The organism is Enterobacter sp. R-1.6.2, from assembly GCF_035064085.1.
Classification (GTDB): domain Bacteria; phylum Pseudomonadota; class Gammaproteobacteria; order Enterobacterales; family Enterobacteriaceae; genus Enterobacter; species Enterobacter asburiae_B.
The window spans coordinates 1-57339 of record NZ_JASEYI010000026.1; the positions used below are offsets into that span (position 1 = coordinate 1).

Below are 57339 nucleotides of genomic sequence, written 5' to 3' on the forward strand. Positions count from 1 at the left end.
AATGTTCGTCTCATTCAAAAAACCTCCGCAACCCCATGTTTTCACATAACTGTTGCGTTGACCAATTGAATCTACAGATGGTTTTCGCCGTAAACTCTACGGCCTGATGTCGATTGCCGCGGTTCTGGGGGCGTTCAGCGCGCTGTCTCAGGCGGTAAAAGGGATCGATCTTTCGGTGGCCTATGCGCTGTGGGGCGGTTTTGGTATCGCCGCTACCCTGGCCGCTGGCTGGGTACTCTTCGGCCAGCGCTTAAACAACAAGGGCTGGATGGGACTCATCTTGCTGCTTGCCGGCATGATCATGATAAAACTCGCCTGACAGACCTCTCGCCATGATTTACAGGCAGCGAAATTCGCTGCCTGTATTACGCTTAGAAAAGCAAAACATGAAGAGGATGGCTGATGTATCGCACATTAAGCTGGCGCAATATTCCCAATGCGAGAACGTTGTTTGCCCTGGTCTTCATGGCGGGCATCGGCTTAATCATCTCCATCGTCGCACTGCTCTATCTATCCCTGCATCTTATCAGCACCAAAACCAACGAAATTGATGAACACCGCACGGCGCTTTCCGTGCAGGGGTCTATTCAGACATCGGTTAACCGCGTCTCCTCTCTGGTGCTTGATAACGCCGTCTGGGACGATGCGGTGCGGGAGGCCTACCGTCCCACGCTTGATACCGACTGGCTGTACAACACCTGGGGTACGGGCTTTAAAATCAATAACCTCTATGACGGCACCTTCATGCTGGATGAGCATTTCAACGTCCTCTGGGGATCGTTTCAAAGCCGGCCCTTTAACGAAAAAAACCTCGACTTCTTTGGTAAAGGCCTCAAAGCGCTTATCGACCAGCACGGGCGCGAGCTTGCGGGCGAAAAAAATATCTATGCGGGGATCAGCCAGACGCGCAACGGCGTGGCCTTTGTCGGCATTGGGCTGATTCGCCCGATGGTCGGCAGCTTACAGGTCCACGACGGAACGCGCCGCTATCTGGTGATTACCCGCCATCTGAACGCCAGAATATTATCCGACCTGGGCGGCACCTTTCAGATCGATAACCTCCATTTTACCCCAGGCAAAATCAACGATCGCAGTATGCCGCTGCACAGTGCGGCAGGGGAGTTAGTCGGATATCTGAACTGGCAGGCGCGGCTCCCGGGCGCACAGGCCGCCCGGGCGGCATCGTCTGATATCAGGCAGATTGTGGTGCTGGTGTCGGGGCTGATTCTGCTCTTCATTCTGGTGAGCAGCGTGGGGCTGTACAAACTCGCGCGCGGCGAAAGCCAGGCGCGTCTGGTTGCAAGAACGGACTGGCTAAGCCATCTGCCGAACCGGCGCGCGCTTATCGAAACGCTTGATCGGGTGCGTTTACGCGGCGATACCGACGTCAAAAGCGTGGTGTTTATCGATCTGGACGGTTTTAAAGATGTGAATGACATCTACGGCCACAGCGTGGGGGACGACCTCATCGTGGCGATAGCGAAAACGCTGAATGAACGCGTGCCGCCGGGCGGGATGCTGGCGCGCATGGGCGGGGATGAGTTTGCAATGACCATCGGCGGTGATGATGCAGAGGCGCAGGCTACCGCCTTTGCCGTTTCCGTGCTGGATTTTCTCACCACCCCGGTTCAGCTGGGGGAACGCACCATCCATATCGGTGCCAGCATCGGTATCGCCAGCGGAACTCTGACGGAATGCAACAGTTCCGAACTGTTTCGCCGTGCCGATATTGCCATGTATCACGCCAAAATGAGCGGGAAAGGGCGTATTACCCACTACGACGCGGAGCTGAACAGCGTCCGGGAACGCAAGCTGGCGATTGAAAATCAGATCCGCAGCGGTCTGGAGCGCGATGAGTTTGAGGTCTGGTATCAGCCGATCGTTGACGCCCGCAGTCAGACAATGAGCAGCGTCGAAGCGCTGGTCCGCTGGCCACGTCGCCCGGAGGGGCCGCTGGGTCCGGATACCTTTATCGCCATTGCGGAGACCAGCGGTCTGATATATAAGCTGGGTCAGTTTGTGTTGCAGCGGGCCTGTGAGGATCTACAGCCGTACGGTGAATTAAAGCTCTCCGTGAATATCTCCCCCGCGCAATTTCGCGATCCTGCCTTCGAAGAAAAAGTGGCCAGCGTGCTGGAGAGCACCCGTTTCCCGGCCAACCGGCTGCAGCTTGAGGTTACGGAGTCGTATGTACTGGAAAATCCGGAGCGAGCCCGCATGGCGATAGCGAATCTTAAAGCGCTGGGTACGGCGGTGGCGCTGGATGACTTTGGCACCGGCTATTCCAGCATTGGCTATTTGCGGCGTTTTAACTTCGACACCATCAAAATCGATAAATCCCTGGCCGGGCTGGTGGATAACGATGAACAGGCGGCCGCGCTGGTGAGCGGTACGGTGCGGATCGCCAATGCGCTGGGCATGGCGGTGGTGGCAGAAGGGGTGGAAACCGAGAAGCAAATGAAACTGCTGCGGCTGGCTGGCTGCGATCAACTGCAGGGTTTTTGGTTCAGCCAGCCGATGCCAATTGAGTCAATCAAAGCGTTACGTAAGGTCAGACGCTGCTGATTTACTGCTGCGCCAGCGCTTCCAGCTGGTCGCGGAAACCGGTAACGGACAAGGCGCGGTTATCGGCGCGCCACCGGTCTTTTGCCGCCGGCGCAGAGCTCTGGACACCAATCAACTGCCAGCCATTGTCGGTTTTCAGCATCAGCGGCGAACCACTGTCACCCGGCAACGTATCGCACTGATGCGAGAGTACGCTGGTTTGCGCCCAGCCCGTCACAATACAGTCGCTGTGCGTATAAAGCGTATCCAGATGATCGACAGGATAGCCTGACTGCGTCACCTTTCGGTCGGCGGCTTTCAGCGCGGCGGTGAGGGCGGCCTTGTCGCCGTCAAATAACGGCAGCGGCGTAATGCCCGAAGGCGGGTAGCGTAAAACGATCAGGCCAAAGTCCCATGAGGCGGCCGCCGGTGGCACTATCCAGCCGTCGCCATCCGGCTTCAGGCGTTTGCCGAGAGACGGATCGACCCGTCCTTCAATGCCGTGGATTTCATAGCGCCAGGTCCCTTTTTGCGACACAAACCGCAAGGCAACCGCTTTATCCGGCTTGCCGTTTGGCGGCGTTAACAGGCAGTGGCCTGCCGTCAGGGCAAGCTGCGGGGTGATCAGCGTCGCGGTGCATAAGTTACCGCTGGCGGTTTCCAGTTGACCTATAGCATCCCAGGGGGCCTGGGTGGGATCGGCGACGCGCGTACGATCGTCATGACCGAAAAAAAGCGTCTTTAGCTCTTTCGCGCTAATGGTGTCATCACCGCCATCATCCGCATGTGAGAATCCAGAAAAAAGACCAAACGTTCCCAGTAACAACACAACAGATTTACGCATATCACACTCTGGTGGGGGTAATTATGATTATTAAAAGTGAACCCTATGAAAATACTATAGACGGGACAGCGCTAAAGTGGGAGTAAAATCAGCGTGCTACAATCAGGAAAGATAAAAATGGCTGGCGATGAGCGCGCATAAAATAAGCAGGATCAGAATCAGCTCAAACCGATAGCGTCGCAGCATACGCCCTCCGGAAATAAAAAAACGGCGCGGAACCTGTTCCGGTTCAGCGCCGGTTTACCAACGTGCCCCGAAGGGCACGGTTAAGCTTGTACTCTTACGCAGCTGGCTGTGCAGCTGATTTAGCAGCTTCGTTTTTTACTGCTTTTTTGTGATGCTTTTTAGCAGCCTGAGCTTTCTGTTCTACAGCCGGTTTGGTCGCTTTTTTGTGGTGCTTTTTAGCAGCCTGCGCTTTCTGCTCTACAGCTGGTTTAGCGGCTTTTTTGTGGTGCTTTTTAGCAGCCTGCGCTTTCTGCTCTACAGCCGGTTTGGTCGCTTTTTTGTGGTGCTTTTTAGCAGCCTGAGCTTTCTGTTCTACAGCCGGTTTGGTCGCTTTTTTGTGGTGCTTTTTAGCAGCCTGAGCTTTCTGCTCGGTTGGTGCTGCGGTTGCTGGTGCAGCGGCTTCTTTTTTCGCTGCAGCTTTGTGATGTTTCTTATGGTGAACCGCTTTTGCTGGCGCAGCGGTGGTGGTTGCAGCAGGCGCGGCAGCCGGTGCGGCAGTTGCGGTAGTGTCAGCAGCAAATGCAGCAGAAGACAGACCCATAGCAGCGGCAACAACCAGAGCTAATACTTTATTCATTCTCATACCCTCGAATTTGGTTTTTCATTTAACCCCACTGCGGGGCCGTTGAAATAACTATATCCCTGTAAATTCGAGGTTTCCGTGAGTGATTGGTATCGGCGTGTAACGGAATGTACAGAGGGGAGGAAAGTGTACGAACAGGCCAAACGCCGCTGCTCGTACGGGCCTCTGTTATTTGTTCAGTGTGGCCAGAATAGCCGCCGGAGACTGGCTGCCTATAATCGACCGTGATTCAGGCTCGATCACCACCATTACCGGGGTGATGCTAATGCCCAGTCGTTCTGCCAGTGCAGATTGCCGCGCGATCAGATCGGAGCAGGCTGTGGTGGTGTCGTTATCCGGTAAAAATCCTGCCATCGCTTGTTGCAGGCTTTTGACCTTATCGGTTGAACACCAGACGCGCCCCATATCTTCAATTACCGAGTCGCGAATGGCGTTGGGCGCAACGGTCAGAAACGACATCGTCAAACCGGCATCCGTATATTGCTTAACGTTTTTCACTACGTTGCTGCAGTAAATGCACTGATTATCAATAAACACCAGCAGCTTATATTTTTCAGCAGGAGCCTGAAACGTGATGGGCTGGAGGTCTGCAAGAGAGCGGGTAATATCGTTGAACGCGTCTTGCGGGGTAGTATCCGTGGCTGCGAAAGTACTTAAACTGGTCGCACACAGAATGGCTAACATCGTTTTCATTATGCCTTTCATCATTCATCCCTTTATTTTTTTAATCCTGACCTGATGGCAGTCTAATTGTGTCGGAAGGACACGCATTCATACACCCGACACAATCATGACAACATGTGCTAAATCATATTCTTATTGAAAAGGGTGAGAAGAGTGCCGGAGCAGGCTCCGGCAGAGGGATTAAAGATAACGGGAGGTCAGATGTTCGCGGAAGTAACGGATATTCAGATCTTCACCCGTCGCCTGGGTGATTAATTGCGACGTGCTGAAGCGGCTGCCGTGCTGCCAGATGTTCTGACGCAGCCACTCAAAGAGTGCGGAAAAATCGCCTTCAGCGATGGAGGCCTGCAGACCCGGCAGTGCGGTTCGGGCGGTATGGAACAGCTGCGCGGCGTACATAGCGCCAAGGGTGTATGACGGGAAGTAACCAAAACCGCCGTCGGTCCAGTGGATGTCCTGCATACAGCCGTTGCGGTAGTTGTCTTTGGTGGATAATCCGAGCCAGGCCTGCATTTTCTCGTCCCACAGGGCGGGAATATCGTCCACCTCGATCTCGCCGTTGATCAGCGCACGCTCAATCTCATAGCGCAGCACCACGTGTGCCGGGTAGCTCACTTCGTCCGCATCGACGCGGATGTAGCCAGGCTTCACGCGCTGGTTCCAGGCAATAAAGTTCTCTTCGCTGAACGCCGCCTGGCTGCCAAAGCGGGCGTGTACCGCAGGGAGAAGATGCCTGAGGAAGGCTTCACTGCGCCCCAACTGCATTTCAAAGAACAGGCTCTGTGACTCATGGATCGCGGTTGAGCGCGCCAGGGCAACCGGCTGTCCTGCCCACGCGCGCGGCAGGTTTTGTTCGTAGCGGGCGTGTCCAGTTTCGTGGATCACGCCAAACAGCGCGCTGAGCAGCTCATCTTCGTCATAGCGCGTGGTGATGCGCACGTCTTCCGGGACGCCGCCGCAGAACGGGTGCGCGCTCACGTCCAGGCGACCGCCGTTAAAATCGAAGCCAAGCATCTTCATGGCTTCAAGGCCCAGCTCACGCTGTGTTGCCGTCGGGAAGGGGCCTTGCGGCGGAATAAACGACCGTTGAGCCTGCTTTTCCACCACGTTTGCCAGCAGGTCCGGGAGCCAGGACTTCATATCGCCGAACAGAACGTCCAGACGCGCGCTGGTCATGTCGGGTTCAAAAATGTCCAGCAGCGCGTCGTACGGCGTACAGCCTTTGGCTTCGGCCCGCAGGCGAGCCTCTTCGCGGCTGAGTTTGACCACCTCTTTCAGGTTGGCGGAAAAACCCTGCCAGTCGTTAGCGGGGCGCTGAGTACGCCAGGCGTGTTCACACTTGCTGCCCGCCAGGGATTTGGCTTCCACCAGCGATTCCGGCAGCAGAGTGGCCTGCTGGTAGTGGCGCGTCATTTCGCGCAGGTTGGCCTGTTCGACATCATTCAGATCTTCACCTGCCGCCGCCGCTAACAGGTCGCCGACTTTTTTATCGGTCAGGATCTGATGTTGCAGGACGCTCATCTCCGCCAGCGCCTCGCCGCGCGCGGCGCTGCCGCCCGGCGGCATCATCGTGAACATATCCCAGCTGGCGATGGAGGAGAGATGGGAGAAGCGGGAGAGACGCTGGAAGGTGCGGGTGAGTTGTTGGTAGTTATTGTTTTTCATGAAGTCCTCGTGTCTGAATCAGCCGATGACAAAAATTAGCATCGGCTTGATTTAAACACGAAGGCGCTGGAATGTTAATGCAGACGTTTATGCAAACTGGTGCCCACCAGCAGCGCCGCGCACAGCACCAGTGCGATAAACCCGCCCACGCCGTTCCAGCCGTAGTTATGCCAGAACACGCCGCCGAGGGTCCCGGCGATGCTGGAGCCCAGGTAATAGCTGAACAGATACAGCGATGATGCCTGGCCTTTGGCGCGACGCGCGCGCGGGCCAATCCAGCTGCTGGCGACCGAGTGGGCGGCGAAGAACCCGGCGGAGAAGAGCAGCATCCCGGTAAAGATGAACCACAGCGAGGATAATAGCGTCAGCAGCAGGCCGAGTAACATCACGCCCGTGAATACCAGCAGTACCGGCCCGCGTCCATAGCGTGCGGTCATCGCCCCGGCTTTCGGCGAGCTCCACGTGCCGGTGAGATAGGCCACAGAAAGCAAACCGACAACGGCCTGATTCAGATGCCACGGCGAGAGCATCAGGCGGTAGCCAATATAGTTAAACAGCGTGACGAAGGCGCCCATCAGCAGGAATCCCATCAGAAACAGGCGCGGCAAACCTTTGTCGCGCCAGTGCAGGCGGAAGTTGATAAACAGCGTTTTCGGGCGCAGCGATGTCGGGCGGAAATGACGCGATTCCGGTAGAATTTTCCAGAACATCAGCGCTGATGCCAGCGCAAAACACCCGATTACCGCCAGCGCAATACGCCAGTTAAAGAAGTCCGTAAACACCCCGCTCAGCAGGCGTCCGCTCATTCCGCCAATCGAGTTCCCGCTGATGTAAAGCCCCATAGAGAAAGCAACAAAGCTCGGGTGGATCTCCTCGCTGAGGTAGGTCATCCCGACCGCCGCCACGCCGCTGAGCGAGAGCCCAATCAGCGCGCGCATCACCAGAATACCGTGCCAGCTGGTCATCATGGTCGAGAGTAACGTACAGACCGACGCCAGCATCAGCGCGGTTACAATCACCGGTTTACGGCCAATGGCGTCGGACAGCGGCCCGGTAAAGAGCAGGCCAATCGCCAGCATGCCGGTAGAAACAGAGAGCGAAACGCTGCTGCTGGCAGGCGATACGCCAAACTCATGAGAGAGAACGGGCAGGATCGGCTGAACGCAATAGAGCAGGGCGAAGGTCGCCAGACCGGCGGAAAAGAGCGCCAGCGTGACGCGCATAAATTGGGGGGTACCACGTTTAATGAACTGGACCGGCTGCGGTGCTGCGGGTAAGTCATTGATATCGCTGGCCGGATCGATATCAATAGTCGTTGTACGGCTCACACAATTTCCTTGCTTAAACATCCCCGTGATTTCTGGTGACGGGTATGACCACCTGTTTAGGGTAGGAAAATGTAAATATTCTGTCTAATATATTAATAATCTCAAATGATACTTTAAAAATATGAATATCGAGCTGCGTCATCTTCGCTACTTTGTCGCCGTCGCCGAGGAGCTGCATTTTGGCCGCGCGGCGGCACGGCTGAATATCTCTCAGCCACCGTTAAGCCAGCAGATTCAGATCCTGGAGCAGCAGGTCGGGGCGCGCCTTCTGGCCCGCACCAACCGCAGCGTGAGCCTGACGGCGGCGGGTAAACAGTTCCTGATCGACAGCCGACAAATTCTGAGCATGGTCGATGACGCCGCCGCCCGTGCAGAACGGCTCTATCTCGGGGAAGCCGGAGAGCTTCGGATCGGGTTTACCTCGTCCGCGCCGTTTATCAGCGCCGTCTCGGAGACCCTTTCGTCATTTCGTCGCCACTTTCCGGATGTTCACATTCAGACGCGCGAAATCAACACCCGCGAGCAGATTGCGCCGCTGAATGAGGGAGCGCTGGATCTGGGGCTGATGCGTAACACTCAGCTGCCGGACACGCTGGCGTGGGAGGTTATCCTGCGCGAACCGCTGATGGCTATGATCCCGCACGATCACCCGCTGGCGTCGCGTCCGGCGGTCTCGCTGGCAGAGCTGGCAAAAGAGCCCTTTGTCTTTTTTGACCCGCAGGTCGGGACGGGTCTGTATGACGATATCCTGGGGCTGATGCGCCGCTACGATCTTGCCCCGGTCATCACTCAGGAGGTAGGGGAAGCGATGACCATTATCGGCCTGGTCGCGGCCGGTCTGGGCGTATCTATTCTTCCGGCCTCCTTTAAGCGGGTGCAGCTGCGCGAAATGCACTGGGTGACCATCGCCGAAGAGGATGCCGTTTCCGAAATGTGGCTGGTGTGGTCAAAACACCGTGAACAGAGCCATGCCGCACAGCGCTTCAAACAGCAGCTAATGAGCGCCTCTGCCGGGCGGCATTTTCACGCAAAAGAGGGTAAAAATGTGCGGTAAATCACATGGCTAAGTAAATATTTGACGACGGCCATGCAAGTGCTTCACCATAGCAAACAGTTTATTTCGAAGCTCGAAAATAAGGGAGTACGAGGTGGTTGCTGATAGTCAGCCAGGGCATATCGATCAGATTAAGCAGACCAACGCTGGCGCGGTGTATCGCCTGATTGATCAGCTTGGTCCGGTTTCGCGTATCGATCTTTCGCGCCTGGCACAACTGGCACCTGCCAGTATCACCAAGATTGTCCGCGAGATGCTGGAAGCGCACCTGGTTCAGGAGACGGAAATTCAGGAGCCAGGCAGCCGCGGTCGTCCGGCTGTCGGGCTGGTGGTTGAAACGGAAGCGTGGCACTACCTGTCACTGCGCATCAGCCGGGGGGAGATCTTCCTTGCGCTGCGCGACCTGAGCAGCAAGCTGGTGGTGGAAGACCGGCTTGAACTGCCGCTCAACGCGGAGGAACCGCTCCTCGACGCGATTGTCTCGCATATCGATCACTTCTTTATCCGCCATCAGCAGCGGCTGGAACGCTTAACGGCGATTGCCATCACCATGCCGGGCATTATTGATACCGAAAACGGTATTGTTCACCGCATGCCGTTTTACGACGATGTCAAAGAGATGCCGCTGGGCGAGGTGCTGAAAAACCATACCGGCGTGCCGGTCTATATTCAGCATGACATTAGCGCCTGGACGATGGCGGAGGCGCTGTTTGGCGCGTCGCGCGGCGCGCGGGATGTGATTCAGGTGGTCATCGACCATAACGTCGGGGCGGGCGTGATTACCGACGGACGTCTTCTCCACGCCGGGAGCAGTAGCCTGGTGGAAATCGGTCATACCCAGGTCGACCCGTACGGCAAGCGCTGCTACTGCGGAAACCACGGCTGTCTGGAGACCATTGCCAGCGTGGAAAGCGTGCTGGAGCTTGCGCAGGTCCGGCTCAGCCAGTCCATGAGCTCCTCGCTGCACGGACAACCCCTGACGGTGGATTCCCTCTGCGCCGCCGCGCGCCAGGGCGATTTGCTGGCGAAGGACATTATTACCGGCGTGGGGAATAACGTTGGCCGTATACTGGCCATTATGGTGAACCTCTTCAATCCGCAAAAAATCCTTATTGGCTCACCGCTGAGCCAGGCGGCGGAGATCCTCTTCCCGGCGATTTCGGCCTGCATCCATCAGCAGTCGCTTCCCGCCTACAGCAAAAATATTGCGGTAGAAAGCACCCAGTTTTCCAACCAGGGAACCATGGCCGGCGCGGCGCTGGTCAAAGATGCCATGTATAACGGCTCGCTGTTGATCCGCCTGCTGCAGGGTTAACTCTTTTCCGCAGATGTAAGAAAAATTGCGCTATCTCAAGCCGGGTAGCGCACGCATCCCGTAGACTTCCTCCACTGAATTATTTACCTGGTTTATATTTTCGAAGCATACCCAAGAGGTGGAGTGAGTCATGCTTAAGCGTTTCTTTGTTACTGGTACTGATACCTCTGTCGGCAAGACCGTCGTATCCCGCGCATTGCTGCAGGCGCTGGCAGCAAGCGGTAAACGCGTGGCAGGGTACAAACCGGTCGCAAAAGGCAGTAAAGAGACGCCAGAGGGATTGCGTAATAAAGACGCCCTGGTGCTGCAAAGCGTCTCGTCGCTGGAACTGCCTTATCACGCGGTCAATCCCATTGCGTTAAGCGAAGAGGAGAGCAGCGTAGCGCACAGCGGCCTGATTAATTATCCCCTGTTGTCCGACGGCCTGGCGAACCTGAGCGAAAAGGTGGACCACGTGGTGGTGGAAGGGACGGGCGGCTGGCGCAGCCTGATGAATGATTTGCGCCCGCTGTCCGAATGGGTCGTGCAGGAACAGCTTCCGGTGGTAATGGTGGTGGGTATCCAGGAAGGGTGCATCAACCACGCGCTGCTGACGGCCCAGGCGATTGCCAATGACGGCCTGCCGCTGATTGGCTGGGTAGCAAACCGCATCAACCCGGGCCTGGCGCACTACGCCGAGATCATCGACGTGCTGAGCAAAAAGCTGCCCGGGCCGCTGGTGGGTGAACTGCCTTATCTGCCCCGCGCCGAGCAGCGCGAGCTAGCGCAGTACATCGATCTCTCTGCCCTCGGTGGCGTGTTGACCGTAGACCGAGTCGTGGCGTAACGTCCGCGACAGCACGGACGCCACCACGCAGGCGACCAGCAGGCCGGGCAGTAAAAAATACTGCCCGGTCATTTCACAGACCATCAGCGCCGACATAATGGGCGCATGCGTGGTCGCGGCAAGTAGCGTTGCCATCCCCGCCAGCCCCAGCAAAATCGCCGTCTCAGAGCCCGGCAGCCACAGCGCGAAAAGCTGCGCGAACAGCATTCCTGTTGCCATACCGACAAACAGCGTGGGCGTAAACACCCCACCGGGCGCGCCCGATCCGCTGCTCGCCAGTACCGCCAGCAGTTTACAGATGAACACCCCGGCAATCACCGACAGCAGCGGCGGGGCGAGCAGAAAAGCCTGAACCGCGCTGTAGCCATTCCCCCACACCTTCGGTGTGAGAAGAGACAGCAGCCCGACGATCGCACCGCCCAGCGCCAGCTGCCACGGCGGCGAAAGGTTGAGGCGCAGGAAAAGCCCGTGGCTGACGTCCATCAGCCACATCAGCAGCGGTCCGCAGAGGCCCGCCACCAGCCCCATCGCGACGAGAAGAGCATAATCGGCCGCGGTAAGGAGGCCGCTCAGATGGACCGCGTAGAGCGTACCCGCGCCCGGTGCCAGGAGCTGCGTCGTAAGAAGCGCCACCACCGCCGCAATCACCACGGGGCCGAGCGAGGCCAGCATCAGCGTGCCAAACAGAATTTCCGCGATGAACAGGCTTCCGGCTAAGGGCGCGTGATAGGCGCTGGCCATCCCGGCGGCGGCACCGCAGGCTATCCATAATTTCCATTCGGATTTGGGCGTAAAGCGCCGGGCGAAAAGGGAGGCGGCGAGGGCGGCAAGCAGGATCATCGCCCCTTCACGCCCGATGGCGCTTCCGCTGGCCACGACCAGCAGCGAGGCAAGGGATTTCACAAGGCTGGCGCCGTAGTCAAACTGGCCGTCTCCGGTCTCCAGCGCTTCCATGTAATCGGTGGGGGCATGAGGCCGCTGCGCGGTCAGACGCTGCCATCCCCAGAGCAGCAGTCCGGCAGCCAGCCCACCCAGCGCTGGCGTCAATGCGCGTCGCCAGGGCGAGAGCGACGCGGCCGCATTCACCAGGCTGCCGCTGTCGTTGCTGAGAAGCAGCCACTCCAGCAGGTACATGCTGTGGCGGAATACCGCAACGGCGAGCGCGGCCAGCACGCCGGTGACGGTGGCAATCAGCAGGCGACGAAACATCGCGCGGATATCGGGGTAGGTATGAAGACGTTGCATGGGTCGCGTTTTAACGGGGACGATACGATATTGTGGCGGGAAATCGCGGGGTTAGCAAAAGGTCTGCGTGCGAAAAAGCCGGGCGATGCCCGGCCAGAAAGGTTAGCTGTCGCTATGAATATTCAGCGCCCGGCGCGTGCGTCCGGAGCTCAGGTACTCGGCAATATAGTCCTGCGAAATCTCGCCGTTGTAGCGACCGTCCTCATCAACAATCGGCATCCAGCTGGTATTACTCTCATACAGACGTGAAAGCACCACGCGCAGGTTGTCTTCCGCCTTGCCGGTCATGCGGAACGGATGGAGAATGTCGGCGCAGGTACCGCTGGCGTTACGCGCTTCGCGACGCTTCACAAAGCCCAGCGGTTTGCCGTGCTCGTCAACCACCGTAACGGCCCGAATGTCATTATCATCCATGGTCGCAAAGGCTTCGGGAAGCGGAGTAGAGCCCCGCACCGTAATGGTCGGCTGCTGGTCAGTCACGTCGCCCGCCGATACCAGCAGCAGGCGCTTCAGCGTCCGGTCCTGACCGACAAACGAGCCGACAAACTCATTCGCCGGTTTCGCCAGCAGCTCATCCGGGCTGGCGCACTGCACGATTTTCCCCTGACGGAACACCGCAATACGGTCGCCGAGCTTCAGGGCTTCGTCGATATCGTGGCTGACCAGCATGACGGTTTTTTTCAGCTTGCGCTGCATCTCCAGGAACTGGTTCTGGATCACCTCGCGGTTGATCGGGTCCACCGCGCCGAAGGGTTCATCCATCAGCAGTACCGGAGGATCCGCCGCCAGGGCGCGGATCACGCCGATACGCTGCTGCTGGCCGCCGGACATCTCGCGCGGGTAGCGGTTGAGGAACTTATGCGGATCCATCGCCACCATATCCATCAGCTCTTCGGCGCGGGTTTTACAGCGCGCTTTATCCCAGCCCAGCATGCGCGGCACGACGGTGATGTTCTCTTCGATGGTCATGTTCGGGAACAGGCCAATCTGCTGGATAACGTAGCCAATGTTGCGGCGCAGGGTGACGGTGTCCATCCCGCTGGTGTCTTCACCGTTGATCAGGATTGTCCCGCTGCTTGGGGTAATGAGGCGGTTAATCATCTTCAGGGTGGTGGTCTTCCCGCAGCCGGAGGGGCCGAGCAGGACGCACATTTCCCCTTCGGGTACGGTCAGGTTAACGTTGTCGACGGCCTTAAAGGACTGGCCGTGCTTCTGTGAAAATTGTTTGGTGAGGTTTTCCAGTTTTATCATTATCGAATCCCCTTTGGAGTCAGAACCACCTGCAGACGGTGCAGCAGCCAGTCGAGCACAATCGCTAAAAGACAAATCATCAGCGCGCCCGCAATCAACATGCGAATATCGCTTCCGCCGATGCCGTTGAGCAGCAGCAGGCCCAGACCGCCCGCGCCGATCACGGCGGCAATCGCCATCACGCCGATATTCATCACCACGGCGGTGCGGATCCCGCCGAAAATCACCGGCAGCGCCATCGGGATCTCGACCCAGCGCAGACGCTGCCAGAAGGTCATGCCGATGCCGCGTCCGGCTTCGCGCAGGCCCGGCGGCAGGCTGTCGAGCGCCGTATGGGTATTACGCACAATCGGCAGCAGCGAGTAGAGAAACACCGCCGTAATTGCGGGCAGGGCGCCAATACCCTGACCGATCAGCGAAAACAGCGGGATCATCAGGCCAAACAGGGCGATGGACGGAATGGTCAGCACGATGGTGGCAATCCCCAGCACCGGCGTTGCCAGCCACTTATGGCGGACAATCAGAATCCCCAGCGGTACGCCGATGATGATGGCTAAACCTACGGCCAGCGCCACCAGCCACAGGTGCTGAAGGGTGAGGGTTAAGAGGTAATCCCAGTTGTCCAGAATGTAGTGAATCGTCTCCATAGCGCCTCCTACAGCAGCTGTTTGCTACGCAGGAAATCGCGGGCGACCTGCTGCGGTGACTGATGGTCGATATCCACCTTCTTGTTCAGCTCGGTGATAACGTCGTTGTTAAGTTGCGCCGAGAGGGTGTTGAGCGCCTCTTCCAGTCCGGGGTTGGCCTCCAGCGTGTCCTTACGCACCACCGGCGTCACCGCGTAGCTCGGGAAAAAGCCTTTATCGTCTTCCAGTACCTTGAGGTCGAAGCCTTTCACGCGCCCGTCGGTGGTGTAAATCAGGCCGGCGTCGACGAAGCCGTCGCGCACCGCGTTATAGACCAGACCGGGGTCCATCTGACGGATTTGCGGGCGGTCCAGATCCATCTTGTAGGCCGCCTGCAGCGGCTTCATGCCGTCGCTGCGCCCGGCAAATTCCAGGTCCAGGCCAAGCAGCCAGTTTTTGTCCGGGTTGGTTTTACGGACCTGCTCAATCTTCGCCACCATCTCCGACATGGTGTCGATGTGTTCCGCCTCGGCGCGCTTGCGCTTCATGGCGAAAGCGTAGGTGTTGTTCATGTCGGCGGGCTTGAGCCAGACCAGACCGTGCTTCGCGTCCAGGCGTTTCACCGTCTCATAAGACTCCTGCGGCGACATGCGCTTGTTGATGTGGTTAAAGATGATCAGCGACGTGCCAGTGTACTCCCAGGTCATATCAATCTGCTTGTTGATCATCGCGTTGCGGGAGATCACCGTGGCAATGTTGGTTTGCGGCTGGACCTGAAAACCTTTCTTTTGCAGGTACTGCACGGTCATCGCCGAGAGAATATGCTGCTCGGTAAAGCTCTTGGTCGCCAGAATCAGCGGGGCCGCCATCGCCTGGCTGGTGAACAGCGCCGCGGCACACAGCGCCGTCAGGCCGGAAAACAGTCTCATAGAAGCTCCTTGTTATAGTTATCGAGCGAGATGGGGACTCATTACGCGACCCAGCGCCGCCAGCAGGGTATCGAGGATCAGGGCGAACAGGGCGGTGGCCGCCGCGCCGAGGATCAGGGTCGGGAAATCGTTCAGGTAGATACCGGGGAAAATCAGCTCGCCGTAGCTGCTGGCCCCAATCAGGAACGCCAGCGGCGCGGTACCGACGTTAATGGCGGTGGCGATGCGGATCCCCGAGAGCATGACCGGCCAGGCGGCTGGAAGCTCAACCTGACGCAGACGCTGCCATTTGGTCATCCCGATGCCGTTTGCCGCTTCCAGCAGCGACGGCGGTACCGAGCACAGCCCGGCGTAGGTATTGCGCACGATTGGCAGCAGCGAGGCGAGGAACAGGGCGATGATGGCGGGCGTATCGCCAATGCCAATCACCACCATCGCCAGCGCCAGTACGGCCAGCGGCGGGAGCGTGTTGCCGACGTTAAAAATTTGCATCACATATTCGGCGATACCCCGCGCGGCCGGGCGGCTCAGCAGAATGCCGGCTGGAATACCGACCAGCAGGGCAAAAAGCATCGATGAGAAAACCAGAATCATGTGCTGTTGCCCGAGATAAACCAGGTCAACCTGGCGCGCCCTTATCGTTTCCAGCCCGATGCCCCAGACGAGGAGGGCGAGGACCACGATAATGGCGCCGACAAACAGCAGCGAACGTTTGAGTAATGGGTGCATTGCGGTGTGTCTCCCTGTGCGCATGCGTTATAGCAACCACCGGTTGCCTGTTGTTATGCCATGATTCGGCAGGGGTATTTCACCTATAGCAAGCGTTTGGGAAGGGTTCCAGCGAAGGGGTAAAATCAGTAACCCTATGAAAACAGTGACAACCTTGGGTTAGGCCTTATGGCATAAGGGCTGATTGAGGGTCAGACAGAATAGTCCTAAAGCGAATTTTTAGATGTGACGGTGTCACATCTAAGGAGCTCATACGCCGGATATCGGTCATTAACTTCAGAGAGAGGCACGAACCCGTCGAACCCGCGTCGAGACGGTGATAATTGAAACGATAGCGACCACGGCGAGCATCAACCCGAGTGCCAGCATGGCGTTAAACCCGATCCATCTGAACAGCAGCAGCCCCGCGATACCGCCCGAAATAAACGAGAAAAGGGTGGTTAAGTGGGTTGTCAGCTGGCTTTTTTGCGCCGCCGTATCTTTGGAGTAATCCCTGCGCAGCATCGCCACCAGTACCGAGGCCAGGGATATCCCCGCGTCCGTCAGCGTGCCGGTAATGTGCGTTGATCTCACCCGCCCGCCGGAAAGCTGCGTGGAGGTGGAGTTATGAATGCCCATTAGTCCGCACAGAAAAAGAATAATCACGCGGTTGCTGGTGAGGGCATGAAAATACATCTCGTAGAAGGAGACGCCGGTCAGTAATAACCCTTCGACAAACAGGATCTGGCAAAAAACCAGCCTGACGTTATGAATAATGCCCCATATCACAATCATGCGCGCAATAATGGCGCCTGCGACAAAAGAGAGAATAATCGAGCCGAAGAAAATCATATCGCTCAGATCGGTGGAAGAGACTTCGCTCGATAACTGTGAGGTGTTGCCGGTCATGTGTGAGGGGAAAAAACCAAATGCCCCGAGAGCGATGGCATTCAGCAAACCTGCCGAGGTCGCCAGCCAGAGAGCAAGCCGGCGATCCTCCTTATGCGTTCGTTCTTTCTTGAGTCTAATCAGCAAGAATACCTCCAGATTGAGCTTTGCCTGAATATTCAGGCTAGCAAAGCGGCGCAACGGGCTGTCCAGGATATGGCTTAATTATTATTCCCTCTGACGACTTTCAGGGTTTAGTAATTAATTAAAATATCCTTACTCAAAATGGGGTCGAGAATACTTTAAATCATGCCGTTATTTCCGTGACGCAAAAACGCCGGTCGCTGGTTAAGGCGTTCAAACCAGGCCTCGATCGCGGGCACGTCGGGCTTATCAAAGGGCGTCATTTTCCAGCGATTCACCGACAGCCCAAGCACCACGTCCGCAAGGGTAAACGTCTCGCCCGCCGCAAAGGCGCCGGTGCGCTGCAGCTGGATTTCCAGGATGGTGATGCAGTGGTTCCACTCTTTTATTCCCGCCGCAATACGTTCAGGATCGTTAAAGTCCGGGTTTTTACGCCCCAGCGCCGGGAAGACATAGCGCCAGGCGTTGTTAAATTCGGTCGCCTGCCAGTCCATCCAGCGCTCGACGTTGGCGCAGGCCTGCGGTTCTGCGGGCAGCAGATCGTGACGTCCGGCCTTGCGCGCCAGGTAACGGCAGATGGCGTTAGATTCCCACAGCACGAAATCGTCATCGATCAGCACCGGCACCATGGCGTTGGGATTCAGCGCGCGGAAGGTCTCCGTTTCCGTTGAGGCAAAACCGCTGCCGTAATCTTCCTGTAGATATTCGAGGCCTGCTTCTTCGCAGGTCCAGAGCACTTTACGAACGTTAATGGAGGTGGTTTTGCCGAGGATGGTGATCATTGCGCAGGTGTCCTTTAGAGGATTGAATTGTCTAAAAACAATACACCAGTTGCGCGGGGAAGGTTGGGGCAAAATTTAGTGGGATGTACTGTCTTGCCCAATCGACCCCTTCCGGCGGATGCCTATCTTTTTGCTGTCTCAGACAACTGCGCCGCGCTCGTACCGCAGGAGTTGTCGATGGTACAAAGCCAGCGATTATCGTTTTCCTGCCAAAAAATATAAATCCCGCGCAGGGAATTCCAAAAAATGATTTCTGTGCAATTGACATCCTTTATTGGACACAAAACCGCTCCAATATTGCCGCATATTTATCTAATATCAATCTATATGGAATTATATTTATAAATGATACGATGTTACAGCAAAAAATAACAGAAATTATACTTTATGAACCTCGGCCACTGTTTCGCAATGCGGCCAAAAACAGCATCCAGGTCGCCAATAGCTCCCTGCTGGTGATTGAACCAGACGAGCTGATAGAGGAGGTAACCCTCTTTACTGATCAAACGTCTTTATTCGCTGCAGGCGTTAGTGGTGCCGGTGAAGAAATATATTCTCTATTACGGATAATTCATCATCTGATAATGCAGGGAAAAGAAATTATCGTCTGGGTCGCAAAACGGGATGTCCTGCTTATCAGACTGATGTACGAGCTTGGTGTACAGACGCTACTCTGCGAAAATTATTTGGAAGAAGAACTCGCTAAGCGCATTTTATCCAAAAATTTCAGTTCAGGATATTTACCTTTACGCTCCCCGCTAATAAATAACATGAATAGAAAAAATAGGCTCACACACTCTGAACTGAATATTCTTATCGACTGCGCCCGAGGTCTGAGTGCCTATGAGATCGCCAGTCTGCGCCATATGGGATATAAAACGGTCTTCACCCATAAACAAAACATCCGGTTACGTCTGAGCCTGCAAAAGTCAGCCAGTTGGCTGGATCTGCTTAACCGTTTGGATCAGATTTATTCAGTCTGAACATCTGGAGAACTATGTTTACTTTTACTGTTTGTTCCCGTGTGGTTCATCCGACTCTAATGAGCGGGTTTATATCCAGCCTGAAGGCTTTTCGCGAACAAAACCCTGACTGGAAATATGAACTTACACGGCAGGATAACGCGCATCTGACTTTGCTTGATTTTACCGCATATGACACGCTTACTGATATCTCCTCCGCGGAGTACGAAAGTCTCTGCCGGTCAGGTGAAGGAACTGCTCTGGTTATGCTCTCTGCATGTCAGGAGAAGCTGGCACATCAGCTCATGAGGTCATACCGGTGTTCACTGCTTTGTGTGGATGAACGTCTGCTTGAACTGCGTGAGCTAATAAAACACAGTATGAAAAAACAACGTTATATCAGTGCTCACTTCCTGCGACTGCAGGAGCAGGAAAATAATATAACCGACGGTATGATATTTACCGATGCAGAAAAAAAGGTACTTATTGGCCTGAAAAGCGGTAAAACCGGGATTGAATTATCACGTGAAATGTTTCGAAGTCAGAAAACGATCAGTACCCATAAGCGAAAGATTATGTTTAAGCTGGGGGTCAAGAATGATCTGCAACTGCGCAAAGCGATACAAAAGCTCCAGCCGCCGCTGTGATGCGGCAGCTGTTCTTACGTCAGGTAATTTATCCCCCGGTATTCTTTTTCAGATATAACGGCCCTGTGTTAATTATCCGTTAAAGCGTTTAATATTTTTCAGGCAGTTTATTAATTTTTATCAGAATACCTCGATTGATCTCAATATAACCACCGATACGCAAATCGCCCAGTATTTTCATAACACGACTGCGTGAAAGTCGGGTTTTTTCGAGAATATAATCACTGACGTTGACATGAGCACTCAGCGCTTCATCTTCATTCATCAGGGCAATCAAATTCAGTCTTATCAACTCATAGGTGGAGAGCCCGACGGATGAGTAGTGGGCGACCAGCAATTGCCGGACGGCATACATATAACAGTATGCGGCCTCTTTCCATAATCCCTTCGTACTGATGACGTCAAGCATCTCTTTTGTGGGCAGGATCTCATAGCTAACATTTCTGTAGGCCTTTATAAAAATGTCGGCGTTGGTGTCAATTAATTCGTTCATGCCAGTAATCATTGGGGCTTTGATGTATTTGATTAGAAGCCGATCGCTGCTTCGGTATATCGCAACGACTCCCTCATGCAGGATAAACGTTACTGGCTCGGTTTTCTTCTCCAGCGAAATGAGCTGGCGTGGCTTACCACTCTGGATCCGCCTGGTGTCAGAGGCTGCCTCGATCAGGGTATTGAAATGTGTTTCAGGTTTCATACTTATGGCTACCAAAAAAATTATAATTGTTAATGTATGATAGAAGAGTTTGTTGAAAAGATGATAAAAATTCCGAATCAGAACGTATCGATACAATCAGTCAGGAGGTTGATAAGGCTCTGAACAGAATATGGGGTTGGAGGATTAGCTTCATCTGGACATCCTTGTGAGAAAAAACAAACATGAAACCGCCTTCCGATAGCGGTTTTGCGTACGCAGCTCGTCCTCAGTTGTATGCAAATGACATGGTAATAACAGGACTGATTTTACCGGGTATGTTGCCAGAGGCCATACTCACAGTATGTGTATGAATTTTAAAGGTCGGCGTGCCAACTGCTGAGGCAGTATCGATAATCCCTGTTCTCCCGCCGCTGTAGGCCTCATAAGAAAGTCCTTCAAACCGCTCGCCTGTAACATGCCACTTGAGTTTATCGCTCTGTTTTTCAACGTGGGCATCTTTTAGCGCGTCAGGGCGATAGATGGGTTTGATACTGGTCTCGGCGGCAATCTGTAGCGTCTTATTTTCCTTAGACGCAAACGGAATCGCCTTGACGCGAAGCCTGTACATCGACTCTTTATCCTGGGAAAGCGTGCCTGCAATAACAAGGCGCTTTAGGTTCTCTTTACCGCCTTCCTGGTGACTGAAGGGAAGAATGATGAGGTGGGGGGATTTGTGCACGTCGTTGTTAAGATTTTTCACTACCGCCTCAATTAAATACGGTGCACTGAACGGGTTGCGCACGATTACTGAAACTTCTTTTTTTGCTGCTTTATCTAAAAAACGGGTGCCGCGGAAATTGACAGTGTCGGAGGTATTATGAATGAGGGCAATTGCAACGCAGCCAGTTAATATAGGTAATGTGGCTTTCAATCCTGACTCCACAATAATTAATTGAAACAAACTCCGTAATATTATTATCTGGAGCTCCTTGCAGATCTTAAAAGATGATACTGGCGAAGATAAAAAAAGTCTTTTTTTGTAAGTCCTTAAAAGGATTGTGTTCTAATTGTTACATCAGATAAAATTTCTTTATTTGTCCACTATTATCATAAAACCGTGTTTATGAACCAACCTGATGTATCTGCAGGCAGGGCTCTTTGGTTGCTGGATTGCAATGGGTTTCTGAGGTGAGGGCGGCAGGGGCGGGGGGGAAAGCTGACTGCGCAGAAACGCGTTACCTTTTGTGCCATGCTAAAGCCTTTGTAATATGAAGTTATCCTTGCAGGCTTTTCGTAAAAAAAAACCGGGCATAACATTATGCCCGGTTTTCGCTCCTGTCATTAAATTACCAGGTGTAGCTGACACCGGCATTCAGCTGCCATGGAGACTCGTAGTGATCCTGACCTTTGGCATAGTTCGCCCCGGCCCATCCGCTCAGGTTTTTGCTGAGCTTCACATCCGCGCCCAGGCCAACGATGCCGCGTGAACCGTCGGTGCTGTCGTTGATTTTTTCGCCGTTGATGTCCATGGTGTTGCTGTTCTCGGTTTCACCCGCAACGGCCAGATGCACATACGGACGGACCTCGGTGCCATTGTTCAGCGCCATCGCCGTACCGACATTCACACCGCCTTCCAGACCCAGTGAGGTGCTGCCGTCATCTTTCGTGTGCAGGCCATTTTTCAGCTTGTAGTCGACGCTGTTATAGCGGGCATAAGAAATCTGGGCATAAGGTTCGATATACCAGGCATTAAACTGCTTGTGGTAGCCCGTTTTGAAAGCTCCGCCGAAGCCATTGTTGTTATAGTCGCCGGTGGTATGACCGCCGTCCAGAGACGTCACGCTGATGTCGTTTTTCAGGTGCGTACCCTTGATGCTGGCATCAAAGAACAGACCGTTGTTCAGGCGCAGTGAGGTATACAGTGAAGCGCCGTAGCTGTCGACATCTGTGCCTGCACTGCCGCCGTCATGCATGTTCACATCCGAATACCCGCGGGTGGCGGCAAAACCGAACAGCAGGTTGCCCGGAGCGATATCGACACGCTTGTCGGCACCTAACATAAAGCCGTTGTTGGTCTGATCGTAGGCAGAACTGGTCTGCTCGACCTGCTGACGGTGGTAGCCGCCGTAGTAGCTGCCCCAGGCGTTCACCGTGCCGTCGCTGCTGCCGGTGAGGCGCTCGTTATCCAGACGGCGGTTCAGCACATCCAGTTCGTCGCTCCAGATGCTCATCGCTGCCGCACGGGTATTCACCACAGCCTGCGCGGCGGTTGAGAGCGTGCGCGAGTCCGGGTTCGGGTTCGGGTTCGGGCCAGGGGCCGGTTCTGGCGTCGGTTCTGGCGTCGGTTCTGGCGTAATGTTATCGAGGATCACGCTGGTTGACCCGTCTGCGTTAGCCACGCTGCGTGATTCGTAACGGTAAACCCCGACATCGCTTTGCATGGAGTTGAAGGTCGCACCGGAACCGTCCGTCACCTGCACAATGGTGTTGCCGGTCATATCGCCCGCTGCACCGCTGGAGCTGGAGGTGACGCCGGCATTGAAGCTGCCGGTGGCCTTGTCGGCGGTAAGCACATAGGCTGAACCGGTTTCCGCGTTATACGTGGAGTAAATGGTGGACGCTGTCGGGCTGGCTGCCGCCAGCAGCGTGGTCGGTGCGGTGTCGGAAAGATTTGCGGTGTGGATATTCCCGCCGTCCATCACGATGGTGCTGCCACCGGTCAGGCTGATGGCATCAACATCCGTGGCCGCGTTGTTGATCCAGGTTGAGCCGTTGCTGATATCCAGCGCCAGCGCGCCGGTACCGGTTTTCCCGGCGCTACCGTTCCAGGTTGAGCTGTCGATGTTCACCGACTGGTCAGCACCTGAAGAGGTGGTGATGGCGCCGGAAAGGGTAGAACCGCTGAAACCGACCGTATCCACTGCGCTGGTACCGGAAATCTTCAGCAGATTGGTTTTGCCGGTCACCGTGGAGTCTTTCACGCTAACGGTGGAGCCTATGGTATTCCCTTTAAGGATAATGGCGCTATCACCTTCTATAGTTGACCCTGCGCTTGAATTTAACGTGTAACCGCCACTCAGAGCAACACCATTGCCGGTCGAGGAGCTTACCGAGGAGCTATCAATATTGATGATATTATTTTCATTGCTGGCATCATCAGTGTAGATCCCATAATTAACACCGTTTACTGTTGTGCCATTAGACAGCGTTACGTTGGTATTTTTACTACCGTACATTACAAGGCCTTCATTACCACTATTTACAGTAGTGTTAGAAATGTTGTAAGTATCTCCGTTATTTCCTATCAATCTTAATCCAGTCTTAGCCGCAGAAATGGTTGAGTCCGCAATATCTATTGCGCCGGAATAACCACTACTGGTCATGATGCCTTGACCGTCCGATTTAATCGTGCTGTTAGTTATATGGACAAGGCTACTCCCTTCGCTAATGTATACTGCTTTGTCATCATTACTGCCACCATTAGCCTCAATCAAGGAATTAGAGATATCAACATTACTGCCACTTTTACCCGATGTTTCCCAGACATAGACACCGAATCCCCCACCCTTGATGGTTGAGTTTTCAACCTTCAGATTCGCGTTAGCCTGACCATTAACATTATTACGGACGACTAAACCGGTTTCCACGCCTTCTACATACGCATTGTCCGTGACGTTAACCGTAGCCCCTATGGAGTTGGCAACATCTATACCAATTTTTCCACCAGAAATAGTGGTCCCTGCGCCGCTGACATTCAGTGTTGCGCCTTTCGTAGGATCTGTAAGATTAATGGTTACACCATTTTTATCCGGGGTATTACTTATTTTGCTACCGCCATTGATATTGGCAGTGACACCAGCAGTGTCTATCAGCACGCCATCAGTAACATTTTGACCGGTAACATCGGTATCGGCACTGATGGTTTGTGCAGATGCGCAGGAACCCCAGGAATAAAGGGCGCCTAAAATAACAATATTAATTGCCTTGATTTTTGGTTTAAAAGTATTTGGAGACTGCTGTTTTGCGTTTGCCATAATGCACCATAGATAATATTTCGCCATAAAAATGGCACCGATATATTGCGGCGAGCAATATTAATTGCGGCCAACTAAAAAGTTGACAAATTTTACTTACAATTAAAAAGAAACACTCAGAAAAAAAAGTCCACTTTAGTACTTTTTCCCCTAAAAGGTCAGGTGATTGTTACAAGCGACTGATAGGGTTGTCGTTTTTTTGACGTTATTACCCTGGGTTTATCCAGGTAACAGGATTGCACTCTAATGCGAAAGTGATGTTAAATTTTTTTTAATAAAAAGAAAGTAAAAAGAAAAAAGTTGCTCAGAATAAACTGATTAGCATCTATTATTACAGAGCGCATAACAGGATCTATTATTAACCCGGACAGCTGCGATAGAGCTGATTTGGCACCTAACGCGCTAAACGCCGGGCGCTCTCATTAAGCGATTGAACACACAGTGCAAAGTGGGCAGCAGTAGAAAAAATGTCTGCTTTGAACGAAAAGTTGACGTGTAAGCTGGCGTCCTGTCCTCTCGGGAGAGACGGGATGCAGAGCGCGTCGCCATGCCCTGTGGTAGAGGTATTCTCGCCCTGGCCGAGCGGGTGGGGTTTCATATTCCGGTTTTGTCCTCACCCGCCATCCCGTTTTAGCGTGTTACAGGGCTGAGACGAGGTTTATGAAGAGGCAATTTTTGAATCACAGATCCTGATGATTTTCGCCTTCATTTCCTGGCGCACGTCATCTCCTTATTTATGTTCTGAATATGAAACAATGACATCGTTACCCTCAACCAGCAGCGGAACCCTGCAGACAGCTAAAAAAGCCGTAAGCAGTTATCTGCTTACGGCGCCGGGATCGGAGATGATTTTTCTGACAATCAGGCCGCTTTCACGGCCCTGATTTTTTTCATGTCAGCCGCATCGGATTCTGTTTTATCCGTTGCAGCTGGCGCATTGAGATCGGGAAGCTTGCTGGTACGCAGAATATGCTGCACCGTCTCTTTCTGCTCGGCGAGATACAGGCCAAGATTTTCAGCCTGCGTTTCATCCATCTGCATTCCGCTTTGCAACAGCCAGTCGGTGAACGCGTCTGCCATATCGAGCAGCTTGTCGTGAGCGTCAGCCTCTTTCTTACTGGCAAATGTCATTTTCTCTTCACCTTTTCTTACGACAACAAATTTTGTTTCAACAGCCATCGTGCACCTCGCTATACTGTATTTATATACAGTATAGCAGCTACCGATCGACGTTGCAGCAAAATATGCATCACTGGCAAAGCTGCTGCGATTCCGGGCGCCCCATACTCCGCCGCCACGCCCCGGGCGCCTGACCATACTGACGCTTAAAGCTGCGGTTGAAGGACTGCTGGGAGTCGAAGCCCAGCGCGATCGCCACGTTCAGAATCGGTTCATCGCTGCGCGTTAAGCGCTCAACCGATTTTTGTAGCTTTTGCGCGCGGATATACCCGGCGAGGGGATAGCCCGTATGCTCTTTGAACAGGCGCTGGAGGTGCCATTTTGAGTAGCCGGATCGCCTGGCAACGGACTCAATGTCCAGACGGCTATCCAGGTTGTTGTCGATCCAGTCGAGTAAATCATGCATAAATGCGCCAGTGTTCATCTGGTTACCCCCACGCGGCCTGTCAAAAGGTATCTTTATCTGTTGCATTAAAAGGTGGCGCGTTTTTGTATTAATTGCAAGTTTTATTGTTGCATTTAAATCCCTGACCGTAACGGGTCTTTTCACATCCGCTCAAATAGCACATAAAGTGCAACAATTATTCTTGCACTTAGTTAAGCGCCTTCCTACAATCGCCGCGATAGTGTATTCGCAACTGTTACAGTTTTGTGGCGATGAACGACACAAATGGCCTTAAGACAGCCACCGGACAAAGGAAGTGGCGCAGTGCCTCCTGCTGCGTCTTGCCCGGCGGCGACAATTACCGGAATAAAAATAATGAGCCTGCAAAAAACCTGGGGTAACTTTCATCTGAACGCGCTGGGGGTCATGTTGCTCTCCGTGCTGCTCGTCGGATGCGACAACAGCGTCGCGCAAAACGCCGCGCCGCCTGCGCCCGCCGTCAGCGCTGCTGACGTGGTGGTGAAATCCATTAGCCAGTGGGATAGCTTTAACGGCCGGATTGAAGCGGTGGAGAGCGTTCAGCTCCGTCCGCGCGTGTCCGGCTACATTGATAAAGTGAATTACACCGACGGCCAGGAAGTGAAGAAGGGTGAGGTGCTGTTCACGATTGATGACCGAACCTATCGCGCGGCGCTGGAACAGGCGCAGGCGAACCTGGCGAGAGCTAAAACGCAGGCCAGCCTGGCGCAAAGTGAGGCTAACCGTACCGATAAGCTGGTCAATACTAACGTTGTTTCCCGTGAAGAGTGGGAGCAGCGTCGTTCGGCCGCCACTCAGGCGCAGGCTGATATTCGTGCCGCGCAGGCGGCAGTGGACGCCGCGCAGCTCAACCTGGACTTCACCAAAGTCACCGCGCCTATCGACGGTCGCGCCAGCCGGGCGCTGATCACCAGCGGCAACCTGGTGACTGCGGGCGACACCGCCAGCGTTCTCACCACGCTGGTCTCGCAGAAGACGGTTTACGTCTACTTTGACGTGGACGAGTCGACCTACCTTCACTACCAGAATCTGGCCCGCAGCGGGCAGGGGGCGTCCAGCAATCACACGGCGCTTCCGGTTGAGATTGGCCTGACGGGCGAGGAGGGCTATCCCCATCAGGGCAAGGTGGACTTCCTGGATAATCAGCTGACGCCGAGTACCGGCACCATCCGCATGCGCGCGCTGCTGGATAACGCCCAGCGTCAGTTCACGCCGGGACTTTTTGCCCGCGTCCGCCTGCCGGGCAGCGCGGAGTTCAAAGCCACGCTTATCGACGACAAAGCGGTGCTGACCGATCAGGATCGTAAGTACGTTTATATCGTCGATAAAGAGGGGAAAGCGCAGCGCCGCGACATTACGCCGGGCCGTCTGGCAGACGGTTTACGCATCGTGCGGCAGGGGCTGAACCCTGGCGATAAAGTCATCGTCGAGGGTTTACAGAAAGTGTTTATGCCGGGGATGCCGGTTAACGCGAAAACCGTTGCCATGACCGCCACCAGCGCCCTCAACTGATCCCTTGACCTGAGAATCCTATCCATGGACTTTTCCCGCTTTTTCATCGACAGGCCGATCTTTGCCGCGGTGCTGTCGATTCTGATTTTTATCACAGGGTTAATCGCCATCCCGCTGCTGCCGGTGAGCGAATATCCTGACGTCGTGCCGCCAAGCGTGCAGGTGCGCGCGGAGTACCCGGGCGCCAACCCGAAAGTGATTGCCGAGACGGTGGCGACGCCGCTGGAAGAGGCGATCAACGGCGTTGAGAACATGATGTACATGAAGTCCGTCGCGGGCTCCGACGGCGTGCTGGTCACCACCGTCACCTTCCGTCCGGGTACCGACCCGGATCAGGCGCAGGTGCAGGTGCAAAACCGCGTCGCGCAGGCCGAAGCGCGTCTGCCGGAAGACGTCCGGCGCCTGGGCATTACCACACAGAAACAGTCCCCGACGCTAACGCTGGTGGTGCATCTGTTTTCGCCCAACGGTAAGTACGACTCCCTGTATATGCGTAACTACGCCACGCTGAAGGTGAAGGACGAGCTGGCGCGCCTGCCCGGCGTCGGCCAGATCCAGATTTTCGGCTCGGGTGAATACGCGATGCGCGTCTGGCTGGATCCTAACAAGGTGGCGGCCCGCGGGCTGACCGCGTCGGACGTGGTGACGGCGATGCAGGAGCAGAACGTACAGGTATCCGCCGGGCAGCTTGGCGCCGAGCCGCTGCCGAAAGAGAGCGATTTCCTGATCTCCATTAACGCCCAGGGGCGTCTGCATACCGAAGAAGAGTTCGGCAATATTGTCCTGAAAACGACGCAGGACGGTACAGTCGTCCGCCTGCGCGACGTGGCGCGTATCGAAATGGGGTCCGGCAGCTATGCGCTGCGTTCCCAGCTGAACAATAAAGACGCGGTCGGGATTGGTATCTTCCAGTCGCCGGGGGCGAACGCCATTGATTTGTCTAACGCGGTGCGCGCGAAAATGGACGAACTGTCCACGCGCTTCCCGGCGGACATGAAATGGGCGGCACCTTACGATCCAACCGTTTTCGTGCGCGACTCCATCCGTGCGGTCGTGCAAACGCTGCTGGAAGCGGTGGTGCTGGTAGTGCTGGTGGTGATCCTGTTCCTGCAAACCTGGCGCGCGTCGATCATTCCGCTGATCGCGGTGCCGGTTTCGGTGGTGGGTACCTTCAGCATTCTCTACCTGCTCGGCTTCTCGCTGAATACCCTGAGTTTGTTCGGGCTGGTGCTGGCCATCGGCATCGTGGTGGACGACGCCATCGTGGTGGTGGAAAACGTCGAGCGAAACATAGAAGAGGGGCTTGCTCCGCTTGCGGCGGCGCATCAGGCGATGCGCGAAGTGTCCGGGCCGATCATCGCGATTGCGCTGGTGCTGTGCGCGGTGTTTGTGCCGATGGCGTTTCTCTCGGGCGTTACCGGTCAGTTCTACAAGCAGTTTGCGGTGACGATCGCGATTTCCACGGTCATCTCCGCCATTAACTCGCTGACGCTCTCTCCGGCGCTGGCGGCACTGCTGTTAAAACCGCACGGCGCGCCGAAAGATTTCCCGACCCGGCTTATCGATCGTCTGTTCGGCTGGATTTTCCGTCCGTTTAACCGCTTTTTCCACCGCAGCTCGAACGGCTATCAGGGGCTGGTGGGCAAAACGCTGGGACGGCGCGGCTCGGTATTTGTGGTGTATCTGCTGCTGCTCTGTGCCGCAGGCGTGATGTTTAAAGCGGTGCCCGGCGGATTTATTCCGACGCAGGATAAGCTGTACCTGATTGGCGGCGTGAAAATGCCGGAAGGTTCTTCGCTGGCGCGCACCGACGCGGTGATCCGCAAAATGAGCGAAATCGGGATGAATACCGAAGGCGTGGACTACGCGGTCGCGTTTCCGGGTCTGAACGCGCTGCAGTTTACCAACACGCCGAATACCGGAACGGTCTTCTTTGGCCTGAAGCCGTTCGACCAGCGCAAACATACTGCGGCGGAAATAAACGCGGAGATTAACGCGAAAATCGCGCAAATTCAGGAAGGCTTTGGCTTCTCCATTCTGCCGCCGCCGATTTTAGGGCTGGGACAGGGGTCGGGTTATTCCCTGTACATTCAGGATCGCGGCGGTCTGGGGTATGGCGCGCTGCAAAACGCGGTGAACACCATGTCCGGGGCGATTATGCAGACCCCGGGAATGCACTTCCCGATCTCAACCTACCAGGCTAACGTTCCGCAGCTGGACGTGCAGGTAGACCGTGACAAGGCGAAAGCGCAGGGCGTATTGCTGACCGATCTTTTCGGTACGCTGCAAACCTATCTGGGCTCGTCGTACGTGAACGATTTCAACCAGTTCGGGCGTACCTGGCGCGTGATGGCGCAGGCCGACGGGCAGTTCCGCGACAGCGTGGAAGACATTGCGAATCTGCGCACCCGTAACAGCCAGGGCGAAATGGTGCCGATTGGCAGCATGGTGAAAATCACGACCACCTACGGGCCGGATCCGGTGATCCGCTACAACGGCTACCCGGCGGCGGATCTGATTGGCGATGCCGACCCGCGCGTGCTTTCGTCTGCGCAGGCGATGACGCAGCTGGACGCGATGTCTAAGCAGATCCTGCCGAACGGGATGAACATTGAATGGACGGATCTGAGCTTCCAGCAGGCCACCCAGGGCAATACGGCGCTGATCGTCTTCCCGGTCGCGGTGCTGCTGGCGTTCCTGGTCCTGGCGGCGCTGTATGAAAGCTGGACGCTGCCGCTGGCGGTGATCCTTATCGTGCCGATGACCATGCTTTCCGCGCTGTTTGGCGTCTGGCTGACCGGTGGCGATAACAACGTGTTCGTGCAGGTAGGGCTGGTGGTGCTGATGGGGCTGGCGTGTAAAAACGCGATTCTTATCGTGGAGTTTGCCCGCGAGCTGGAAATTCAGGGCAAAGGCATTATGGAAGCCGCGCTGGAGGCGTGTCGCCTGCGTTTACGCCCGATTGTGATGACCTCCATCGCCTTTATTGCCGGGACTATTCCGCTGATCCTCGGCCACGGCGCGGGCGCAGAAGTGCGCGGCGTCACCGGGATCACGGTCTTCTCCGGGATGCTGGGCGTGACGCTGTTTGGTCTGTTCCTGACGCCGGTGTTTTACGTGACGCTGCGTAAGTTCGTGACGCGCGGGAAAAAAGAGGAAAGGGACGTTCTGCCCGCGTAGGAACGCTGCAGATAATAAAAAACCGCCTTCATTGTGAAGGCGGTTTTTTTACATCTGAATGTAGGCCGGGTTAGCGCAGCGCCACCCGGCAAGTTCGCTAAGACGTTTTTTGATACTGGGCAATAAGGTCCGGGAGCGGATCCCATCCGCTGCTATCGGCGTTTTTGACCGCTTCAAGGGCGCTGGCCACGGTATGGCGGGCCAGTACCGCTAACGAAGCCTCCTCGGCTTCTTCGGATATCGATTTGAAGTACCAGCAGGCGTTAGCGCTGACCACGCAGCGGGCCGGCACGTCAGGGCGCGACGCCCACAGCTTTTTATCTTCGATAACCGAAAGGTAGATGTCGCGCAGGGTGATCTCTTCCGGCGGGCGACCAAGATGAATTGAGCCGTTACGGCCAAGCGTTGAGACGATAATGCCGTCACGCGTCAGCGGAACCATCAATTTGCGGATGAAGCTCGGGTTCGCTTCAAGGCCGTAGGCCAGAATCGCACTCGTGGAACGTTCACCCAATTGCTCCGCCATCGCTACGCTGAGAACCATCTGCAAAGCTGTCGGGAAGCGGTAATCTAACATTTCTCTGTCCTGGGTTGCGGTGAATCTTGTTCTTTTTGGCACCGCAGAGGTGAATAAGCAATAAACAACAATATAACAAATACGGTAATTATTTTGAAGCAATCTGCGGCATTTGCGATCGAACCCCCTGTTCTGATTTAGCAAAACGTGCGGTTCGGGAAGTCAACCGTCACCATCAGGCCACCTTCAGCGGAAGTACTCAGGTTTACGCTGCTGTTGTGTTGCTGCGCCACCGCTTTGACGATGGCAAGCCCCAGCCCGCTCCCGCTTTGCACCTGATTGGGGTCGCGGAAAAACCGGTCGAACACGCGCTCGCGCAGTTCAACCGGAATACCGGGCCCTGCATCTGAAACTCGAAGCCGCGCGAAGCCATCTGCTATGCAGACATCGACCTGAATCCGCCCGCCCTCGGGACTGTACTTCACGGCGTTCTCAATGAGGTTATCAATAAGCGATACCAGGCGTTCCCTGACGCCGGGGATCCAGATGTCATCCTCGGCGAAGAACTCCAGCTCAATCCTGCGCGCAGACGCCAGCGGTTCCAGTTCGGCCATTCGCTCCTGGATGAGCGTCGTCAGCGGCACGGTCTCCATTTCCGTATCAATGCGTGCTTCGCTGTGCATCATCAGCAGCAGCTGGTTGACGAGACGCGCTGCCCGGCTGTTGCTGCGAATCACCCCCGCAAGCAGCTCCTGCTGGCTCTCACTGATGACCCAGGACTGCAGCGCTTCCACGTTGATGCGCATCGCCGCGAGGGGCGTACGCAGCTCGTGCGCGGCATCCGCAATGAAAACCCGTTCCCTTTCCGCGCTTTCGCGCACCCTGGCAAGGAAGTCATTGATCGCATCCACCATCTGGCGAAGCTCCCTGTGTCCGGGAACGGCTTTTAAAGGGGAGAGATCGTCAGGCGTGCGTAGCGTAATTTCATTGACCACCTTGTTCCAGGGGCGCATTGCAATGCGGATTGACAGCCACGCGGGAAACAGAAGAAAAGGGAAGCAGACCAGCAGCGGCATGATGTAGTAGCCGCGCGAGTTCAGATAGATAAAGAAGTTCCAGCCGCCGGCCGGGGTGAAAAGGGTAACCTCCACGTCGGAATGAGCGGATTTAAGGGTTCGGCTGGTCCAGGTACGACCATCGCTCTGAACACGCTGCATTTCCCCAAACCGGGTGTTGGTTACTCCCGTTGGCGCATCAGGCGATGAAAAAATAATCGCGTTATTTTTGCGCACGATGAAGTTGATTGACAGCGCGGGATCTTCGCCGCCGCCATAGCCCTCACGCAGCGCCTTGCTAAAAGCTTCCAGCACCGCGGTGCGATCCTGCGGGTGTTCGTCCATCCGCTCGACCAGGGTAAAAAGGGTGTCGTAGGTATGACTGCCCGTAAGGATGGGAGGGCTGCGCAGGTCCTCCCACAGAATAAAGGTTAAAAATAGACACCACAGCAGGGTAAGCAGCAGCAGCTGGGCGATAATAATTCGCCGTACCAGCGTTGGGCGTCTCAGGTGGTACCAGACGTTTTGCATTACCCTGTCACCTTCTGGACTGAAACGGTATCAATGACATACCCGACGCCCCGCACCGTTCGCACATAGCCATCGCCGATTTTTCGCCGCAAATTTCCCATATGCACATCGAGCGCATTGCTGAGGTTCTCTTTGTTGCCGAATATCCGTTCTTCCAGAAACCGTCGCGTAATCACGCGGTCAGCGCGCAGCATCAGCGTTTCCAGCAGCGCATATTCACTCGCCGTCAGGTCTACGTGGCGCGCGCTCACCGTCACGCGACGCGTTGGAACATGAAGCGATAAGCCTCGGATTTCTATCGCCTCATTTTCGAAACCGTAGCTGCGCCGCGCCAGGGCTCTCACCCGCGCCAGCAGCTCGGCGAGAATAAATGGCTTGACGAGATAGTCGTCTGCACCCGCATCCAGCCCGCACAGCCGATCCTGCAGCGTGCCTCGCGCCGTCAGAATGATGACCGGGATCCCCTTGAGCTGCTGACGCAAACGCGCCATCAGGCTCATGCCGTCGCCGTCGGGCAGCCCCAGGTCGAGCAAAATAAGTTCCGGCACGCAGACGTCCAGCTGATGCAGCGCATCCTCTTTGCGGCGAACCCATATGACGTCAAACCCTTGATCGGAGAGGGCGATACGTACGCCGTTGCCGAGATCCAGGTCGTCTTCGATTAGTAGAATTTTCACACTGGTAACTGTATCAACCGTGAATGAAGAACTTCTTAAGAAAAAAACGGTATCAGGAAACCTGCCCGGATTACAGCACCGGCTCGCGCTTCAGTGTTTCTTCATGTTCGGCTCATAAGAACCTTAGGGTCGGTATTCAAAATGGGCGTTCTGGCGGTTAACCGCATGCATCGTCATCATTTGAATCCAAAAGGGCTTCTTTAATGAGAAACATCGAACTGCGTCATACGTTCCCCCATTTACTCCTGGGCCGCAGCCTGAAAAACCTCGTGCCGGGCGTCGTTCTGGCGTTACTGGCCACGCCCGTACTGGCGGCAGAACAGAGCCAGGGTAACGTCTTAACCCTGGGGGGCGGCGTGGACGTCGCGTCGCGCTACTCGGGTTCTGATAAAACCCGCGTCAGTGCGGCTCAGGTGGTGGAGTACGCCATGGCAAACGGCTTTTTTATCGGCACCACGAGAGGGATCGGTTACGGCAACAACATCGGCAACCTGGATTACAGCGCCGCGCTGAGCTATCGAGTTGGCCGTAAAGATAAAGACGTGAGCAGCGATTCGATCAGCTCCGGCAGCGACGAGCTGCGAGGAATGGGCGAGATAAAAGGCTCGGCAATCGTTGTGCCAGGGCTTGAGTACAGGGTGACCGACTGGCTTCACCTGCAGCTGCAGGCAGAGGTTCCGGTTTCTGAGAGGGACAACGGTGAAGCGGTGCATTTCGGCATTTCCAGCCCGTTCTATACCTCACCAAAAAATGAGGTGACGCTGGCGCTGATCGGCAGCTGGGGATCCGACAAGTACATGAAGACCTACTACGGGGTCAGCGCCGCTCAGTCGAGCGCATCGGGATTTGCCCGACATGACGCCGGGGCGGGGATTTATGGCTACTCGATGAATCTTGACTGGACCCACAGGCTCACCTCGCGCTGGAGCGTCCTTGCCTCAGCGGGCGTTACGCAGCTGACGGGGGATGCGGGTGATAGTCCCATTGTGCAACGCAAAACATCGCCCACGGGGAGTTTGAAGGTGGCGTACAGTTTTTGATGTTGGCTGCGGTGGCTTAACGTTTTGAGCAGGCACTTGCGGTAATTAAAGCCGCTCCGGTTGAGATGGCGGGGCGGTTCCCTTTGCAGACAGTGACAGCACTGCACACGTGGTTGACGGATTTATCTAAAGCTCCATTGTGCCGTAATGACAAACACGGAAGGTATGATAATGCCCACATCCATTCCAAAATAAGACGTAAAATTATACTGGAACCCATGATATATATAGGGCGAAAATCCTATCCCCGTTGCTTTTTTAAAATCATGGTATGAACCATGGTCACCACAATCATCGAAAGTATCAAAGAAAAATTCACCTACATATCCATAGATTCCTTTAAAAACCCAACCGTTATCCCATCCAGCCCAGTCTCTTCTTACGCCGGCAGCCAGGCATCTGTCATTAAAGCTGTTTTTCATTGTCCCTAGCACAAGACTGTATTTCGACGTATCCGATAATTTCCTCTCCACGGATATGAACTTATTTTCAAAGTTCTCCGTGTATTGTCCTCGATTATGGGTCAGATGATAAACGTATGAGCCGGTGTTTATTGAATACAGATTTATTTCATCTGCAGAGCAATGCAACGTAAAAAGATAAAAACTTCCGCACCACAGCCATGTGGGGCATCTTTTCCGAACTGCCTGCTTATGTGGAATATTATCCATATTCGCTCACTTTGGCTAACGTACTGAAATTATAAGGACTGTTTTCGGTCTTCAGCTGGATAAATTTTAGCATACATACCAAAACTCGAGATATTCACGTCACGGATTGGGGGCTGAAATTACGATAGAACATGTTCTGCGAACTCTTACCCCACGCGCTTACAGGAGTGAAAATCAGCCTTTTGCCGCCGCTAAAATCATAGACTCTGAGGTATAATCGCTGTTCAGAAAACGGCAAAGAGGAGGTGGCAAGATGCTGACTTATATCACCATAGGTACAAATGATCTTCAGCGCGCCGCGGCGTTTTATGACGCTATTTTTAACGTGCTTGGCTATTCACGTTTGCCTGCCTGGACCGAGGACTGGGCAATGTGGGGAGATGAAAATAATCCAGATGAGGGGTTTAGCTTCTGTATTTGTCCTCCGTTTGACCGACAACCCGCAACGGCGGGAAACGGGACAATGTTCGCATTCCGTGCAGCTAACGCGGAGCTTGTCAGACGTTTCCATGCAGCAGGCCTTCTTGCGGGAGGGAGGAGTGAAGGCATGCCCGGGACACGAACCGCATACGGCCCCGATTTTTATGTTGCCTATCTGCGCGATCCTGACGGGCATAAGCTGGCATGCGTTTGTCAGCATTATTCTCCTGAAGCCGATACGTTCTCAGACGAAGAATAGTCACAAGCGGTCGTTTTTGAACTATGTTTAACACCAGTCAGAATAATAAATAGTTGAACTGTTATTAGATTCTGAACAGTGGCGGCCTTAATCCGGAGCATTTGAAAGCCAGAACCTCACTGAGAAGTGTGCCAGCATGACGTGGCTAATATTCCTATCCGGAGAACAACGTGTTCGGAAAACAATTGCTAAACTTCATGCCAGGTTTACAAACTTTGTTAGCCTACGATAAAAGCTGGCTAAAAAATGATGTTAAAGCCGGGTTATCCGTTGCGGCTGTAGCGCTTCCGGTGGCTATTGCTTATGCTGAATTGGCGGGTGTTGGGGCAATAGTGGGGCTCTATTCCTGCGTTTTACCGATGATAGCGTATGCACTCTTTGGTTCTTCACGTCAGCTTATTGTGGGCCCTGATGCCACGACCTGCGCGGTTATTGCGGCCGTCGTGTTTCCTCTTTCTGCAGGTAATCCCGAACTGCACTGGCAGCTGACCATTATCATGACGTTGATGATGGGCGGGTGGTGTCTGCTTGCCAGTAAATTCCGCCTGGGCGCACTTGCCGATCTGCTTTCACATCCCATCCTTACGGGTTTGCTTAATGGCGTTGCCGTGACGATTATTGTCGGGCAATTAGGCAAGGTGTTGGGGATAAAACTCGACGAAGCGCAGGTTATTGAGAAAATAATGGCCTTGCCAGGACGTCTTTCAGACAGCCATTTATTAACCGTTGGGATATCGCTTTTAACGTTAATTATTTTAATGGCGATCAAAACGTATCGCAGCCACTGGCCAGCACCGTTGATTGCCATTGTGATGACAACGTTACTGGTATGGGCGACATCTGCGCAACAGTACGGTATTGCCACTATTGGGGGGGAAGGCTTCCAGCCTGGTTTACCCGTCGTTAACTGGGGCGCCTTCCAGCCCGGTCCGATGCGTGATTTAGTGATCCCGGCACTGAACCTGGCGTTGGTCAGTTTTGTCAGCCTGATGCTGACCGCCCGCAGTTTCGCCGCGAAAAATGGCTATGAAATTAATGCTGATGCAGAGTTCCGGGCGCTGGGGATTGCAAACCTCATGTCGGGATTATCTCAGGGGTTTGCTATCAGTGGTGCCGATTCCCGTACCGCGGTTAATGATTCAGTGGGTGGGAAAAGTCAGCTGGTTTCCATCGTCGCAGCCTTACTCATCGGTATCGTAGTGGTGTTTTTCACTCAGCCATTACAATTTATTCCGGTATCTGCATTAGGAATTGTTCTGATGTACGCATCCTGTTCATTAATTGATCTGCGCGGGTTGTGGAATCTGAGGCGAAGAAATAAACAGGCATTTCGCCTGGCCTTTTTCACGTTTGGCTGTGTGTTAATTATCGGCGTTATCCAGGGGATCGGCCTTGCGGTGTTGCTTGGCCTGTTACAGTTCCTGCGTACGGTGTTTCGTCCCTCTGAGCACTTACTGGGAACTGACGACGATGGCATGATTCACTCATTAGGTAATACAACCGATATTAAAATGGTCCCGGGCGTGCTGATGTATCGATTTAACTCACCGTTGACCTATTTTAACGTGGCTTATTTTAAACGCCGGGTATTGAACCTGGTTGATGGTGCAGCAGTACAGCCTAAATGGGTGGTCATTGATGCCGTTGCTTGCTTCACCTATTCAGATATCAGCGTTCTGGCAACCATAAATGAGTTAAAGCGCGATCTGAAAGGTCGAGAGATTACGTTAATCCTTGCGGGCAGAAAAACGGAATTAACGCGCTGGTTTAAAGATAGCCGACCAACGATGAATGATGATGACATGATTCTGGCGCAAGACCTCTATCTGGCACTTCGGTTCATTCAAAGCAAGGAGAGTGCGAGTGAATCAGGTGGCGAGGTATAAGCTAAAGGCTTGCCCGCCACCCGCGAGCAAGCCACACCCTTAGCGATACAGCGTCTTTTCCGTAACCGGAATAAGCAGCCCGGATCGCCAGTCCGCGAGCGTCAGCTGCGCAAGCCTGCCCAGCGCGGTATAAAACGGATGCCCGGCGTTGTCGACAAACACCGACAGGAAGCGGGTGCTCCACGGCAGCAGGTGCCACGCCAGAAGCCGATCGCACTCCGCTTCGCGGTCGTTCTCGGCCAGCCACGCTGCGAGCAGCAGCAAAGCACCGAAATGATCTTCCGGCTCATTCTGCTGCATCTCAAACGCGATATTGTTCTCCCGCATCCACTGGCGCAGCGCGAGGGTCGAGTCGCCAAACAATACGGATTCACGGTCCAGCCAGACGGAACCCCACGGCGGAGCGGGCAGGGCATACGGACCAATAAACAGCCGTTGCCAGGCGTCCGTCAGCGGCTCATCGGAAGATGAGGCAAACGTATCGGCAACCGGCTGCAGCGTTTCCGAAGGCAGGGGCCAGTCCTGAACCCATTCGCCAGCGGTGAGCGCTTTCACCAGCGGCGCGGCCTGCTCGCTGTCGGGAGCAAAATAAAACAGCGCGCCCAGCACCCGGGCGCTGAACGCGAACGATTCACGATGTGAGACGTCTTTCATTAAACTTTCCTTGCTCGCGCGGATGACGCCCGCGCGACTGTGTTAACCGATAATACTGACCACAGAATAAACCAGGGTCTCGCGTTTCACCCTCTACACCTTCTCAATCTGCACCAGATTGGTGTGCTGCGGGTTGCCTTTAGCCAGCGGAGAAGGTCGATGGGTCGTCAGCGTGTTGATGCATGAGCCGTGATCGATACGATCGCCATTCATATTGGCATCATGCCACGCTCCCTGGCCCATGGCGCTCACGCCGGGCATGATGCGTGGCGTGACCTTCGCTTCAATTCGCACCTCGCCGCGATCGTTAAATACGCGCACCGTATCGCCGTTCTTGATGCCGCGTTTTGCTGCATCGACAGGATTAAGCCACACCTCCTGGCGACAGGCCGCTTTCAGCACGTCGACGTTACCGTAGCTCGAGTGGGTACGGGCCTCGAAGTGGAAGCCGAACAGCTGCAGCGGGAACTGCGCGCGCTCGGGGGCGTCCCAGCCGTCAAAGGTCGACGCGTAGACGGGCAGAGGGCTGATGGTCTCATCTTTTTCCAGCTCCCAGGTAGCCGCAATCTCCGCCAGCTTGCTGGAGTAAATCTCAATCTTGCCAGATGGCGTTTTCAGCGGATGGGCTTCCGGGTTCTCGCGGAATTTTTTATAGGCCACAAAGTGTCCGTTCGGATCTTTACGCTTATAAATACCCATTTTTTTCAGCTCGTCATAGGAAGGAAGCTGAGGATCTTTCTCGAGCATTTTGGCATACAGGAACTGCAGCCACTGTTCCTGAGTGCGTCCTTCGGTGAATTTCTGGTGGATGTCCGGCCCGAGGCGTTTCGCCACTTCGCTCATGATCCAGTAGATCGGCTTACGCTCGAACTTCGGCGCGGTCACGGGCTGGAGGAAAATCAGGTAGCCCATGTTACCGGCGTAATCGTTAGGAATGATATCTTCCTGCTCGACGGTCATCAGGTCCGGCAACACGATATCGGCGTACTTCGCTGACGAGGTCATGAAGTTGTCGATGACGACAATCATTTCGCACTTGCTTTCGTCCTGCAGGATCTCGTGAGTTTTATTGATATCGGAGTGCTGGTTGATGATGGTGTTGCCCGCATAGTTCCAGATGAACTTAATCGGCACGTCCAGCTTATCCTTACCGCGCACGCCGTCGCGCAGGGCGGTCATCTCCGGCCCGCGGGCGATGGCGTCCGTCCAGCTGAAGCAGGAGATTTGCGTTTTGACCGGGTTATCCGGTATCGGCATACGTTCGATGGTAATGGTGTAGGTCGACTCGCGCGCGCCGCTGTTACCGCCGTTGATGCCGACGTTTCCGGTGAGGATTGGCAGCATGGCGATGGCGCGGGACGTCAGCTCGCCGTTCGCCTGGCGCTGTGGTCCCCACCCCTGGCAGATATAGGCCGGTTTCGCGGAGCCGATTTCACGAGTAAGTTTGATGATGCGATCCGCGGGAATGCCGGTGATGCGTGAGGCCCACTCCGGCGTTTTCGCCGTGTTGTCATCGCCCTGGCCGAGAATGTAAGCTTTGTAGTGGCCGTTAGCGGGCGCGCCTTCCGGCAGCGTTTTTTCGTCATAGCCCACGCAGTATTTATCCAGGAACGGCTGGTCGACCAGGTTTTCGTCGATCAAAACCCAGGCAATACCCGCCACCAGCGCGGCATCGGTACCCGGACGTATAGGGATCCACTCGTCTTCGCGTCCGGCTGCCGTATCGGTATAGCGCGGGTCGATAACGATCATTCGCGCGTTGGACCGCTCGCGAGCCTGCTCCAGATAATAGGTAATCCCACCGCCGCTCATGCGCGTTTCCGCCGGATTATTGCCGAACATCACCACCAGTTTGGTGTTTTCAATATCCGAGGTGCTGTTCCCGTCGTTGCTGCCGTAGGTGTAGGGCATGGCGCAGGCGATTTGCGCCGTGCTGTAGGTGCCGTAGTGGCTCAGGAAACCGCCGTAGCAGTTCATCAGGCGCGCCACCAGCGAAGCGTAAGGGGAGGAGCGGGTGATATTGCCGCCGACAATGCCGGAGGAGTAGTTAATATACACCGCTTCGTTGCCGTATTTGTCGACCACGTCTTTCAGGCTGGCGGTGATAGCGTCCAGCGCTTCATCCCAAGTGATGCGCTCAAACTTGCCTTCACCGCGTTTGCCCACGCGTTTCATCGGGTAGTTGAGACGGTCAGGATGATTGATCCGACGGCGAATAGAACGACCGCGCAGGCAGGCGCGCACCTGATGGTTACCGTAAATATCTTCACCGGTGTTATCCGTTTCGACCCAATACACTTCGTCGTCGCGGACGTGCAGACGCAGCGCGCAGCGGCTGCCGCAGTTGACCGAGCAGGCGCCCCACACCACTTTATCTCCAGAAGGCTGGACGGCGTTCTTCACCGCCGCGGCGGCGCTTTTTAAGCCGAAAGGAAGCGAGATCCCGCCGGCGGCCAGCGCCAGAGAACCTATTGCCGTAGATTTCACGAGAGTTCGACGGCTAATTCCGCCGTGATGTTCAGTATCGGACATGGCTCACCCCATCATTATAATTACGTATTATTTTTCCCGAAATGATAACCGGGCTAATGATGGGGTGAGTGTTACTGATTTGGGGGTATTAAATCTTAATCCTCATCAAATCAAAGGGGATTGAGGGTAAATTACTGCGCTTCAGCAGCCCCGTTGCCTGTGCGGGTGTACAAAATTTTAAAGGTGTCGTTGGCGCAGTGGCCTACCACCTGAGTGCCCGCCTGGTCAGCCTGATCGTTCGGCACAATGCTCAGCGTAAAACCTGATTCAGGCACGCCGTTGTTGATAATTTTCTGCTGAATGTCGCTTTTCACGCGCTCGCAGGAATCCGGTGCCGCCAGCGCGGCCGTTGAGGCACTCATTAACAGCAGGGCGGTAATCCAGGGTAACCGTTTCATCTGTAGCTCCTTTTCTCTGTGTAGAGATTAATTTTAGCAGGCTTCGTGTAAACAACTGTATTTGCTAATATGATTGGGAATAATCTCCCTGTACGGTAATAAATGTGAAGAAATACGCAGCGATAACGCTACTGGCAGCAACACTGGTGGGGTGCGACAACAGCTCCGCGCCGCTGTCGTTTACGCCCGAGATGGCGAGTTTCTCGAACGAATTTGATTTTGATCCGCTGCGCGGCCCGGTGAAAGACTTCACCCAGACGCTGCTCAACGAGAAGGGCGAAGTGTCCAAACGGGTGACCGGCACCGTGTCGGCGGAAGGGTGTTTCGATACCCTGGAACTGCACGACCTGGAGGCCAATACCGGCGTGGCGCTGGTGCTGGATGCCAATTACTACCTTGATGCGGAAACCCAGCAGCGAAAAGTGAAGCTGCAGGGGAAATGCCAGCTGGCCGAACTGCCGTCAGCCGGGATAACGTGGGATACCGACGACAACGGTTTTGTGGTGGCGGCGCACGGCAAAGAGATGGAAGTGAAGTATCGTTACGATGCGGATGGCTACCCGCTGGGCAAAACCACCGTCTCGGGGGATCAGCACCTGTCCGTGCAGTCGACGCCGTCTAAAGACGTTCGCAAAAGAATGGATTACTCGGCAGTGAGCATGTTGAATGACAAGCCGCTGGGCAACGTGAAGCAGAGCTGCGACTACGATCGACACAATAATCCGGTGAGCTGCGACCTGACGATCACGGACGATAGCGTCAAACCTGCCGTTGAGCACAAATACACCATCAAAAACACGATTGAATACTACTGAGAATAAAACCGCGCAGGTTACTGCGCGGTCGGTTTCAGCAGGCTGGCGCCTGACGGCTTGTGCCCGGCAAGATGCTGATGCTGGAAGATGCACATGCGAATGGTATTGCGGTATTCGCCGTTGATAAAGAACTCGTGAATCAGCTCGCCTTCCACCATAAAGCCCAGCTTGCGGTAGATATGGATCGCTTTCTCGTTCTCTTTATCCACAATCAGGTAAAGCTTGTAGAGATTCAGAACGTTGAATCCGTAATCCATTGCCAGCTTCGCTGCCCGTGAGGCAAGGCCTTTTCCCTGATGCTCAGGGGAAATAATGATCTGAAACTCCGCCCGGCGGTGAACATGGTTGATTTCAACCAGCTCCACAAGACCGGCTTTTTCGCCTTCACACTCCACCACAAAACGACGTTCACTCTGATCGTGAATGTGCTTATCGTAGAGATCGGACAGCTCAACAAAAGCCTCGTACGGCTCTTCGAACCAGTAGCGCATCACGCTGGCGTTATTGTCGAGCTGGTGGACGAAGCGCAGGTCTTCACGCTCCAGCGGACGGAGCTTAACGTCGCAGGGCGCCGACATTATGGTGCTACCGTGCGGCCAGTGCGGCGATCCAGGCAGCGCAGGGTGTTTGGCTCCCAGTAGGCGTTGACGTTTGCACTTTGCTGACACTTATCGCGCGCGTCAAAAGCGACATCTTCTTTGTCCCACTCTTTTTCAGCACGTTTGTTGACCTTGTGACGAAGGCTGCGGGTGTCATTCCATTGTTCTTTGTCCATAGCGGCGTTCTGGCGGCTTTGCGCGCTGTCACCAGACTCAATAATGAGCTTGCTGGTTTCCGCTGTCGCAGAGGCGGCAAAGGCGAACGATGACAGCGCCAGCAGGGCTGTCAGACAAAGGCGTTTGCTTAATGTGGTCATAGCGTTTCCTTTTAAACGGGTGCAGATAATCAAGTTACCCCGAACAGATTCTACACCAAAGCGAAAAGACGTCATACCCGCGGTGCAAGTATGGAAAAGTAAAGGATATCATCAGGTATGATGTCTAAATAAATCCTCACCTGACGTGAAATATGCTCAAAACGACGCTGCTTTTTTTTGCCACCGCGCTATGCGAAATCATCGGCTGCTTCCTGCCATGGCTCTGGCTGAAGAAGGGGGGATCCGTATTGCTTCTCATCCCGGCAAGCGTCGCGCTGGCCCTGTTTGTCTGGCTGTTAACGCTGCATCCGGCTGCCAGCGGCCGCGTCTACGCCGCTTACGGTGGCGTCTATGTCTGTACCGCACTGCTGTGGTTACGCGTGGTGGACGGCGTCAAGCTCAGCGCGTACGACTGGGCCGGCGCGCTGATTGCCCTGTGCGGCATGCTGATTATTGTGGCGGGATGGGGGCGGGCCTGAGCCCCCGGTTTTGTGATCGTTAGCGGATTTTATGATTATTATACTTGTATGGTAGTCTGGTTAGTGGGTAAGTTTCCAGCATCACAACGAATGATGTAAGGAAAGGAACTATGAAGATTGTCGCGGCTGACGTGTTTGTTACCTGCCCGGGGCGGAACTTTGTCACCCTTAAAATCACCACCGACGAGGGTATTGTCGGACTCGGTGACGCCACGCTAAACGGGCGTGAACTCTCCGTGGCTTCCTACCTGAAAGACCATCTCTGCCCGCAGCTGATTGGCCGCGATGCGCACCGTATCGAAGACATCTGGCAGTTTTTCTATAAGGGCGCCTACTGGCGTCGCGGCCCGGTCACCATGTCGGCCATCTCCGCCGTGGACATGGCGCTGTGGGACATCAAAGCCAAAGCGGCCAACATGCCGCTCTACCAGCTGCTGGGCGGCGCATCCCGTGAAGGCGTGATGGTTTACTGCCACACGACCGGTCACACCATTGACGACGTGCTGGAAGATTACGCCCGCCATAAAGAGATGGGCTTCAAGGCGATCCGCGTGCAGTGCGGGGTGCCGGGCATGAAAACCACCTACGGGATGGCTAAAGGTAAAGGGCTGGCCTACGAGCCTGCGACCAAAGGCGACTGGCCGGAAGAGCAGCTCTGGTCCACCGAAAAATACCTCGATTTCACACCGAAGCTGTTCGACGCGGTGCGCAGTAAATTCGGCTTCAATGAACATCTTCTGCATGACATGCACCACCGCCTGACGCCAATCGAAGCGGCGCGATTCGGCAAGAGCATCGAGGAATTCCGCATGTTCTGGATGGAAGATCCAACGCCTGCGGAAAACCAGGCCTGCTTCCGCCTCATTCGCCAGCACACCGTCACGCCAATTGCCGTGGGCGAAGTATTCAACAGCATCTGGGACTGCAAGCAGCTCATCGAAGAGCAGCTCATCGACTATATTCGCACCACCATTACCCACGCGGGCGGGATCACCGGGATGCGTCGCATCGCGGACTTTGCCTCGCTCTACCAGGTGCGCACCGGCTCGCACGGCCCGTCGGATCTCTCGCCGGTATGCCACGCCGCCGCGCTGCATTTCGACCTGTGGGTGCCAAACTTTGGCGTCCAGGAATATATGGGCTATTCCGAACAGATGCTGGAAGTCTTCCCGCACAGCTGGCGCTTTGATAACGGCTATATGCATCCGGGCGACAGGCCGGGGCTGGGCATCGAGTTTGATGAAAAGCTGGCGGCGAAATACCCGTACGATCCGGCCTATCTGCCGGTGGCCCGTCTTGAGGACGGCACGCTGTGGAACTGGTAAACGAGGAGCGAACGATGAAAAGCGTAGTGATTCAACAGCCGAACGAACTGGTGATTGAAGAGCGGCCACTCCCGGCGCCAGGTGCAGGTGAAGTTCGCGTCAAAATCACGCTGGCGGGGATCTGCGGTTCGGACAGCCACATCTATCGCGGCCATAACCCGTTTGCGAAATATCCACGCACGATCGGCCACGAGTTTTTTGGCGTGATTGACGCCGTAGGCGAGGGGGTCGACAGTGCCCGTCTGGGCCAGCGCGTCTCGGTCGATCCGGTGATCAGCTGCGGACACTGCTATCCGTGTTCCGTCGGAAAACCGAACGTCTGCACCTCGCTGGTGGTGCTGGGCGTACACCGCGACGGGGGCTTCAGCGAATACGCGGCGGTACCCGCTAAAAATGCCTGGCCTATTCCGGATGACATTCCTGATAGGCACGCCGTCATGGTGGAACCCTTCACCATCGCCGCCAACGTGACGGGGCAGGCCAACCCCACCGAGCAGGACGTCGCGCTGATTTACGGCGCAGGGCCGATGGGGCTGGTCACCGTGCAGGCGCTGAAGGGCGTCTATAAGGTGAAGCAGGTTATCGTGGTTGACCGCATCGACGAACGCCTGAAAATGGCCCAGCGCAGCGGCGCGGACTGGGTGTTGAATAACGGCGAGCGGTCGCTGCAGGCCGCGCTGGACGAAAGGGGCATCAAACCGACGTTAATCATTGATGCCGCCTGTCATCCGTCGATTTTGCAGGAAGCGATTACCCTGGCCTCTCCGGCGGCGCGCATCGTGCTGATGGGGTTCTCCAGCGAGCCGAGCCAGATTGTCCAGCAGGGCATCACCGGCAAAGAGCTGGCGATCTTCTCCTCGCGCCTCAATGCCAACAAATTCCCGGTCGTCATCGACTGGCTGAAAAAAGGGCTGATCGACCCGGAAAAACTGATCACTCATGCCTTTGACTATCACCATGTAACAGACGCCATTGAACTGTTTGAGAAAGACCAGCGGCAGTGCTGCAAAGTCTTGCTCACGTTCGGGCAATAATCCTATACGCGGTTAAGAGCCTGCGCAGACAGGCTCTATGTGGTACGCATCTTACCCTTCAGAGATAGCCATTATGACGCAAGCACAACCTCAAAGAACCACCTCCGACCTGGTGAAAGCCGCCGTTTCCGGCTGGCTGGGCACCGCCCTGGAGTTTATGGACTTTCAGCTTTACTCGCTGGGGGCTGCCCTGGTCTTTCACGAGATCTTCTTCCCGGAACAGTCAGCCGCGATGGCGCTGATCCTCGCGATGGGGACCTACGGCGCAGGCTATATCGCACGCATTGTCGGCGCCTTTATCTTTGGCAGAATGGGCGACAGCATTGGTCGTAAGAAGGTGCTGTTTATCACCATCACCATGATGGGGATCTGCACCACGCTGATTGGCGTCCTGCCGACCTACGCGCAGATCGGGATTTTTGCTCCCGTTCTGCTGGTAACGCTGCGTATCATCCAGGGCCTGGGGGCCGGGGCTGAGATTTCCGGGGCCGGGACCATGCTGGCGGAGTACGCGCCGAAAGGGAAACGCGGCATTATCTCCTCGCTGGTGGCGATGGGCACTAACTGCGGAACGCTGAGCGCCACGGCGATCTGGGCAGTGATGTTCTTTGCCCTCGACCGTGAAGAGCTGATTGCCTGGGGCTGGCGCGTGCCGTTCCTCGCCAGCGTCGTGGTGATGATTTTCGCCATCTGGCTGCGAATGAACCTGAAAGAGAGCCCGGTCTTTGAGAAAGTGAACGATGCCCAAACCGTACAGCCGGACACCTCGCTGGGTTCAATGGTGAAAAGTAAATCCTTCTGGCTGGCGACCGGCCTGCGTTTCGGTCAGGCGGGCAACTCGGGTCTGATCCAGACGTTCCTCGCCGGGTATCTGGTCCAGACGCTGCTGTTCGATAAAGCCATCCCGACCGATGCGCTGATGGTAAGCTCCATTCTCGGGTTTATCTCCATTCCGCTGCTGGGCTGGCTTTCCGATAAAGTAGGGCGCCGTCTGCCGTACATTATCCTCAATATCTCCGCCATTCTTCTCGCGTATCCGATGCTGTCGATCATCGTCGATAAGAGCTATGCGCCGGGGACAATTATGCTCTCTATCATCGTTATCCATAACTTCGCCGTACTGGGGCTGTTTGCGCTGGAAAATATCACCATGGCGGAGATGTTTGGCTCGCGAAATCGCTTTACCCGTATGGCTATCTCGAAAGAGGCGGGCGGGCTGGTGGCGGTGGGCTTTGGTCCGGTGCTGGCGGGGATCTTCTGCAACATGACCGGCTCCTGGTGGCCGATTGTCGCCATGCTGGTGGCCTATTCCGTGATTGGGCTGGTCTCGGCGATCCTGATGCCCGAAGTGCGCGACCGTGATTTGAGCGCGGCGCAAGACGCAGCGGAGTCCGCGCCAGAGGAGAGTGTGGGTTACGGCGCGGTCTCCTCGCGACGCTAATGGTTTATAACTTACGTGACCTGTCACATAACTTTATCTTTATGTCACACCACATGAGCAAAAGTTAATATAAATCAAAATCTCAAACGGCAGTATCAGTATGGTTGATGGCAGTTATTTTTTTACCCCAACTGCCATTCTAGTTGGTGTAGTCAGCAGGCGCTGCCGCTTCAGAGGAGCGGCAGCGGTCCACGACTTTCTAATTAACGAGTCTTAATCATGGAAAACACCTTATTACAGGCCAACGCGACGCTGCCTCAGTACGATCGCGACAGCCTTCAACCACGGGTTGTTCATTTGGGTTTTGGCGCCTTTCACCGGGCGCATCAGGCGGTGTACGCCGACATTCTCGCGGCTGAGCACGGCAGCGACTGGGGCTACTGTGAGGTTAACCTGATTGGCGGCGAGCAGCAGATTGCCGATCTGAACGCGCAGGATAATCTTTATACCGTGGCGGAGATGTCTGCCGACGCATGGACATCCCGCGTGGTTGGCGTGGTTAAAAAAGCGCTGCATGCGCAGGTTGACGGGCTGGAAAGCGTGCTGGCGGCGATGTGCGAACCGCAGGTGGCGATTGTCTCGCTGACCATCACCGAGAAAGGGTACTGCCATTCACCGGCGACAGGACAACTGATGCTCGATCACCCGTTTATCGTCGCCGACCTGCAAAACCCGCACCAGCCGAAATCCGCGCCGGGCGTGGTGGTGGAAGCGCTGGCGCGTCGCAAAGCGGCGGGTCTGCCCGCGTTTAGCGTGATGTCCTGCGACAACATGCCGGAGAACGGACACGTGATGCGCAATGTGACCTGCGCGTACGCCCGGGCCGTAGACGGCGAGCTGGCGGACTGGATCGAGGCTAACGTCACCTTCCCGTCAACCATGGTGGATCGTATCGTGCCGGCGGTTACGCCCGATACGCTGGATAAAATTGAGCAGCTGACCGGCGTGCGTGACCCGGCGGCAGTCGCCTGTGAACCGTTCCGCCAGTGGGTGATCGAAGATAACTTTGTGGCAGGACGTCCAGAGTGGGAAAAGGCCGGAGCCGAGCTGGTGTCAGACGTGATCCCGTTTGAAGAGATGAAGCTGCGCATGCTCAACGGCAGCCACTCGTTCCTGGCGTACCTGGGCTATCTGGCCGGTTACCCGCATATCAACGACTGTATGGAAGATGAGAACTACCGCTTCGCCGCGCGCGCGCTGATGCTTAACGAGCAGGCGCCCACGCTGAAAGTGAAGGGCGTTGATTTAGGTCGCTATGCCGATCTCCTGATTGCCCGCTACAGCAACCCGGCCCTGCGCCACAGGACATGGCAAATCGCGATGGACGGCAGCCAGAAGCTCCCGCAGCGTATGCTGGACTCCGTGCGCTGGCACCTGGTGCACCAGACGCCTTTCCCGCTGCTGGCGCTGGGGGTGGCTGGCTGGATGCGTTATGTCGGCGGCATTGACGAGCAGGGTAACGCCATTGACGTGAGCGATCCGCAGCTGGCGGTGATTCAGGCGGCTGTGAACGAAAGTGCGGAAGGCGAAAGCCGGGTCAATGCGCTGCTCGGCATTGAGGCCATCTTTGGTAACGAGTTACCGCAGGAGCCGCGCTTTGTGGCTGCGGTGATGGCCGCGTACCGGTCGTTGCTGCAACAGGGCGCGAAAGCGACCGTCGCGCAGTACGCGTCTCAACGGTAGTTCAGCACATGCCGCCGTGCGCGGCGGCATGTCTGCGCACAGCTTAGTGCATCCCCAGGCGAATCAGCTCAATCGGTTCGAACTTACCTTCGCATCCTTCCACTTCAACCGTTTTGCTGCGGCGCACCTGCGCGGCATCCAGCCCGTCGCTGTGGATCGCTTTAATCACGCCAGTTTTGCCCGTGCCGCTAATCATGACGCGGCTGCCGGTGGTGATTGCATTGCGGTTACGGTCGTATGTCATCATGGTATTTTCTCCTCTCTAACCTGTTCGTTACGGCGCTATTTCGGGTTATGCCGTTCACGGGGCATATAAATACGCCTGTCCGCGCTTCATGTTTTTGTTTTTGATCAAACTCACACTTTTTTCTTTATTTCGTCGGGAGCTGACGGTTCAGGACGGTAATTTACAAAGTGGACCGTTATTTTCATTAATTGATAGTTTCGACAGGGAAGCGTTGAGGGTTGGTTTATATTCCGGATGTCATCCTGTGTGCAGGAAATAACCCTTTCATTGGAATAAGGAGTCAGGCTTATGTATAAGAACATTTTGATGCCTGTAGACGTTTTTGAAATGGATTTGAGCGACAAAGCGGTTCGCCACGCGGCAAGCCTTGCGAAGGCTGAGGGCGCGTCGATCACCCTGGTCAATATTCTGCCTGCCAGCAGCCGGTCTCTGCTGCGCGGTTTCAACGCCGATATAAAAAAGTTTGAAGAGTATATGACCGCAGAATCCGGCAAGAAAATGAACGAGTTAAAAAGACTGTTCGATATTGCCCCTGAGAATATTCACAGCATGGTGCGTTTTGGCAACGTCCGGGATGAAATTATCAAGCTGAGCAAGGAGGGGAAATATGATGCGATTGTCATCGGGTCGAAAAATCCGAGCATCTCCACGCATCTGCTGGGTTCAAATGCGGAATCTATTCTGCGCTACGCCACGATCCCGGTGTTAGTCGTTCGCTAATCACCTCGCCGCACCCGAAAGGGGCGGCGCATATTACTCTTCGCTAAACCACTCGCTATTTTCCTGACGAATAAGCTGCACGGATTCGCTAATTTCCTGCAGATGCAGCGTCATCGCTTTTTCCACACCATCCGGGTCGCGTTTTTCCAGCGCGCTGAAAATATCATGATGCTGTCGGAGCAGCATTTCCGGCGGGGAGACGTGATCGAGGCTCATATAGCGCACGCGGTCAATGGTGGCCTTGATGTTCTCGATGGTGTCCCAGGCCAGCTGACAATCCGCGATCTGCGCCAGCTTCTGGTGGAATTCATCATCAAGCTGGAAGAAATCATTGAGCTGCTTACGGTCAATCGCAATACGCTGCTGGTGCAGGTTCTTCTCCAGCTGGTAACACTGGTTGTCGTTGATAAGCGTTGCGGCGCGGCGCGCCACCGCGCATTCAATGGCCTGGCGAACGAAACAGCCGTTGCGTACCTGAGAGAGTGAAATTTTGTTCACGTAGCTGCCGCGCTGCGGGCGGATCTGAATCAGTCCGTTCTCAGCAAGCTTAATAAAGGCTTCACGTACCGGCTGACGGGAAACGTCAAAACGCACGGAGACCTCTTTTTCAGAAAGCGGCGTTCCCGGTGGGATCAGGCAATGGACAATATCACGTCGCAAAATGCGATAGATTTGCTGGTTAACGGGCTGGGTGGGGTTGAGTTGCGATTCAGCGGCCATGAGTTGTCATTTCTCAGAGAGTTAGCCTGAACATACTACCATTCTTTTATAACCCGAAACAGACCCGGCCCGCAGGCCGGGAAGGGCAGAGTTAGCCACGATGGACGCTAAGTCCGGCAAAACTCTGGCTGACGGGCATCATTTCCACGGTATTGATGTTGACGTGTTTTGGCAGCGTTGCCACCCACCAGACCGTTTCGGTCACATCTTCCGGCGTCAGCGCGTTCGCATTTTCGTAGGTTTTGTCCGCTTTCGCGTCATCGCCTTTGAAACGCACGTTGGAAAACTCGGTGCCGCCCACCAGGCCCGGCTCGATATCGGTAACGCGAATGGCGGTGCCGTGTAGGTCGGTACGCAGGTTAAGGCTGAACTGGCGCACAAACGCCTTCGTTGCGCCATAGACGTTGCCGCCCGCGTAAGGCCAGCTTCCGGCGGTGGAGCCAATGTTGATAATGTGGCCGCGGTTGCGCTCGACCATGCCAGGCAGCACCGCGCGGGTCATATAGACCAGCCCTTTGTTGTTGGTGTCGATCATGTTTTCCCAGTCTTCAACGCTGGCTTTGTGGGCGGGCTCCATGCCCAGCGCCAGACCGGCATTGTTGACCAGAACGTCGATGGCGCGCCACTCGGCGGGCAGGTTGGCAATCATCTCTTCAATGGCCGCGCGGTTACGCACGTCCAGCTGCGCGGTCAGGATGCTGTCGCCTAATTCGTCCTTCAGCTCCTGCAGGCGCTCCTGACGACGGCCCGTGGCAATAACCTTGTGCCCGTTGGCGACGAAGCGACGCGTGATGCTTTCACCAAAACCTGCCGTTGCCCCGGTAACTAAAATAATCATCTCACTGTTCCTCAACGCTTTTTGTGTTGTACTAACATAGCACGGCCGCAGAGGGTGCGTTAAGGCAACATTTGTATGACGGCGTTGCAGGGGATGGCGGCCTGGCCTACTCTGGGAAGATACCCGTACTCAGGAGCGAAAGATGACGGCCGCAAATCCCTTTTTTGACATCAGCCTGCTGCCTTACCAGGCCCCCCATTTTGATGAAATCAACGATAGCCACTATCGCCCGGCCTTCGATGAAGCGCTTCGCCAGAAGCGGGCGGACGTAGACGCCATTGTGTTCCAAACCGCTGCGCCGGACTTCACCAACACCGTGCTGGCGCTGGAGAAAAGCGGCGCTTTGCTCTCGCGCGTCAGCAGCGTGTTCTTCGCTATGACCTCCGCGCACACAAATGCGTACCTGCAGGAGCTTGAGGAGCAGTTCTCCACCGAGCTTGCCGCGCTGGCAAACGACATCTGGCTGAATGACACCCTTTTCGCCCGCGTGGAGAGCGTCTGGCAGGACCGTGCCGCGCTGGACGCCGAATCCCGTCGGCTGGTCGAGGAGACGTATCAGCGGTTTATTCTGGCCGGCGCGCGTCTCAATGAAACGGAAAAAGCCGAGCTGAAGGCGCTGAATACCGAGGCGGCGACCCTGACCAGCCAGTTCAATCAGCGTCTGCTGGCGGCCGATAAGACGGGTGGGCTGGTGGTGGATTACGCGCACCAGCTTGACGGGCTCAGCGCCAGCGAGATCGCCGACGCGGCGCGGGCTGCCGCGGATCGAGGGTTAAACGACCGCTGGCTGATCCCGCTTCTGAACACGACTCAGCAGCCCGCGCTTTCCGCACTGCGCAATCGTCAGACCCGCGAAAACCTGTTCAACGCAGGCTGGACGCGCACCCAGAAAGGGGATGAAAACGACACTCGCGAGCTGATCCTCCGCCTTACGGCGCTGCGCGCCCGGCAGGCCCGCCTGCTGGGATTTGACGATTACGCCAGCTGGAGTATCGCCGACCAGATGGCGAAAACCCCGGACGCCGCGCTGGAATTTATGCGCGGCATTGTGCCCGCCGCCCGCGCCCGGGCAGAGCGCGAGCAGGCTGATATTCAGAAAGTGATTGATGACGAGCAGGGCGGTTTCACCGTACAGGCCTGGGACTGGGCCTTTTATGCCGAGCGCGTGCGTCAGGCAAAATATGCCCTCGATGAATCGCAAATCAAACCCTATTTTGCGCTCAATACCGTATTGCACGATGGCGTATTCTGGGCCGCAAGCCAGCTGTTTGGCATCCGCTTTGTGGAGCGCTTCGATATTCCGGTGTATCACCCGGACGTCCGCGTCTGGGAAATTTTCGACCACACCGGTGAGGGCATGGCGCTGTTTTACGGCGACTTTTTTGCCCGCGATTCCAAGCAGGGCGGGGCCTGGATGGGGAATTTCGTCGAGCAATCCTTCGAGCTTGCCGCCCGTCCGGTGATCTACAACGTCTGTAATTACCAAAAGCCGGCTAACGGCGGCGTCGCGCTTCTCTCCTGGGATGACGTGATCACCCTGTTCCACGAGTTTGGCCATACGCTGCACGGTCTGTTTGCCAGCCAGCGTTTCGCCACGCTCTCCGGGACCAATACGCCGCGTGATTTCGTTGAATTCCCGTCGCAGATCAACGAACACTGGGCCAGCCATCCACAGGTATTTACCCACTACGCCCGCCATTACGAAACCGGCGAACCGATGCCGGACGCGCTGCGGGAAAGCATGCTCAACGCGACCCATTTCAACAAGGGTTATGACATGACGGAGCTGCTGGCTGCCGCGCTGCTGGACATGAACTGGCACGGAATCAGCGAAGCCGTTTCGAGCGTAGACGCGTTTGAAGCGGCAGCACTGAAAAAAGAGGGGCTGGATCTGCCCGCCGTACCGCCGCGCTATCGCAGCAGCTATTTTGCCCATATTTTCGGCGGCGGCTACGCGGCGGGATATTACGCCTACCTGTGGACGCAAATGCTGGCGGACGATGGCTATCAGTGGTTTGTCGAACAGGGCGGTCTGACTCGTGAAAACGGACAAAAATTCCGCGAGGCGATTTTGTCCCGTGGTAACAGCACGGATCTGGCAGAACTTTATCGGCAGTGGCGCGGGCACGATCCGAAGATTGAACCGATGCTGGAAAATCGCGGGTTGAGCGAATAGAGCCAGTCTCGTCAGAAAAAAGAACCGGGCTTTACGCCCGGTTTTTTTATAGGCTCCAACGTGCTTGTAACGTCTTCTGCAAAAACAGTTTTAATATGTTTTCTTTATAAATAAAACAGGTGAGATTAAAACTTACTTCGAACAGTATATTTAATTAGCCAAGATTAGGCTTTAAATGAATTAATGGTTAATAGTTTGTTCTAGATTGTAAAAATAAAAACCTTTAGCTTCGGATTTTTAGCTATAAATTTTTGTTATTTTGTGCCGATAAATGAAAGTGGCATAAAAATCGACGCAGTAGCAGTTAAGAAGGCGAAAGATGACCCTACCTCTGAACAATCCGGGCTTCACGGATACCGAGCCTTCTAAAGGCCTGATAAATAAAACCTTTACCTATATTGTAACGTTGTTGATAAGTATTTTTATTGCGGCAATAATTTCCCTGCTAATAATAAAAGATAATGTGAATGAAATCAGCGACACGCACGATGAATTTTTGTTAAGGAAAGCCCTGGAGACCCGCCAGGAGAGCATGCGAAGTCATTTGAAAGATAATGCCGAGTGGGGAGATGCCTACAAACATCTTCATCTGAACAATGACGTTCACTGGGCATGGGATAAGCAGAACCTGGGTAAGTCCCTGTATGACAACTTTGGCTACGAAGGGGTGTTTGTTCTCTCTCCAGAAGGGAGTACGCGATACAGCGTCGTTGACGGGAAACTGAAGCTGCAGGAGCTGGAGAGCTGGTTAGACAAATCAACCAAAGACCGTTTACTCCATGAGTTGAGTATAAAAAAGGGAGTGCCGGTTTCTGTGCTAGCGCTTATCGATTCCGTGCCGGCCATTGTTTCTGCGCAATGGATAACGACGGGCGATGATGCGAGCGTGCAAACCATGCCCGGAAAACCGTCGACAATGGTGTTTATAGACAAGTTAACGGCTAAAAAACTCCTCACGATTGGGCAGGATGACGGCATCCAGAACGTTCGTACTTCACCTGATACAGCCACTTCTCAAATAAATAATCAGACGGAATTTACCTTAAGCACACAGAATGGAGATGTGAAAATTATCTGGGACGGTGAAAATCCCGGCCAGGCGTTAATAATTTATTTTTTGCCATTACTCATTCTCTCCGTCGTTCTGACGGTATCGATGACGGTTATATTGATGCGCCATATTATGCACAAGGCGAGAATGCTTGACGAAAATACGTTTCTCCTTGAGCAGGCGCGGTTGAATCTTATTACGAGTGAAAAAAGATTCCGGGACGTCAGTGAAACAACCAGCGACTGGTTCTGGGAAACAGATTTATCGTTAAGGATAACGTGGCTATCGGGTCGTTTTTCTACAATAACGGGATATGAAAATAGCAAATGGATAGGCCGCAGGTTGGATGAACTCTTTCCGGCGACAGGCGGATTATCACATGACTGCGCCGGGCAGCGGGACTTAACCGAACGCTTTGAATTTAAAAACTGTCCTTATACTCACGCGCAACAAACCACGTCATATTGCACGCTTCTGGCAAAGTTTTCTGCTCAGCCTGATGGAACGGTGGTGTTGCGAGGCGCGGCAACCGACGTCTCTCAGGAAGTTGAAGCAACAAAACGCGTGGAGTTCCTGTCACGCCATGATGAATTAACCGGTCTGCCGAACCGGTATCATATTAAGGAATTTTTGGCTGGCCAGTTGGCGAAAGAAGACCTTAACCGTTATCCCTTTGCCATGATCTGCCTTGATTTAGACAAGTTTAAACCCGTCAATGATATTTTCGGGCACTCCACCGGCGATGCCCTGCTTGGCGAGGTCGCTTCACGTCTTAAAAATTGCGTTCGTCGGGGTGATTTTGTCGCACGGCAGGGAGGGGATGAATTTATGCTGCTCCTCGGCAACACCAGCCAGCAAGACCAGATTGAGGAGGTGTGTCGTCGTATCGTGCAAGAACTTAACCGTCCTTTCGCCATTGAGGGCAATGATGTGGCGATAGGCGTAAGCATGGGCATTGCGCTGGCTCCCCGGGATAGCAGCAGCGCAAACGATCTTCTACGCTACGCGGATATTGCGCTGTATCAGGCGAAACAATCCGGCAGAAACCGATGGGTCTATTATCGCCCGGATATGTCGGAAAAGTTGACCGAACGCAGGAAACTGGAATTAGAACTCAAGACCGCGATTCGCGAAGAACAGCTCTACCTGGTTTACCAGCCGCGTTATAACCTCCGGTATTCTAAAATTGAGGCCGTCGAAGCGCTGGTGCGCTGGCAGCACCCGGCTCGGGGGACCATAATGCCCGATCAGTTTATCCCGCTGGCAGAAGAAACCGGGCTGATTATTAGCCTGAGCAACTGGGTCATACGCAAAGCCTGTACGGAGACGAAAGACAAATTGCCGGGATTATCGGTCTCCGTCAATATTTCTGCTATCGAATTCCAGGCAAGCGATCTTGCCGAAAGAATAAAAGAGATCCTTCACGAAACGGGGCTTGAATCCAACCGGCTGGAAATTGAAGTCACTGAAAACGTTACGCTTTCCGACCCGGAAAAAACCTTGCAGACCATGAAGTCTCTCAAAAGAATGGGCGTCCGCATTCTGATTGACGATTTCGGTACCGGCTATGCCTCTCTGAGCTATCTGCGGAAGTTTCAGTTTGACGGGCTTAAGCTCGACAAGAGCTTTATTTTTACCCTCGGTGACTCGCCGCAGAACCAGTCAGTCGTGGAGAAAATTATCGACCTGGGAAAAGCCTATTCCATGGCGGTAACCGCAGAAGGGGTGGAGACCGTCGAACAGCTGTCTTTTCTGAAAAAAAATAAATGTGATGAAGTTCAGGGCTACCTGCTTGGAAAACCGGCCGCCATTACGGACTTAAATTTAAACGCCAACAGAGTAAATCTCTAAATCGCGTTTTCACTCAGGAAAGCGCAAATGAAAAACCGGGCTTCTCGCCCGGTTTTTGTTATCCGCTCTCCGTTCGTATCCACGATCGTAAACGCCGCTTTCTATCTTACGACCAGGACAGGGCATTTCGCATGCCGAACCACTGCCGCAGCGTTCGAACCCAACAGATACGTCGATATGTCAGGTTTGTGGGAAGCGATGATAATCAGGTCGGCATCGATCGTGTCAGCGAGCTTAAGGATTTGATCTTTTGGAGAGCCCGTCACGGCGTGAGTCTGTATCTTGTCTGGAGGAATTTTGAATTGCTTAACGATTTCATCCAGCTTCGCTAAGGCCGCGTGCTGGAACTCTTTCAGCTTCGGCATTTCAACCGAATAGGCCAGGCCTAATGATGAATAATACGGAAGCGATGGAATGACGGTAAGAAAGTGAACTTTAGCTGTGTTAAGTGCTGTATGTGCCTGAACGAAGGGGATAACCATGTGCGTCAGGCTATCCTCTGAAATGTCAATTGGAACCAAAATTGAGTTATACATTTGTCCCTCCTGAGTGTTTTTCACACAATTCAGGGTAGACCGTTAATTTCAGGAAAACAGAGAGCAAGCTGTCATAACGGGGACAAATTTCGGTTATGTGATAGGCGTACAGTCGAACCAGCCCTGATCTCGTTAACGTGGCGTGACAACGAACAGGGGCATTCGGGGATGAATCTCTCCGCGTCACGGTCCGTTTTCTGCAAAACGCCAAAGCCTCAACCGGGCGCAAGGCCCGGTACCTTGTTCATATTGCGTGACAGCTGACGGACGCGATAATTTTATTCCCGCCCATATTCCCCATAATCAGATCGAGTAATTTTCGGTATTCCTCCCGGGTCATCACTTCCGCCCGAATTTCAGTTTTACCTTCTGCTTGCGCCGTAGCGGAATAAATCGCTTTCAGACTTAACGTCAACTCTTTCGCCATATTTACGACGCTCTGCCGCACCGCATCTTCATGCTCATCATTGCAGGTGATTTTAAGTACATAGCATTTTTCGCCTTCATGGAGCACAGGCAGTTGATTAATTCGCTGCGCGGCTTCGCGAAGCAATATGTTAGCGCAGAGAATAATTAGGCTGGCCATGGCGGCATTCCAGAACTGGCCTAATCCGCATAGCACGCCAATTCCGGCCGAGCACCACAGCGTTG

At 54.8% G+C, this 57339-nt stretch carries 51 protein-coding genes and 1 pseudogene (1 of these 52 only partly in view); 21 read left to right on the forward strand and 31 right to left on the reverse strand.

The annotated features are described in order from the left end of the window. Positions 1 to 64: 64 nt before the first annotated feature. Together mdtI and QMN93_RS21530 are read left to right on the forward strand one after the other, a co-directional pair. A pseudogene (gene mdtI / locus QMN93_RS21525) lies at positions 65 to 319 on the forward strand (multidrug/spermidine efflux SMR transporter subunit MdtI); the annotation flags it as partial. Between the two features lie 83 nt (positions 320 to 402). Further along, complete coding sequence (locus QMN93_RS21530) at positions 403 to 2565, forward strand: bifunctional diguanylate cyclase/phosphodiesterase (RefSeq protein ID WP_064672388.1); 2163 nt, start codon at positions 403 to 405, stop codon at positions 2563 to 2565. A 1-nt stretch (position 2566) separates the two neighbouring features. Here QMN93_RS21530 and QMN93_RS21535 read toward each other — a convergent pair whose 3' ends face one another. From QMN93_RS21535 to QMN93_RS21555, 5 genes are all read right to left on the reverse strand, one after another. Then, the gene (locus QMN93_RS21535; RefSeq protein WP_033145374.1) at positions 2567 to 3388 is read right to left on the reverse strand and encodes a serine protease; all 822 of its coding nucleotides are present in this window, start codon (positions 3386 to 3388) and stop codon (positions 2567 to 2569) included. A 280-nt stretch (positions 3389 to 3668) separates the two neighbouring features. After that, the gene (gene asr / locus QMN93_RS21540) at positions 3669 to 4190 is read right to left on the reverse strand and encodes an acid resistance repetitive basic protein Asr (protein WP_323619990.1); all 522 of its coding nucleotides are present in this window, start codon (positions 4188 to 4190) and stop codon (positions 3669 to 3671) included. A 174-nt stretch (positions 4191 to 4364) separates the two neighbouring features. Further along, positions 4365 to 4889 (reverse strand): thioredoxin fold domain-containing protein, encoded by a 525-nt coding sequence (locus tag QMN93_RS21545; protein WP_226852627.1) that lies wholly within the window; start codon positions 4887 to 4889, stop codon positions 4365 to 4367. A gap of 171 nt (positions 4890 to 5060) precedes the next feature. After that, entirely contained in the window at positions 5061 to 6545 is a 1485-nt protein-coding gene (locus QMN93_RS21550) for a carboxypeptidase M32 (RefSeq protein WP_264884920.1), read from the reverse strand. Between the two features lie 74 nt (positions 6546 to 6619). Then, positions 6620 to 7873, reverse strand: coding sequence for an MFS transporter (locus tag QMN93_RS21555; protein ID WP_193139162.1), 1254 nt, complete (start codon positions 7871 to 7873; stop codon positions 6620 to 6622). 121 nt (positions 7874 to 7994) lie between these two features. On the opposite strand from QMN93_RS21555, the gene QMN93_RS21560 reads away from it, so the two are divergent. From QMN93_RS21560 to bioD, 3 genes are all read left to right on the forward strand, one after another. Continuing rightward, positions 7995 to 8927 (forward strand): LysR family transcriptional regulator, encoded by a 933-nt coding sequence (locus QMN93_RS21560; RefSeq protein ID WP_069302734.1) that lies wholly within the window; start codon positions 7995 to 7997, stop codon positions 8925 to 8927. A 94-nt stretch (positions 8928 to 9021) separates the two neighbouring features. Next, positions 9022 to 10242, forward strand: a complete 1221-nt coding sequence (gene mlc / locus QMN93_RS21565; RefSeq protein WP_023311510.1) for a sugar metabolism global transcriptional regulator Mlc — start codon at positions 9022 to 9024, stop codon at positions 10240 to 10242. Between the two features lie 130 nt (positions 10243 to 10372). Then, a complete protein-coding gene (gene bioD, locus QMN93_RS21570) occupies positions 10373 to 11068 on the forward strand; it encodes a dethiobiotin synthase (RefSeq protein ID WP_023311511.1) in 696 nt (231 codons plus the stop codon). Here bioD and clcB read toward each other — a convergent pair. From clcB to QMN93_RS21605, 7 genes are all read right to left on the reverse strand, one after another. Then, positions 11003 to 12313 carry a voltage-gated ClC-type chloride channel ClcB gene (clcB, locus tag QMN93_RS21575; RefSeq protein WP_193139163.1) on the reverse strand — a complete coding sequence of 437 codons (1311 nt, stop codon included), beginning with the start codon at positions 12311 to 12313 and terminating at the stop codon, positions 11003 to 11005. The genes bioD and clcB overlap by 66 nt on opposite strands. Positions 12314 to 12415: 102 nt before the next feature. Then, positions 12416 to 13564, reverse strand: coding sequence for an osmoprotectant ABC transporter ATP-binding protein OsmV (gene osmV, locus QMN93_RS21580; protein ID WP_064672397.1), 1149 nt, complete (start codon positions 13562 to 13564; stop codon positions 12416 to 12418). Beyond that, positions 13564 to 14211, reverse strand: a complete 648-nt coding sequence (gene osmW / locus QMN93_RS21585) for an osmoprotectant ABC transporter permease OsmW (RefSeq protein ID WP_006808875.1) — start codon at positions 14209 to 14211, stop codon at positions 13564 to 13566. Before osmW ends, osmV begins: the two co-directional genes overlap by 1 nt. Before the next feature lie 8 nt (positions 14212 to 14219). Then, positions 14220 to 15119 carry an osmoprotectant ABC transporter substrate-binding protein OsmX gene (gene osmX / locus QMN93_RS21590; protein ID WP_193139164.1) on the reverse strand — a complete coding sequence of 300 codons (900 nt, stop codon included), beginning with the start codon at positions 15117 to 15119 and terminating at the stop codon, positions 14220 to 14222. Positions 15120 to 15137: 18 nt separating this feature from the next. Further along, entirely contained in the window at positions 15138 to 15848 is a 711-nt protein-coding gene (osmY, locus tag QMN93_RS21595; protein WP_069302737.1) for an osmoprotectant ABC transporter permease OsmY, read from the reverse strand. Between the two features lie 276 nt (positions 15849 to 16124). Then, positions 16125 to 16862, reverse strand: coding sequence for a YoaK family protein (locus QMN93_RS21600; RefSeq protein ID WP_069303907.1), 738 nt, complete (start codon positions 16860 to 16862; stop codon positions 16125 to 16127). Between the two features lie 155 nt (positions 16863 to 17017). Further along, the gene (locus QMN93_RS21605; RefSeq protein ID WP_193139165.1) at positions 17018 to 17641 is read right to left on the reverse strand and encodes a glutathione S-transferase family protein; all 624 of its coding nucleotides are present in this window, start codon (positions 17639 to 17641) and stop codon (positions 17018 to 17020) included. Between the two features lie 83 nt (positions 17642 to 17724). Here QMN93_RS21605 and QMN93_RS21610 point away from each other — a divergent pair, with 83 nt between their 5' ends. After that, positions 17725 to 18624, forward strand: coding sequence for a response regulator transcription factor (locus tag QMN93_RS21610; RefSeq protein ID WP_134211458.1), 900 nt, complete (start codon positions 17725 to 17727; stop codon positions 18622 to 18624). A 14-nt stretch (positions 18625 to 18638) separates the two neighbouring features. Continuing rightward, positions 18639 to 19250, forward strand: a complete 612-nt coding sequence (locus QMN93_RS21615; protein WP_081273700.1) for a helix-turn-helix transcriptional regulator — start codon at positions 18639 to 18641, stop codon at positions 19248 to 19250. A gap of 88 nt (positions 19251 to 19338) precedes the next feature. Here QMN93_RS21615 and QMN93_RS21620 read toward each other — a convergent pair whose 3' ends face one another. The 5 genes from QMN93_RS21620 to QMN93_RS21640 all read right to left on the reverse strand — a co-directional run bounded on the left by QMN93_RS21620 (position 19339) and on the right by QMN93_RS21640 (position 25524). Beyond that, positions 19339 to 19947 (reverse strand): helix-turn-helix domain-containing protein, encoded by a 609-nt coding sequence (locus QMN93_RS21620; protein WP_193139167.1) that lies wholly within the window; start codon positions 19945 to 19947, stop codon positions 19339 to 19341. 226 nt (positions 19948 to 20173) lie between these two features. Beyond that, positions 20174 to 20818: a fimbria/pilus periplasmic chaperone gene (locus QMN93_RS21625; protein WP_323619984.1), complete on the reverse strand. Its 645-nt coding sequence runs from the start codon at positions 20816 to 20818 to the stop codon at positions 20174 to 20176. A gap of 415 nt (positions 20819 to 21233) precedes the next feature. Then, positions 21234 to 23123: an autotransporter outer membrane beta-barrel domain-containing protein gene (locus QMN93_RS21630; RefSeq protein ID WP_170864491.1), complete on the reverse strand. Its 1890-nt coding sequence runs from the start codon at positions 23121 to 23123 to the stop codon at positions 21234 to 21236. A 1659-nt stretch (positions 23124 to 24782) separates the two neighbouring features. Further along, complete coding sequence (locus QMN93_RS21635) at positions 24783 to 25100, reverse strand: YebG family protein (protein ID WP_064672404.1); 318 nt, start codon at positions 25098 to 25100, stop codon at positions 24783 to 24785. A gap of 70 nt (positions 25101 to 25170) precedes the next feature. Continuing rightward, the gene (locus QMN93_RS21640) at positions 25171 to 25524 is read right to left on the reverse strand and encodes a helix-turn-helix domain-containing protein (protein ID WP_064672405.1); all 354 of its coding nucleotides are present in this window, start codon (positions 25522 to 25524) and stop codon (positions 25171 to 25173) included. Between the two features lie 336 nt (positions 25525 to 25860). On the opposite strand from QMN93_RS21640, the gene QMN93_RS21645 reads away from it, so the two are divergent. Then, entirely contained in the window at positions 25861 to 27036 is a 1176-nt protein-coding gene (locus QMN93_RS21645) for an efflux RND transporter periplasmic adaptor subunit (protein WP_023335530.1), read from the forward strand. A 24-nt stretch (positions 27037 to 27060) separates the two neighbouring features. Then, on the forward strand, positions 27061 to 30216 hold the full coding sequence (oqxB, locus tag QMN93_RS21650) for a multidrug efflux RND transporter permease subunit OqxB (protein ID WP_023311530.1): 3156 nt from the start codon (positions 27061 to 27063) through the stop codon (positions 30214 to 30216). A gap of 97 nt (positions 30217 to 30313) precedes the next feature. Here the strand turns inward: oqxB and QMN93_RS21655 are convergent, their stop codons facing one another. The 3 genes from QMN93_RS21655 to QMN93_RS21665 all read right to left on the reverse strand — a co-directional run bounded on the left by QMN93_RS21655 (position 30314) and on the right by QMN93_RS21665 (position 32996). Then, positions 30314 to 30793, reverse strand: coding sequence for an Rrf2 family transcriptional regulator (locus tag QMN93_RS21655; RefSeq protein ID WP_029739386.1), 480 nt, complete (start codon positions 30791 to 30793; stop codon positions 30314 to 30316). A 137-nt stretch (positions 30794 to 30930) separates the two neighbouring features. Next, the gene (locus tag QMN93_RS21660; protein ID WP_047061713.1) at positions 30931 to 32319 is read right to left on the reverse strand and encodes a HAMP domain-containing sensor histidine kinase; all 1389 of its coding nucleotides are present in this window, start codon (positions 32317 to 32319) and stop codon (positions 30931 to 30933) included. Then, on the reverse strand, positions 32319 to 32996 hold the full coding sequence (locus QMN93_RS21665; RefSeq protein WP_048980503.1) for a response regulator transcription factor: 678 nt from the start codon (positions 32994 to 32996) through the stop codon (positions 32319 to 32321). Before QMN93_RS21665 ends, QMN93_RS21660 begins: the two co-directional genes overlap by 1 nt. Before the next feature lie 203 nt (positions 32997 to 33199). Between QMN93_RS21665 and QMN93_RS21670 the strand changes: the two genes are divergently transcribed. Continuing rightward, positions 33200 to 34036: a MipA/OmpV family protein gene (locus QMN93_RS21670; RefSeq protein ID WP_193139169.1), complete on the forward strand. Its 837-nt coding sequence runs from the start codon at positions 33200 to 33202 to the stop codon at positions 34034 to 34036. A gap of 122 nt (positions 34037 to 34158) precedes the next feature. Here the strand turns inward: QMN93_RS21670 and QMN93_RS21675 are convergent, their stop codons facing one another. Continuing rightward, positions 34159 to 34707 (reverse strand): hypothetical protein, encoded by a 549-nt coding sequence (locus tag QMN93_RS21675; protein WP_226852631.1) that lies wholly within the window; start codon positions 34705 to 34707, stop codon positions 34159 to 34161. A 253-nt stretch (positions 34708 to 34960) separates the two neighbouring features. Between QMN93_RS21675 and QMN93_RS21680 the strand changes: the two genes are divergently transcribed. Together QMN93_RS21680 and QMN93_RS21685 are read left to right on the forward strand one after the other, a co-directional pair. Beyond that, positions 34961 to 35386, forward strand: a complete 426-nt coding sequence (locus QMN93_RS21680; protein WP_193139170.1) for a VOC family protein — start codon at positions 34961 to 34963, stop codon at positions 35384 to 35386. Between the two features lie 170 nt (positions 35387 to 35556). Then, positions 35557 to 37272: a SulP family inorganic anion transporter gene (locus tag QMN93_RS21685; protein ID WP_264884929.1), complete on the forward strand. Its 1716-nt coding sequence runs from the start codon at positions 35557 to 35559 to the stop codon at positions 37270 to 37272. A gap of 39 nt (positions 37273 to 37311) precedes the next feature. On the opposite strand, the gene dmsD is transcribed toward QMN93_RS21685, so the two are convergent. The 3 genes from dmsD to QMN93_RS21700 all read right to left on the reverse strand — a co-directional run bounded on the left by dmsD (position 37312) and on the right by QMN93_RS21700 (position 40856). Beyond that, positions 37312 to 37926, reverse strand: coding sequence for a Tat proofreading chaperone DmsD (dmsD, locus tag QMN93_RS21690; protein WP_193139174.1), 615 nt, complete (start codon positions 37924 to 37926; stop codon positions 37312 to 37314). A 93-nt stretch (positions 37927 to 38019) separates the two neighbouring features. Next, the gene (gene ynfE, locus QMN93_RS21695) at positions 38020 to 40458 is read right to left on the reverse strand and encodes a selenate/tellurate reductase subunit YnfE (RefSeq protein WP_193139176.1); all 2439 of its coding nucleotides are present in this window, start codon (positions 40456 to 40458) and stop codon (positions 38020 to 38022) included. A gap of 131 nt (positions 40459 to 40589) precedes the next feature. Then, positions 40590 to 40856 (reverse strand): DUF1161 domain-containing protein, encoded by a 267-nt coding sequence (locus QMN93_RS21700; protein ID WP_029739394.1) that lies wholly within the window; start codon positions 40854 to 40856, stop codon positions 40590 to 40592. A 104-nt stretch (positions 40857 to 40960) separates the two neighbouring features. Here QMN93_RS21700 and QMN93_RS21705 point away from each other — a divergent pair, with 104 nt between their 5' ends. After that, positions 40961 to 41671: a YnfC family lipoprotein gene (locus QMN93_RS21705; protein ID WP_033145401.1), complete on the forward strand. Its 711-nt coding sequence runs from the start codon at positions 40961 to 40963 to the stop codon at positions 41669 to 41671. Between the two features lie 17 nt (positions 41672 to 41688). Here QMN93_RS21705 and speG read toward each other — a convergent pair whose 3' ends face one another. Continuing rightward, positions 41689 to 42249, reverse strand: a complete 561-nt coding sequence (gene speG, locus QMN93_RS21710) for a spermidine N1-acetyltransferase (RefSeq protein ID WP_023311549.1) — start codon at positions 42247 to 42249, stop codon at positions 41689 to 41691. Beyond that, positions 42249 to 42587: a DUF1283 family protein gene (locus tag QMN93_RS21715; RefSeq protein WP_023311550.1), complete on the reverse strand. Its 339-nt coding sequence runs from the start codon at positions 42585 to 42587 to the stop codon at positions 42249 to 42251. Before QMN93_RS21715 ends, speG begins: the two co-directional genes overlap by 1 nt. Positions 42588 to 42739: 152 nt before the next feature. Between QMN93_RS21715 and QMN93_RS21720 the strand changes: the two genes are divergently transcribed. The 5 genes from QMN93_RS21720 (at position 42740) to QMN93_RS21740 (ending at position 48549) form a co-directional block, all read left to right on the forward strand. Continuing rightward, positions 42740 to 43066: a YnfA family protein gene (locus tag QMN93_RS21720; protein WP_021241222.1), complete on the forward strand. Its 327-nt coding sequence runs from the start codon at positions 42740 to 42742 to the stop codon at positions 43064 to 43066. A 110-nt stretch (positions 43067 to 43176) separates the two neighbouring features. Further along, entirely contained in the window at positions 43177 to 44391 is a 1215-nt protein-coding gene (manD, locus tag QMN93_RS21725; protein ID WP_032657497.1) for a D-mannonate dehydratase ManD, read from the forward strand. A 14-nt stretch (positions 44392 to 44405) separates the two neighbouring features. Next, on the forward strand, positions 44406 to 45425 hold the full coding sequence (locus tag QMN93_RS21730; RefSeq protein ID WP_064672412.1) for a Zn-dependent oxidoreductase: 1020 nt from the start codon (positions 44406 to 44408) through the stop codon (positions 45423 to 45425). A gap of 73 nt (positions 45426 to 45498) precedes the next feature. Further along, entirely contained in the window at positions 45499 to 46866 is a 1368-nt protein-coding gene (locus tag QMN93_RS21735) for an MFS transporter (RefSeq protein WP_064672413.1), read from the forward strand. Between the two features lie 219 nt (positions 46867 to 47085). Further along, entirely contained in the window at positions 47086 to 48549 is a 1464-nt protein-coding gene (locus QMN93_RS21740) for a mannitol dehydrogenase family protein (protein WP_182383479.1), read from the forward strand. Between the two features lie 43 nt (positions 48550 to 48592). Here QMN93_RS21740 and ydfZ read toward each other — a convergent pair whose 3' ends face one another. Further along, entirely contained in the window at positions 48593 to 48796 is a 204-nt protein-coding gene (gene ydfZ / locus QMN93_RS21745; protein ID WP_014883679.1) for a putative selenium delivery protein YdfZ, read from the reverse strand. A gap of 288 nt (positions 48797 to 49084) precedes the next feature. Here ydfZ and QMN93_RS21750 point away from each other — a divergent pair, with 288 nt between their 5' ends. After that, a complete protein-coding gene (locus QMN93_RS21750) occupies positions 49085 to 49516 on the forward strand; it encodes a universal stress protein (RefSeq protein ID WP_033145406.1) in 432 nt (143 codons plus the stop codon). A gap of 33 nt (positions 49517 to 49549) precedes the next feature. On the opposite strand, the gene QMN93_RS21755 is transcribed toward QMN93_RS21750, so the two are convergent. Next, entirely contained in the window at positions 49550 to 50236 is a 687-nt protein-coding gene (locus tag QMN93_RS21755; protein ID WP_058840691.1) for a GntR family transcriptional regulator, read from the reverse strand. 91 nt (positions 50237 to 50327) lie between these two features. Next, positions 50328 to 51074, reverse strand: a complete 747-nt coding sequence (gene ydfG, locus QMN93_RS21760; protein WP_023292548.1) for a bifunctional NADP-dependent 3-hydroxy acid dehydrogenase/3-hydroxypropionate dehydrogenase YdfG — start codon at positions 51072 to 51074, stop codon at positions 50328 to 50330. A gap of 142 nt (positions 51075 to 51216) precedes the next feature. On the opposite strand from ydfG, the gene dcp reads away from it, so the two are divergent. Next, positions 51217 to 53250 carry a peptidyl-dipeptidase Dcp gene (gene dcp, locus QMN93_RS21765; protein WP_182383480.1) on the forward strand — a complete coding sequence of 678 codons (2034 nt, stop codon included), beginning with the start codon at positions 51217 to 51219 and terminating at the stop codon, positions 53248 to 53250. A 319-nt stretch (positions 53251 to 53569) separates the two neighbouring features. Further along, the gene (locus QMN93_RS21770; RefSeq protein ID WP_182383481.1) at positions 53570 to 56152 is read left to right on the forward strand and encodes an EAL domain-containing protein; all 2583 of its coding nucleotides are present in this window, start codon (positions 53570 to 53572) and stop codon (positions 56150 to 56152) included. Between the two features lie 101 nt (positions 56153 to 56253). Here the strand turns inward: QMN93_RS21770 and uspF are convergent, their stop codons facing one another. Both uspF and QMN93_RS21780 read right to left on the reverse strand, forming a co-directional pair. Then, positions 56254 to 56688, reverse strand: coding sequence for a universal stress protein UspF (gene uspF, locus QMN93_RS21775; RefSeq protein WP_023292544.1), 435 nt, complete (start codon positions 56686 to 56688; stop codon positions 56254 to 56256). Between the two features lie 244 nt (positions 56689 to 56932). Then, positions 56933 to 57339: the 3' portion of an MgtC family protein gene (locus QMN93_RS21780; protein ID WP_033145409.1), read on the reverse strand. The gene runs 265 nt beyond the window's last position; the window shows 407 of its 672 coding nt (coding positions 266–672); its start codon lies beyond the right edge, outside the window; its stop codon occupies positions 56933 to 56935.

What these genes read in the sequence shown, in the direction of transcription:
- uspF (WP_023292544.1), bottom strand. Translation starts at nt 56,688, where the DNA reads ATGTATAACTCAATTTTGGTTCCAATTGACATTTCAGAGGATAGCCTG.
- speG (WP_023311549.1), bottom strand. Translation starts at nt 42,249, where the DNA reads ATGTCGGCGCCCTGCGACGTTAAGCTCCGTCCGCTGGAGCGTGAAGAC.
- QMN93_RS21750 (WP_033145406.1), top strand. Translation starts at nt 49,085, where the DNA reads ATGTATAAGAACATTTTGATGCCTGTAGACGTTTTTGAAATGGATTTG.
- QMN93_RS21615 (WP_081273700.1), top strand. Translation starts at nt 18,639, where the DNA reads ATGTTTACTTTTACTGTTTGTTCCCGTGTGGTTCATCCGACTCTAATG.
- QMN93_RS21740 (WP_182383479.1), top strand. Translation starts at nt 47,086, where the DNA reads ATGGAAAACACCTTATTACAGGCCAACGCGACGCTGCCTCAGTACGAT.
- clcB (WP_193139163.1), bottom strand. Translation starts at nt 12,313, where the DNA reads ATGCAACGTCTTCATACCTACCCCGATATCCGCGCGATGTTTCGTCGC.
- osmV (WP_064672397.1), bottom strand. Translation starts at nt 13,564, where the DNA reads ATGATAAAACTGGAAAACCTCACCAAACAATTTTCACAGAAGCACGGC.
- QMN93_RS21630 (WP_170864491.1), bottom strand. Translation starts at nt 23,123, where the DNA reads ATGTACGGTAGTAAAAATACCAACGTAACGCTGTCTAATGGCACAACA.
- oqxB (WP_023311530.1), top strand. Translation starts at nt 27,061, where the DNA reads ATGGACTTTTCCCGCTTTTTCATCGACAGGCCGATCTTTGCCGCGGTG.
- QMN93_RS21770 (WP_182383481.1), top strand. Translation starts at nt 53,570, where the DNA reads ATGACCCTACCTCTGAACAATCCGGGCTTCACGGATACCGAGCCTTCT.
- asr (WP_323619990.1), bottom strand. Translation starts at nt 4,190, where the DNA reads ATGAATAAAGTATTAGCTCTGGTTGTTGCCGCTGCTATGGGTCTGTCT.
- dmsD (WP_193139174.1), bottom strand. Translation starts at nt 37,926, where the DNA reads ATGAAAGACGTCTCACATCGTGAATCGTTCGCGTTCAGCGCCCGGGTG.
- QMN93_RS21620 (WP_193139167.1), bottom strand. Translation starts at nt 19,947, where the DNA reads ATGAAACCTGAAACACATTTCAATACCCTGATCGAGGCAGCCTCTGAC.
- osmW (WP_006808875.1), bottom strand. Translation starts at nt 14,211, where the DNA reads ATGGAGACGATTCACTACATTCTGGACAACTGGGATTACCTCTTAACC.
- ynfE (WP_193139176.1), bottom strand. Translation starts at nt 40,458, where the DNA reads ATGTCCGATACTGAACATCACGGCGGAATTAGCCGTCGAACTCTCGTG.
- QMN93_RS21670 (WP_193139169.1), top strand. Translation starts at nt 33,200, where the DNA reads ATGAGAAACATCGAACTGCGTCATACGTTCCCCCATTTACTCCTGGGC.
- QMN93_RS21640 (WP_064672405.1), bottom strand. Translation starts at nt 25,524, where the DNA reads ATGAACACTGGCGCATTTATGCATGATTTACTCGACTGGATCGACAAC.
- QMN93_RS21560 (WP_069302734.1), top strand. Translation starts at nt 7,995, where the DNA reads ATGAATATCGAGCTGCGTCATCTTCGCTACTTTGTCGCCGTCGCCGAG.
- osmY (WP_069302737.1), bottom strand. Translation starts at nt 15,848, where the DNA reads ATGCACCCATTACTCAAACGTTCGCTGCTGTTTGTCGGCGCCATTATC.
- QMN93_RS21755 (WP_058840691.1), bottom strand. Translation starts at nt 50,236, where the DNA reads ATGGCCGCTGAATCGCAACTCAACCCCACCCAGCCCGTTAACCAGCAA.
- QMN93_RS21610 (WP_134211458.1), top strand. Translation starts at nt 17,725, where the DNA reads ATGTACTGTCTTGCCCAATCGACCCCTTCCGGCGGATGCCTATCTTTT.
- QMN93_RS21680 (WP_193139170.1), top strand. Translation starts at nt 34,961, where the DNA reads ATGCTGACTTATATCACCATAGGTACAAATGATCTTCAGCGCGCCGCG.
- QMN93_RS21715 (WP_023311550.1), bottom strand. Translation starts at nt 42,587, where the DNA reads ATGACCACATTAAGCAAACGCCTTTGTCTGACAGCCCTGCTGGCGCTG.
- ydfZ (WP_014883679.1), bottom strand. Translation starts at nt 48,796, where the DNA reads ATGATGACATACGACCGTAACCGCAATGCAATCACCACCGGCAGCCGC.
- QMN93_RS21735 (WP_064672413.1), top strand. Translation starts at nt 45,499, where the DNA reads ATGACGCAAGCACAACCTCAAAGAACCACCTCCGACCTGGTGAAAGCC.
- QMN93_RS21675 (WP_226852631.1), bottom strand. Translation starts at nt 34,707, where the DNA reads ATGGATAATATTCCACATAAGCAGGCAGTTCGGAAAAGATGCCCCACA.
- QMN93_RS21700 (WP_029739394.1), bottom strand. Translation starts at nt 40,856, where the DNA reads ATGAAACGGTTACCCTGGATTACCGCCCTGCTGTTAATGAGTGCCTCA.
- QMN93_RS21635 (WP_064672404.1), bottom strand. Translation starts at nt 25,100, where the DNA reads ATGGCTGTTGAAACAAAATTTGTTGTCGTAAGAAAAGGTGAAGAGAAA.
- QMN93_RS21530 (WP_064672388.1), top strand. Translation starts at nt 403, where the DNA reads ATGTATCGCACATTAAGCTGGCGCAATATTCCCAATGCGAGAACGTTG.
- dcp (WP_182383480.1), top strand. Translation starts at nt 51,217, where the DNA reads ATGACGGCCGCAAATCCCTTTTTTGACATCAGCCTGCTGCCTTACCAG.
- QMN93_RS21660 (WP_047061713.1), bottom strand. Translation starts at nt 32,319, where the DNA reads ATGCAAAACGTCTGGTACCACCTGAGACGCCCAACGCTGGTACGGCGA.
- bioD (WP_023311511.1), top strand. Translation starts at nt 10,373, where the DNA reads ATGCTTAAGCGTTTCTTTGTTACTGGTACTGATACCTCTGTCGGCAAG.
- QMN93_RS21605 (WP_193139165.1), bottom strand. Translation starts at nt 17,641, where the DNA reads ATGATCACCATCCTCGGCAAAACCACCTCCATTAACGTTCGTAAAGTG.
- ydfG (WP_023292548.1), bottom strand. Translation starts at nt 51,074, where the DNA reads ATGATTATTTTAGTTACCGGGGCAACGGCAGGTTTTGGTGAAAGCATC.
- osmX (WP_193139164.1), bottom strand. Translation starts at nt 15,119, where the DNA reads ATGAGACTGTTTTCCGGCCTGACGGCGCTGTGTGCCGCGGCGCTGTTC.
- QMN93_RS21645 (WP_023335530.1), top strand. Translation starts at nt 25,861, where the DNA reads ATGAGCCTGCAAAAAACCTGGGGTAACTTTCATCTGAACGCGCTGGGG.
- QMN93_RS21545 (WP_226852627.1), bottom strand. Translation starts at nt 4,889, where the DNA reads ATGAAAACGATGTTAGCCATTCTGTGTGCGACCAGTTTAAGTACTTTC.
- QMN93_RS21720 (WP_021241222.1), top strand. Translation starts at nt 42,740, where the DNA reads ATGCTCAAAACGACGCTGCTTTTTTTTGCCACCGCGCTATGCGAAATC.
- manD (WP_032657497.1), top strand. Translation starts at nt 43,177, where the DNA reads ATGAAGATTGTCGCGGCTGACGTGTTTGTTACCTGCCCGGGGCGGAAC.
- QMN93_RS21535 (WP_033145374.1), bottom strand. Translation starts at nt 3,388, where the DNA reads ATGCGTAAATCTGTTGTGTTGTTACTGGGAACGTTTGGTCTTTTTTCT.
- QMN93_RS21730 (WP_064672412.1), top strand. Translation starts at nt 44,406, where the DNA reads ATGAAAAGCGTAGTGATTCAACAGCCGAACGAACTGGTGATTGAAGAG.
- QMN93_RS21550 (WP_264884920.1), bottom strand. Translation starts at nt 6,545, where the DNA reads ATGAAAAACAATAACTACCAACAACTCACCCGCACCTTCCAGCGTCTC.
- QMN93_RS21655 (WP_029739386.1), bottom strand. Translation starts at nt 30,793, where the DNA reads ATGTTAGATTACCGCTTCCCGACAGCTTTGCAGATGGTTCTCAGCGTA.